58 protein-coding genes, 1 tRNA gene and 1 pseudogene (1 of these 60 running past the window's edge) are annotated in these 57,671 nt (G+C 45.1%); 28 read left to right on the forward strand and 32 right to left on the reverse strand.

Annotation, left to right across the window (positions count from 1 at the left end; genetic code table 11):
- Positions 1-459: 459 nt before the first annotated feature.
- From recJ to xerD, 3 genes are read right to left on the reverse strand one after another with little or no spacing between them, the layout of a single operon-like run.
- Positions 460-2,193 carry a single-stranded-DNA-specific exonuclease RecJ gene (gene recJ / locus ELS82_RS11150; RefSeq protein WP_134835557.1) on the reverse strand — a complete coding sequence of 578 codons (1,734 nt, stop codon included), beginning with the start codon at positions 2,191-2,193 and terminating at the stop codon, positions 460-462.
- A 38-nt stretch (positions 2,194-2,231) separates the two neighbouring features.
- Positions 2,232-2,978 carry a thioredoxin fold domain-containing protein gene (locus ELS82_RS11155; RefSeq protein WP_134835558.1) on the reverse strand — a complete coding sequence of 249 codons (747 nt, stop codon included), beginning with the start codon at positions 2,976-2,978 and terminating at the stop codon, positions 2,232-2,234.
- Positions 2,979-3,017: 39 nt separating this feature from the next.
- On the reverse strand, positions 3,018-3,914 hold the full coding sequence (xerD, locus tag ELS82_RS11160; RefSeq protein WP_053441248.1) for a site-specific tyrosine recombinase XerD: 897 nt from the start codon (positions 3,912-3,914) through the stop codon (positions 3,018-3,020).
- A gap of 163 nt (positions 3,915-4,077) precedes the next feature.
- On the opposite strand from xerD, the gene fldB reads away from it, so the two are divergent.
- A complete protein-coding gene (fldB, locus tag ELS82_RS11165; protein ID WP_134835559.1) occupies positions 4,078-4,599 on the forward strand; it encodes a flavodoxin FldB in 522 nt (173 codons plus the stop codon).
- A 149-nt stretch (positions 4,600-4,748) separates the two neighbouring features.
- Here the strand turns inward: fldB and ampD are convergent, their stop codons facing one another.
- The gene (gene ampD, locus ELS82_RS11170) at positions 4,749-5,294 is read right to left on the reverse strand and encodes a 1,6-anhydro-N-acetylmuramyl-L-alanine amidase AmpD (RefSeq protein ID WP_134835560.1); all 546 of its coding nucleotides are present in this window, start codon (positions 5,292-5,294) and stop codon (positions 4,749-4,751) included.
- A 132-nt stretch (positions 5,295-5,426) separates the two neighbouring features.
- Here ampD and nadC point away from each other — a divergent pair, with 132 nt between their 5' ends.
- The 8 genes from nadC to yacG all read left to right on the forward strand — a co-directional run bounded on the left by nadC (position 5,427) and on the right by yacG (position 12,491).
- A complete protein-coding gene (nadC, locus tag ELS82_RS11175; RefSeq protein ID WP_134835561.1) occupies positions 5,427-6,314 on the forward strand; it encodes a carboxylating nicotinate-nucleotide diphosphorylase in 888 nt (295 codons plus the stop codon).
- A 246-nt stretch (positions 6,315-6,560) separates the two neighbouring features.
- Entirely contained in the window at positions 6,561-6,986 is a 426-nt protein-coding gene (locus ELS82_RS11180; RefSeq protein ID WP_134835562.1) for a type IV pilin protein, read from the forward strand.
- A gap of 10 nt (positions 6,987-6,996) precedes the next feature.
- Positions 6,997-8,688 carry a type IV-A pilus assembly ATPase PilB gene (gene pilB / locus ELS82_RS11185; RefSeq protein ID WP_134835563.1) on the forward strand — a complete coding sequence of 564 codons (1,692 nt, stop codon included), beginning with the start codon at positions 6,997-6,999 and terminating at the stop codon, positions 8,686-8,688.
- A gap of 12 nt (positions 8,689-8,700) precedes the next feature.
- Positions 8,701-9,927 (forward strand): type II secretion system F family protein, encoded by a 1,227-nt coding sequence (locus ELS82_RS11190; RefSeq protein WP_134835564.1) that lies wholly within the window; start codon positions 8,701-8,703, stop codon positions 9,925-9,927.
- A gap of 45 nt (positions 9,928-9,972) precedes the next feature.
- Positions 9,973-10,842 carry a prepilin peptidase gene (locus tag ELS82_RS11195; protein WP_134835565.1) on the forward strand — a complete coding sequence of 290 codons (870 nt, stop codon included), beginning with the start codon at positions 9,973-9,975 and terminating at the stop codon, positions 10,840-10,842.
- A gap of 1 nt (position 10,843) precedes the next feature.
- A complete protein-coding gene (gene coaE / locus ELS82_RS11200; RefSeq protein ID WP_134835566.1) occupies positions 10,844-11,452 on the forward strand; it encodes a dephospho-CoA kinase in 609 nt (202 codons plus the stop codon).
- Positions 11,453-11,486: 34 nt separating this feature from the next.
- Positions 11,487-12,227, forward strand: a complete 741-nt coding sequence (gene zapD, locus ELS82_RS11205) for a cell division protein ZapD (RefSeq protein ID WP_134835567.1) — start codon at positions 11,487-11,489, stop codon at positions 12,225-12,227.
- Between the two features lie 69 nt (positions 12,228-12,296).
- A complete protein-coding gene (gene yacG, locus ELS82_RS11210) occupies positions 12,297-12,491 on the forward strand; it encodes a DNA gyrase inhibitor YacG (RefSeq protein ID WP_053441124.1) in 195 nt (64 codons plus the stop codon).
- Between the two features lie 279 nt (positions 12,492-12,770).
- Here the strand turns inward: yacG and rplS are convergent, their stop codons facing one another.
- The 5 genes from rplS to ffh all read right to left on the reverse strand — a co-directional run bounded on the left by rplS (position 12,771) and on the right by ffh (position 16,362).
- On the reverse strand, positions 12,771-13,124 hold the full coding sequence (gene rplS / locus ELS82_RS11215; protein WP_004410033.1) for a 50S ribosomal protein L19: 354 nt from the start codon (positions 13,122-13,124) through the stop codon (positions 12,771-12,773).
- 48 nt (positions 13,125-13,172) lie between these two features.
- Complete coding sequence (trmD, locus tag ELS82_RS11220; protein ID WP_134835568.1) at positions 13,173-13,922, reverse strand: tRNA (guanosine(37)-N1)-methyltransferase TrmD; 750 nt, start codon at positions 13,920-13,922, stop codon at positions 13,173-13,175.
- 27 nt (positions 13,923-13,949) lie between these two features.
- Positions 13,950-14,498 carry a ribosome maturation factor RimM gene (rimM, locus tag ELS82_RS11225; RefSeq protein WP_053441122.1) on the reverse strand — a complete coding sequence of 183 codons (549 nt, stop codon included), beginning with the start codon at positions 14,496-14,498 and terminating at the stop codon, positions 13,950-13,952.
- A 26-nt stretch (positions 14,499-14,524) separates the two neighbouring features.
- Positions 14,525-14,773: a 30S ribosomal protein S16 gene (gene rpsP / locus ELS82_RS11230; protein ID WP_004410028.1), complete on the reverse strand. Its 249-nt coding sequence runs from the start codon at positions 14,771-14,773 to the stop codon at positions 14,525-14,527.
- A 206-nt stretch (positions 14,774-14,979) separates the two neighbouring features.
- Positions 14,980-16,362 (reverse strand): signal recognition particle protein, encoded by a 1,383-nt coding sequence (gene ffh / locus ELS82_RS11235; protein WP_134835569.1) that lies wholly within the window; start codon positions 16,360-16,362, stop codon positions 14,980-14,982.
- A 207-nt stretch (positions 16,363-16,569) separates the two neighbouring features.
- Here ffh and ELS82_RS11240 point away from each other — a divergent pair, with 207 nt between their 5' ends.
- On the forward strand, positions 16,570-17,364 hold the full coding sequence (locus ELS82_RS11240; RefSeq protein WP_134835570.1) for a cytochrome C assembly family protein: 795 nt from the start codon (positions 16,570-16,572) through the stop codon (positions 17,362-17,364).
- 123 nt (positions 17,365-17,487) lie between these two features.
- Positions 17,488-18,759 carry an HlyC/CorC family transporter gene (locus ELS82_RS11245; RefSeq protein ID WP_134835571.1) on the forward strand — a complete coding sequence of 424 codons (1,272 nt, stop codon included), beginning with the start codon at positions 17,488-17,490 and terminating at the stop codon, positions 18,757-18,759.
- Between the two features lie 62 nt (positions 18,760-18,821).
- Here ELS82_RS11245 and rpoS read toward each other — a convergent pair whose 3' ends face one another.
- The 11 genes from rpoS to folB all read right to left on the reverse strand — a co-directional run bounded on the left by rpoS (position 18,822) and on the right by folB (position 26,505).
- The gene (gene rpoS / locus ELS82_RS11250) at positions 18,822-19,802 is read right to left on the reverse strand and encodes an RNA polymerase sigma factor RpoS (protein ID WP_134835572.1); all 981 of its coding nucleotides are present in this window, start codon (positions 19,800-19,802) and stop codon (positions 18,822-18,824) included.
- Between the two features lie 71 nt (positions 19,803-19,873).
- Complete coding sequence (nlpD, locus tag ELS82_RS11255) at positions 19,874-20,785, reverse strand: murein hydrolase activator NlpD (RefSeq protein WP_134835573.1); 912 nt, start codon at positions 20,783-20,785, stop codon at positions 19,874-19,876.
- Positions 20,786-20,787: 2 nt separating this feature from the next.
- Positions 20,788-21,414, reverse strand: a complete 627-nt coding sequence (locus ELS82_RS11260) for a protein-L-isoaspartate(D-aspartate) O-methyltransferase (RefSeq protein ID WP_134835574.1) — start codon at positions 21,412-21,414, stop codon at positions 20,788-20,790.
- A 2-nt stretch (positions 21,415-21,416) separates the two neighbouring features.
- Positions 21,417-22,175: a 5'/3'-nucleotidase SurE gene (gene surE / locus ELS82_RS11265; RefSeq protein WP_134835575.1), complete on the reverse strand. Its 759-nt coding sequence runs from the start codon at positions 22,173-22,175 to the stop codon at positions 21,417-21,419.
- Positions 22,175-23,218 (reverse strand): tRNA pseudouridine(13) synthase TruD, encoded by a 1,044-nt coding sequence (gene truD, locus ELS82_RS11270; protein WP_134835576.1) that lies wholly within the window; start codon positions 23,216-23,218, stop codon positions 22,175-22,177. Before truD ends, surE begins: the two co-directional genes overlap by 1 nt.
- 51 nt (positions 23,219-23,269) lie before the next feature.
- Entirely contained in the window at positions 23,270-23,746 is a 477-nt protein-coding gene (ispF, locus tag ELS82_RS11275) for a 2-C-methyl-D-erythritol 2,4-cyclodiphosphate synthase (protein ID WP_134835577.1), read from the reverse strand.
- Between the two features lie 3 nt (positions 23,747-23,749).
- Entirely contained in the window at positions 23,750-24,457 is a 708-nt protein-coding gene (gene ispD, locus ELS82_RS11280) for a 2-C-methyl-D-erythritol 4-phosphate cytidylyltransferase (RefSeq protein ID WP_134835578.1), read from the reverse strand.
- Positions 24,458-24,736 carry a cell division protein FtsB gene (gene ftsB / locus ELS82_RS11285; RefSeq protein ID WP_126574975.1) on the reverse strand — a complete coding sequence of 93 codons (279 nt, stop codon included), beginning with the start codon at positions 24,734-24,736 and terminating at the stop codon, positions 24,458-24,460.
- A gap of 113 nt (positions 24,737-24,849) precedes the next feature.
- Positions 24,850-25,653, reverse strand: coding sequence for an undecaprenyl-diphosphate phosphatase (locus ELS82_RS11290; RefSeq protein WP_126574973.1), 804 nt, complete (start codon positions 25,651-25,653; stop codon positions 24,850-24,852).
- A gap of 16 nt (positions 25,654-25,669) precedes the next feature.
- On the reverse strand, positions 25,670-26,155 hold the full coding sequence (folK, locus tag ELS82_RS11295) for a 2-amino-4-hydroxy-6-hydroxymethyldihydropteridine diphosphokinase (RefSeq protein ID WP_134835579.1): 486 nt from the start codon (positions 26,153-26,155) through the stop codon (positions 25,670-25,672).
- Positions 26,152-26,505 carry a bifunctional dihydroneopterin aldolase/7,8-dihydroneopterin epimerase gene (gene folB, locus ELS82_RS11300; RefSeq protein WP_134835580.1) on the reverse strand — a complete coding sequence of 118 codons (354 nt, stop codon included), beginning with the start codon at positions 26,503-26,505 and terminating at the stop codon, positions 26,152-26,154. Before folB ends, folK begins: the two co-directional genes overlap by 4 nt.
- 151 nt (positions 26,506-26,656) lie before the next feature.
- Here folB and plsY point away from each other — a divergent pair, with 151 nt between their 5' ends.
- The gene (gene plsY, locus ELS82_RS11305; RefSeq protein ID WP_134835581.1) at positions 26,657-27,253 is read left to right on the forward strand and encodes a glycerol-3-phosphate 1-O-acyltransferase PlsY; all 597 of its coding nucleotides are present in this window, start codon (positions 26,657-26,659) and stop codon (positions 27,251-27,253) included.
- 277 nt (positions 27,254-27,530) lie between these two features.
- Positions 27,531-28,103, forward strand: coding sequence for a hypothetical protein (locus tag ELS82_RS11310; RefSeq protein WP_134835582.1), 573 nt, complete (start codon positions 27,531-27,533; stop codon positions 28,101-28,103).
- A gap of 45 nt (positions 28,104-28,148) precedes the next feature.
- On the opposite strand, the gene ELS82_RS11315 is transcribed toward ELS82_RS11310, so the two are convergent.
- The gene (locus tag ELS82_RS11315; RefSeq protein ID WP_134835583.1) at positions 28,149-28,961 is read right to left on the reverse strand and encodes an alpha/beta fold hydrolase; all 813 of its coding nucleotides are present in this window, start codon (positions 28,959-28,961) and stop codon (positions 28,149-28,151) included.
- Between the two features lie 107 nt (positions 28,962-29,068).
- Positions 29,069-30,085, reverse strand: coding sequence for a tRNA (adenosine(37)-N6)-threonylcarbamoyltransferase complex transferase subunit TsaD (gene tsaD / locus ELS82_RS11320; protein ID WP_126574962.1), 1,017 nt, complete (start codon positions 30,083-30,085; stop codon positions 29,069-29,071).
- A gap of 231 nt (positions 30,086-30,316) precedes the next feature.
- Between tsaD and rpsU the strand changes: the two genes are divergently transcribed.
- The 5 genes from rpsU to ELS82_RS11350 all read left to right on the forward strand — a co-directional run bounded on the left by rpsU (position 30,317) and on the right by ELS82_RS11350 (position 35,018).
- Entirely contained in the window at positions 30,317-30,532 is a 216-nt protein-coding gene (gene rpsU, locus ELS82_RS11330) for a 30S ribosomal protein S21 (RefSeq protein WP_001145625.1), read from the forward strand.
- A 26-nt stretch (positions 30,533-30,558) separates the two neighbouring features.
- Positions 30,559-31,002, forward strand: a complete 444-nt coding sequence (locus ELS82_RS11335) for a GatB/YqeY domain-containing protein (RefSeq protein WP_134835584.1) — start codon at positions 30,559-30,561, stop codon at positions 31,000-31,002.
- A 92-nt stretch (positions 31,003-31,094) separates the two neighbouring features.
- Entirely contained in the window at positions 31,095-32,849 is a 1,755-nt protein-coding gene (gene dnaG / locus ELS82_RS11340) for a DNA primase (RefSeq protein WP_134835585.1), read from the forward strand.
- 89 nt (positions 32,850-32,938) lie between these two features.
- On the forward strand, positions 32,939-34,795 hold the full coding sequence (gene rpoD / locus ELS82_RS11345; protein WP_134835586.1) for an RNA polymerase sigma factor RpoD: 1,857 nt from the start codon (positions 32,939-32,941) through the stop codon (positions 34,793-34,795).
- A 147-nt stretch (positions 34,796-34,942) separates the two neighbouring features.
- Positions 34,943-35,018: transfer RNA gene (locus ELS82_RS11350), tRNA-Ile, on the forward strand.
- A 60-nt stretch (positions 35,019-35,078) separates the two neighbouring features.
- Here ELS82_RS11350 and djlA read toward each other — a convergent pair.
- Positions 35,079-35,930, reverse strand: coding sequence for a co-chaperone DjlA (gene djlA / locus ELS82_RS11355; RefSeq protein WP_134835587.1), 852 nt, complete (start codon positions 35,928-35,930; stop codon positions 35,079-35,081).
- A 148-nt stretch (positions 35,931-36,078) separates the two neighbouring features.
- Here djlA and lptD point away from each other — a divergent pair, with 148 nt between their 5' ends.
- The 6 genes from lptD to apaH all read left to right on the forward strand — a co-directional run bounded on the left by lptD (position 36,079) and on the right by apaH (position 42,855).
- Entirely contained in the window at positions 36,079-38,439 is a 2,361-nt protein-coding gene (gene lptD, locus ELS82_RS11360; protein ID WP_134835588.1) for an LPS assembly protein LptD, read from the forward strand.
- 53 nt (positions 38,440-38,492) lie between these two features.
- Positions 38,493-39,791 carry a peptidylprolyl isomerase SurA gene (surA, locus tag ELS82_RS11365; protein ID WP_134835589.1) on the forward strand — a complete coding sequence of 433 codons (1,299 nt, stop codon included), beginning with the start codon at positions 38,493-38,495 and terminating at the stop codon, positions 39,789-39,791.
- Positions 39,781-40,773, forward strand: a complete 993-nt coding sequence (pdxA, locus tag ELS82_RS11370) for a 4-hydroxythreonine-4-phosphate dehydrogenase PdxA (RefSeq protein ID WP_134835590.1) — start codon at positions 39,781-39,783, stop codon at positions 40,771-40,773. Before surA ends, pdxA begins: the two co-directional genes overlap by 11 nt.
- A gap of 12 nt (positions 40,774-40,785) precedes the next feature.
- Entirely contained in the window at positions 40,786-41,592 is an 807-nt protein-coding gene (gene rsmA, locus ELS82_RS11375) for a 16S rRNA (adenine(1518)-N(6)/adenine(1519)-N(6))-dimethyltransferase RsmA (protein ID WP_053441087.1), read from the forward strand.
- 69 nt (positions 41,593-41,661) lie between these two features.
- Positions 41,662-42,039 (forward strand): Co2+/Mg2+ efflux facilitator ApaG/CorD, encoded by a 378-nt coding sequence (apaG, locus tag ELS82_RS11380; protein ID WP_134835591.1) that lies wholly within the window; start codon positions 41,662-41,664, stop codon positions 42,037-42,039.
- Positions 42,040-42,048: 9 nt separating this feature from the next.
- Complete coding sequence (gene apaH / locus ELS82_RS11385) at positions 42,049-42,855, forward strand: bis(5'-nucleosyl)-tetraphosphatase (symmetrical) ApaH (protein ID WP_134835592.1); 807 nt, start codon at positions 42,049-42,051, stop codon at positions 42,853-42,855.
- Positions 42,856-43,004: 149 nt separating this feature from the next.
- Here the strand turns inward: apaH and folA are convergent, their stop codons facing one another.
- From folA to rplU, 6 genes are all read right to left on the reverse strand, one after another.
- Complete coding sequence (gene folA, locus ELS82_RS11390) at positions 43,005-43,487, reverse strand: type 3 dihydrofolate reductase (protein ID WP_134835593.1); 483 nt, start codon at positions 43,485-43,487, stop codon at positions 43,005-43,007.
- A gap of 18 nt (positions 43,488-43,505) precedes the next feature.
- A complete protein-coding gene (locus ELS82_RS11395) occupies positions 43,506-43,979 on the reverse strand; it encodes a threonine/serine exporter family protein (protein WP_167489297.1) in 474 nt (157 codons plus the stop codon).
- Complete coding sequence (locus ELS82_RS11400; protein ID WP_134835595.1) at positions 43,976-44,743, reverse strand: threonine/serine exporter family protein; 768 nt, start codon at positions 44,741-44,743, stop codon at positions 43,976-43,978. Before ELS82_RS11400 ends, ELS82_RS11395 begins: the two co-directional genes overlap by 4 nt.
- A 115-nt stretch (positions 44,744-44,858) precedes the next feature.
- Entirely contained in the window at positions 44,859-46,034 is a 1,176-nt protein-coding gene (cgtA, locus tag ELS82_RS11405) for an Obg family GTPase CgtA (protein WP_134835596.1), read from the reverse strand.
- A 300-nt stretch (positions 46,035-46,334) separates the two neighbouring features.
- A complete protein-coding gene (gene rpmA / locus ELS82_RS11410) occupies positions 46,335-46,592 on the reverse strand; it encodes a 50S ribosomal protein L27 (RefSeq protein ID WP_004409945.1) in 258 nt (85 codons plus the stop codon).
- A gap of 20 nt (positions 46,593-46,612) precedes the next feature.
- Positions 46,613-46,924 (reverse strand): 50S ribosomal protein L21, encoded by a 312-nt coding sequence (gene rplU, locus ELS82_RS11415; protein WP_038207969.1) that lies wholly within the window; start codon positions 46,922-46,924, stop codon positions 46,613-46,615.
- Between the two features lie 268 nt (positions 46,925-47,192).
- Here rplU and ispB point away from each other — a divergent pair, with 268 nt between their 5' ends.
- The 4 genes and pseudogenes from ispB to nagB all read left to right on the forward strand — a co-directional run bounded on the left by ispB (position 47,193) and on the right by nagB (position 52,148).
- Positions 47,193-48,164, forward strand: a complete 972-nt coding sequence (ispB, locus tag ELS82_RS11420) for an octaprenyl diphosphate synthase (protein ID WP_134835597.1) — start codon at positions 47,193-47,195, stop codon at positions 48,162-48,164.
- Between the two features lie 356 nt (positions 48,165-48,520).
- A pseudogene (locus ELS82_RS11425) lies at positions 48,521-49,795 on the forward strand (bifunctional lysophospholipid acyltransferase family protein/GNAT family N-acetyltransferase); the annotation flags it as partial.
- 315 nt (positions 49,796-50,110) lie between these two features.
- On the forward strand, positions 50,111-51,133 hold the full coding sequence (locus ELS82_RS11430; RefSeq protein WP_244230781.1) for a TRAP transporter substrate-binding protein: 1,023 nt from the start codon (positions 50,111-50,113) through the stop codon (positions 51,131-51,133).
- Between the two features lie 214 nt (positions 51,134-51,347).
- Positions 51,348-52,148: a glucosamine-6-phosphate deaminase gene (gene nagB, locus ELS82_RS11435; RefSeq protein ID WP_134835599.1), complete on the forward strand. Its 801-nt coding sequence runs from the start codon at positions 51,348-51,350 to the stop codon at positions 52,146-52,148.
- 176 nt (positions 52,149-52,324) lie between these two features.
- Here nagB and ELS82_RS11440 read toward each other — a convergent pair whose 3' ends face one another.
- From ELS82_RS11440 to ELS82_RS11450, 3 genes are all read right to left on the reverse strand, one after another.
- Positions 52,325-55,129: a methyl-accepting chemotaxis protein gene (locus tag ELS82_RS11440; protein ID WP_134835600.1), complete on the reverse strand. Its 2,805-nt coding sequence runs from the start codon at positions 55,127-55,129 to the stop codon at positions 52,325-52,327.
- Between the two features lie 533 nt (positions 55,130-55,662).
- Positions 55,663-57,495, reverse strand: a complete 1,833-nt coding sequence (gene glmS, locus ELS82_RS11445) for a glutamine--fructose-6-phosphate transaminase (isomerizing) (RefSeq protein ID WP_134835601.1) — start codon at positions 57,493-57,495, stop codon at positions 55,663-55,665.
- Between the two features lie 78 nt (positions 57,496-57,573).
- Positions 57,574-57,671 carry the end of a DeoR/GlpR family DNA-binding transcription regulator gene (locus ELS82_RS11450; protein ID WP_134835602.1) on the reverse strand. The gene runs 664 nt beyond the window's last position, so 98 of the gene's 762 nt are visible here — the last part of the coding sequence; its start codon lies off the right edge, out of view — the gene reads right to left on this strand; it ends in the stop codon at positions 57,574-57,576.

Consider the following 57,671-nt stretch of genomic DNA (forward strand, 5'->3'; position numbering starts at 1 on the left):
TGACAATTCAGATATCAAACCATACGAAGCAACGTCATCCTCAAGAGTGAGGCACGAACGAGTTGGGGATCTCTTAAAGCGAGTAGAAAACCTTTAGAGATTCCCTACTCACTCCTTCGTCGCTCTATGGAATGACAGTTCATATTTCAAACCATACGAAACAACGCCATCCTCAAGAGTGAGGCACGAACGAGTTGGGGAGCTCTGAAAGCGAGTAGGAAACCTTTTGAGATTCCCTACTCACTCCTTCGTCGCTCTATGGAATGACAATTCAGATATCAAACCATACGAAGCAACGTCATCCTCAAGAGTGAGGCACGAACGAGTTGGGGAGCTCTGAAAGCGAGTAGGAAACCTTTTGAGATTCCCTACTCACTCCTTCGTCGCTCTATGGAATGACTACTTATGTATCAAGTCATAATAAAGTGACTAATTTTAGGCACGAGGCATTTGTATCGACTAGCTCGCCTCAATATGATCAATCATCAATTGCAGTGACTGATTACCACGGAACTCGTTGATATCCAGCTTATAGGCGAGTCGAACGGTTTTCGCTGACGCATCTGGCCAGCGGCGTAGATCTACATTAAACGCAATACCATCAATCATAATATTGGTCGGGTGACCTTTATGCAGCGGCTCAAGCATCAGCTTTAAATGTTTTTCACCGACCAGCTTCTGATGCAACACTTTAAATTCACCATCAAACACCGGCTCTGGGAAAGCTTGTCCCCAAGGTCCACCAGCCCGCAGCATTTCAGCGGTATGCATCGAGAACTCTTCTGGCGTTAGCTCACCATCGGATAAAATCACACCTTTCAGTGCTGCTTCATCTAAGTCCTGTTTCACTGCCTCATCAAACAGCTTAGAAAAACGCTCAAAGTTACTTTCCATGATCGTCAAGCCCGCCGCCATCGCGTGGCCGCCAAACTTAACAATCAAACCTGGGTTTTGGGTATCAATGCGATCCAGTACATCGCGCATGTGCAAGCCAGGAATAGAGCGACATGAACCCTTGATGCTACCCTCTCCACCATCAGCAAATGCGATCACTGGACGATGAAATTTCTCTTTAATACGCGAAGCTAAAATGCCGATTACGCCTTGGTGCCAATCTCGCTGAAACATAACCAAACCGTGAGGCATGTTCTCACCGAATTGAAGACGCTCACAAATGGCCATCGCTTCTTGCTTCATGCCCTCTTCAATTTCTTTGCGAGTTTGGTTAAGGCCATCTAACTCACTGGCCATGCGGCGTGCAGCATGAATGTTGTTACTCAGCAGCAACTCAACACCAAATGACATGTCATCCAGTCGACCTGCAGCATTGATGCGTGGTCCTAACGCAAAACCAAAATCAGAAGCGACTAGCCTTTTGGCGTCACGCTTCGCCACTTCAATCAACGCCTGAATACCCGGGCGCGCTTTGCCTGCTCGGATACGTTGCAGCCCTTGATGAACCAAAATACGATTATTTTCATCAAGCGGTACCACGTCCGCAACGGTGCCCAATGCAACTAGATCAATCAGCTCCATCAGCTTAGGTTCAGCCATACCTTGCTGGGTAAACCATCCTGTTTTGCGCATATGGACACACAGCGCCATCATCAGATAAAAAGCGACACCAACACCCGCCAGTGCTTTTGATGGAAACGCGCATTCTTGGAGGTTTGGGTTAACCATAGCATCGACGTTGGGTAACTCATGTCCTGGCAAGTGGTGATCGGTGACCAGAACTTGCAGCCCCTTCTCTTTGGCGTAACGAACACCATCAATGGAAGAAACACCATTATCCACCGTCATAATGACTTGCGCACCAAGTTCAATCGCTTGGTCAACAACCTCAGGGCTTAGACCATAGCCATCTTCAAAGCGGTTTGGTACCAAATAATCGACATTACTCGACCCCAACATGCGCAGAGCCAGTACCGACAGCGCCGAACTCGTGGCTCCATCGGCATCAAAGTCGCCAACGACAATGATACGCTTGTTGTCTTGGATAGCATTGAACAGCAGCTCAACAGCTAGCTCAATCCCATGAAGCTTTTGATAAGAATGTAGCGAACGTGCGGTGGTTTCTAACTGCTCAAGACTATGGATACCACGCGAGATGTAAATTCGCTTCAGCAAGGCAGGTATCGTATCAGGAAGTAAGTTTAGGTCGATCTCGGGTCTACGTTGGATTTCTATCATAAAAAATATTAGAGCCTCGTGAAGAGGCTCTTTTCTGATTATTTAATTTGCTCTAGGCGCTTAATAAGTTGTGCTGGCGGTAAATAACCACCAACCATTTCGCCATTCGGCAGGAAGATAGCAGGCGTACCACTAATACCTAGCTCACGACCTAGCGTGTAATGCTGCTTGATTATCTCTTGGTACTTAGCAAAGTCTTTACCTTGCTCTGGGATCTCACGCTTTACCTTGCCGTTGTGCATCGCGGTATGCGGATCTTCTGCGCCCCAAATTGCAGCCATCTGGTCTGCAACGTCACCCGTCGCACCTTGGCGTGGGTAAGCCATGTAACGAACAGTGATGCCTAAATCGTTATAGCCTTTCATTTGGCTATGCAGACGAACACAGTAACCACAAGTAATGTCGGTAAAGACAGTCACCACGTACTTTTCGTTGTCCGCCTTAAACTCAATCATGCTGTCTTTAAACGCTTCAATCTTAGCGGCATTGATTGGGGCTTGGCGTTTCGCCAATACGTCTTCATATTGTCCGTTTTCATCTAACTTATACAGAGTACCTGCTAAGAAGTAGTCTCCGTTTGGAGAAGCAAACAAGATGCCGCCGCTGGTCTGAACTTCTACCAATCCATCAATATCAGCAGGGACAACTTCTTTCACTTCAAGACCGAGTTTTGAAAATCGCTCTTCTAGCTGGCCTTTATCAAATTTCACTTCGTTTGCTGACACGCTCTGCGCCGCCAGTAGTAATGGCAACGTAAGTAGAGTCATTCGGCGTAATACGCTCATTCAATTCACCTTAAATCAATTTAAGCTTAACTTTATCCGTTAGGCTCTCGGATGATGTTCACTATGTAGCTGTTTTAATCTCTCTGTCGCTACATGAGTATAAATTTGTGTGGTAGACAAGTCACTATGACCTAACAACATTTGCACAACCCGTAAATCTGCACCGTAGTTGAGTAAATGGGTCGCAAACGCATGGCGTAACACGTGTGGTGATAACTGCTCAGTATCAATCCCCGCAATTACCGCGTAATGCTTAATACGATGCCAAAAGGTCTGTCTGGTCATTTGTCGTGCTCGTTTACTCGGAAAAACCACGTCAGATGTAGTTTCCCCAAGTAACTCAGACCGCCCTTGTTGCAAAAAAGTTTCAATCCAATCGACAGCATTTTCGCCCATTGGAACCAAGCGCTCTTTACCACCTTTACCCGTTACCCGCACAACCCCTTGGCGCAAGCTGACATTTTCCATCGTCAAGCTAACAAGCTCGGTCACACGTAGACCAGTGGCGTACAGCAGTTCCAGCATCGCTTTGTCGCGCAATTCCATCGCATCATTGGGATCGGGCGCATCAAGCAGCGCATCAACTTGCTCTTCACTAAGATCTTTAGGCAGTCTTTTAGGCAGCTTAGGGCTGACCAATAACGCACTCGGGTCATCGCCACGGACTTTCTCACGGTGAAGGTATTGAAACAGACGACGAATGGCTGAGAGCATTCTTGCTCGAGAGGTTTGCTTATAGCCCTCATCCACCAGCCAGGCTTGGTACTCTTGCAAGCCAGATAGACTGATAAAATCCAACTTATAATTGTTTGTCGACATCCAGCGTAGCAGTTTGACCAAATCGGTACGATAAGAAGCGAGGGTATTTTCGGATAATCCGCGCTCCATCCACATCGCATCAAGAAACTGTTCCACAATGCCTTGATCGGGTGACATTTGTTCTGACACAGCACACCTCTAATTTTCGTTATGCGCTCAAATGTAAGTGCCCAACACAAATAAAGCTATAAAAATCACACCAGAGGCCGATATTCGCTGCAAAGCTCGCCAATTTGTGGTTAGAATTCACCATCAATTTTTCACGATAATAAAGAATACTATGAAAATCGCTCTATTTTACGGCTCAACCACATGCTACACAGAAATGGCGGCAGAGAAGATCCGCGACATCATTGGTGCAGATATTGTTGATATTCATAACGTTAAAGAATCTCCTCTTTCTTTGATGGCAGAGTATGATTTTCTAATCTTAGGTATCTCGACGTGGGACTTTGGTGAAATCCAAGAAGACTGGAACGAATTATGGGATCAAATCGAGGGCGTAGCGCTCGCTGGCAAAACCGTCGCTCTGTTCGGCTTAGGCGATCAAGAAGGTTATGGCGAATGGTATCTCGATGCGATGGGACTCCTACACGACGAGATTAAAAAGACCGGTGCCAATATTGTCGGTTATTGGCCAAATGACGACAGTTATGAGTTTGAAGCATCGAAAGCCCTGACTGAAAATAACACTAAGTTTGTCGGCCTAGCTCTCGATGAAGACTCACAATATGAACTCAGCGATGAGCGTATCGCAACTTGGGTTGAGCAAATTCTTGTTGAGTATCAAGAGTCGCTTTAGAAGCAAAAATATTTATAGTAAGCATCGTCTTTCCCGAGAGGGAGAAACGACCGAGCTGGGAATCTCTTAAAGCTGCAGTAAAACTCAAGAGATTCCTTACTCACTCATTCTTCGTTCTAAGAAATGACAACTCCACGGCCTAAACGGCCCTAGCAACACAACCCACTTCTAAACCTCACCCAGTCAAATACTAAGCCCGGATCAGTTTTACGCAGTGGCGCTATATATTGATGGCCAGTAATTCTCGGTAAAGTAATCAGCGGATATGTAGTTTGTATCTGCTTGGTAAGCTCAGTTAACGCCGCATATTGCTCATCGGTATAGGCGACAAAGTCGCTCCCTTCGAGCTCAATACCAATCGAATAATCATTACACTTCTCTCGGCCAGCAAAACTGGAAGCGCCTGCATGCCATGCGCGGGCAGTAAAAGGCACAAATTGCACTACCTCACCATCACGTCGAATCAAGCAATGTGCCGATACGCCCATTTGGTGAATGACTTTAAAAAATGGGTGCTCGTTAGGATCCAATTTTCCGGTAAAGAACTGCTCGATATAAGGCCCACCAAATTGACCCGGTGGCAGACTAATGTTGTGCACCACTAACAGTGAGATATCCGCCTCATCGGTTCTGTGATCATAAAACGGTGAAGGGACATGTCTTGCGTTACTGTACCAGCCTTGGTTATCAATCATTTTTCAGCTCTTTCTATCCTAATCAATGGTGATTTTATCCCTTTGACCATGAAATGCGAGATTAATGGCTGAATTTCATGCTTAGTCATCGTATCATGCCCACCACTTGTTCAACTGCGTATTAGATTTGCGATGAAAAACACACATAACAGCCAAGAACGCCTCGAATATTTGAAACAGCAACTGCCTCTAGAAATTGCTCGCACTGTTGCCGAAACGATTAGGGAAGATCTAGGTGGAACTCTAGATCCTGCTGCAGATATTACCGCAAGTCTAATTCCGGCCGACGCTCACAATGAAGCGACGCTGATCACCCGCGAACACGGTATCTTCTGTGGTAAAGCTTGGGCGGATGAAGTATTCAAACAGCTTGGCGGCGAAGTGATTATCAAGTGGAACGTCGAAGATGGTGATCGCGTTGAACCGAACCAAGTACTTTGTACCCTTTCAGGCCCAGCACGCGCGCTGCTAACCGGCGAGCGCAATGCGATGAACTTTATCCAAACGCTTTCTGGCTGCGCAACAATTACCGACCAATATGCAAAAGAGCTTGAAGGCACGGATTGTCGACTACTCGATACACGTAAAACCATTCCTGGTCTACGCAGTGCATTAAAGTATGCGGTAGCATGTGGCGGTGGCTTTAACCATCGCATTGGCGTGTTTGATGCGTACCTCATTAAAGAAAACCACATCATCGCCAATGGTGGCATTGCTCAGACGATCAAAACGGCTAAAGAGCTTAACCCTGGTAAGCCAGTAGAAGTGGAAACAGAAAGCCTTGCAGAGCTGCAAGAAGCGATTGAAGCAGGCGCAGATATCATCATGCTGGATAACTTCACTACCGACATGATGCGTGAAGCAGTCAAGATTAATGCTGGTCGCGCTGCATTAGAGAACTCAGGTAACGTGACTCTTGAGACGCTGCGTGAATACGCAGAAACAGGTGTTGACTATATCTCAGTAGGTGCACTGACTAAGCACTTGAAAGCGATGGATCTTTCGATGCGTTTTAAGTAATCAACGTTAGCGAATAGCGCTGATTATTAACTCCCAAAGCAGAGACCATTGAGTCTCTGTTTTTGTATCTCGCTAAAGTTTCCCCCATAAACTTTGCTCTCGCTCCAATGAATATGCAAAGTAAAATCAAATAACGTAGCAAGTTTCCACAATCAGCTCGGAAAGCCCTAAGCCAGCGTTATCTTCACTGATATATAGTGATTATCCTCTCTCCCACTTTTCGCATTTCGTCCATGGAGAGAAATAATGCAACCTAAACAACACCGCAAGCAGACGGGCTTTACCCTGATTGAGCTGATGATTGTTGTCGCCATCATTGGCGTACTGGCAACCATTGCTATCCCGGCCTATACCGACTACGTCAAAAAGTCCGAAGCAGCCTCAGCTTTGGCAACGCTCAAATCTCTTATTACCCCCGCTGAGCTTTTCTACCAAGAAAATGGCACCATCTCTGCAGCCACATTGGCTCAGCTAGGTACAGCCAGTGGCGTCAATAAGTTAGGCACTCTCGCGTCAGAACTGGCGAGTTCAGGTTCTACGCCGACACTTAAGTTTACCTTTGGCTCTGACAGCTCAATGACCAGCTCAGAAGTTCTCACCTACTCTCGCGATAGTGCCAGTGGATGGAGCTGTAGCGCAACTAGCACAGTTCCACCTTTAACCGGATGTTAGAAAGCAAACTATGCTAACCAACCTTCCTTCTATCTTGCGCCAAGCTCAACTCATCGACACGGCGCAAGAAGCCCAACTGGTTGAATACGTAAAAGCTTCAGGCGTATCTGTGCCTGAAGCTGTGCTTGAGTTGCGTCTCATTGAACATCTCGAGCTCACCAAACAACTCTCGCTGATTTTTGGTCTGCCAGAAACAACGCTCAGTCAGTTTAACTACCAATCTCTGTGTCATAAGCTTGGCTTAAGAGAGCTTATCAGCCGCTTTCAAGCATTACCTATCAATCAAACTTCACAGCTTTTAACTCTAGCCGTCGCCGACCCGACCAATTTGATAATTGAAGATGAATTTCGCTTTGCAACTGGGGTGCAAGTCGAGCTTGTCTTGGCTGATATAAAACAACTGCAAGGGGCGATTCGTCAAGTCTATGGTCAGGCGATTGTCGGAGAAATCTTGAGCAACAACAAAGAACTCAATGAACAACAGCTTGCCTCACTGGTCCAAGTCTCTGCAGATGAGCTATCAAACATAGAAGACCTGAGTACCGATGAAGCGCCAATCAGCCGCTTCATTCATCAAGTCTTGCTTGATGCCGTGCGAAAGCGGGCGTCTGATGTTCATTTCGAACCCTATGAGCACCTTTACCGAGTTCGGCTACGTTGCGATGGCATTTTGGTTGAAACTCAGCAACCTGCCCACCACCTTAATCGCCGCCTTGCTGCACGACTAAAAATACTCGCCAAGCTCGATATCGCCGAAAAACGCTTACCTCAAGATGGGCGAATTAAACTCAAGCTGAATTCAGAGACCTCGGTGGATATGCGAGTCTCGACCTTACCTACACAATGGGGAGAAAAAATTGTTCTGCGCATTTTAGACAGCAGCAGTGCAAGCCTCGACATCGATAATCTCGGCTATAACGCTCAGCAGCAAGCGCTGTACTTGTCCGCTTTAAGCAAGCCACAGGGGATGATTTTAATAACTGGGCCGACAGGTAGTGGCAAAACCACCTCACTCTACACTGGGCTGCAAATTCTCAATACCAGCGAGGTGAATATCGCCACCGCCGAAGACCCAATAGAAATCAACCTAGCCGGAATCAACCAAGTACAAGTCCAGCCACAAATCGGCTTTAACTTTTCGCAGGCACTGCGTGCTTTTCTTCGTCAAGACCCAGATGTGGTGATGGTTGGCGAAATTCGCGACTTGGAAACCGCCGAAGTTGCCGTTAAAGCGGCTCAAACAGGTCATTTGGTGCTATCTACCCTGCATACCAATTCCGCCGCTGAGAGCGTGGTTAGAATGCGCAATATGGGCATTGAAGCATTTAATATCGCATCCTCATTGAGCTTAATCATTGCCCAGCGTCTGGCGAGAAAACTCTGCCGCCACTGCAAGCAGCCAACCACTCTGCCTCCCCCATTGGAACAACAGCTGAACCTTACTCCTGAGAGCGTGATTTATCAGGCCAATAAGCGAGGCTGCAGTGAATGCAACCAAGGCTACTCAGGACGGACAGGGATCTATGAAGTGATGGCCTTTAACCACTGCCTTACACAAGCTGTCAGTGAAGGTTTAACGGTAGAACAACTCGAGGCTCTCGCCAAACAGCAAGGTATGCAGACCTTAAAAGAGTCTGGTATTGAAAAACTTCTTGCGGGAATAACCAGCTATCACGAGTTGCAGCGAGTGCTCTACATTTAACAGGGAATAAAAATGGCAAAGCGCTCACAAGCTCAATTAAAAAACTATCGTTGGAAAGGTACTCATCGCTCAGGCAAGCGAGTCTCCGGTCAACTGCTGGCGTTAAATGAAACCGAAGTGAGGGATAAGCTTAAGCAACAAAAGATAAGAATTAGAAGACTCAAGGCGAAGCGGATTTCCACCTTTACTCGTTTAGCTCAGCGAGTAACAAGCAAAGATGTCACGCTGTTAACTCGCCAGCTTGCGACCATGCTCGCTACAGGGGTGCCAATCATCCATGCTCTAAAACTGGTGGCCGATAACCACCGTAAAGCGGAAATGAAATCGATACTGGCGCACATTTCCAAAGCGGTTGAGTCAGGTACGCCAGTATCAAAAGCAATGCACACTTCAAGTCGCCACTTTGACAGTTTATATGTTGACCTTGTCACAACGGGAGAACAAACCGGCAATCTTGCTGAGGCCTTTGAGCGCATTGCCATCTATCGAGAAAAGTCAGAGCGGCTCAAAGCAAAAGTCATTAAGGCTTTAATTTACCCCTGTATGGTTGTCGTCACCGCGCTAACGGTGTCCTACCTAATGCTTACTATGGTCATTCCTCAATTTGAATCGATGTTTAAAGACTTTGGTGCGGACCTGCCATGGTTTACCGAAAAGGTTCTGCAGCTCTCTTATTTCACTCAAACTTACGGCTCGATCATATTCTTGGCTCTAGGGGGCTTGGTCTTCATTATGAGTCAAATCAGTAAGCGCTCTTCTCACGCACGTTTGGCCGCGAGTCGACTGGGACTAAAAATACCAATAATTGGCGCTGTCATGGGCAAGGCTTCGATCGCAAAGTTCAGCCGTACATTAGCAACTAGCTTAAACGCAGGCATCCCAATTCTTAGTTGCTTAACTAGCTCAGCCAAAACAGCGGACAACACTTATTATCAACAGGCTATTGAGCGTATTTATGATGATACCGCGGCCGGAGTACCTATCTATATTGCTATGCGTAACTCAAACTGTTTTCCAGAGATGATCTTGCAGATGGTGATGATTGGCGAAGAATCGGGACGCTTAGATGAAATGCTCAACAAAGTAGCCGCCATCTATGAGTTTGAAGTGGAGAATACCGTCGATAACCTTGGCAAGGTGCTAGAACCTATGATTATTGTTTTTCTTGGCGTAGTCGTGGGCGGATTAGTGATCGCAATGTACCTGCCTATCTTTAACTTAATGAGTGTCTTAGGATAATATACAAATCAACACTCTTTACTGGCGACCAAGCTGCACCTATTTATGGATATTTTTTATTATTACCCTTGGCTATTTCCTGTATTGGCCGCTATCTTCGGTCTGATAATAGGCAGCTTCCTTAATGTCGTCATCCACCGTCTACCAATCATGATGGAGCGTGAGTGGCGCAAAGAGTGCGCGGAAAGCTTCCCTGAGTATAAAATTGAGCCGCCACAAGGCACTTATAACCTAAGCATTCCAGCTTCTACCTGCCCAAAATGCGACACCCGCATTCGCATTATCGATAATATCCCAGTCATTAGCTGGCTACTACTGAGGGGGAAGTGCCATCAGTGCAGCAATAAAATTAGTGCTCGCTATCCGCTTGTCGAGCTACTGAGCGGAGTAATGTCCTTGATGGTGGCGTATCAGTTTGGTTTTAGCTTCTATGCAATATGCCTGATCTTTTTCACCTTTGTGCTCATCTCCGCCACCTTTATCGACCTAGATACCATGTTGCTACCGGATCAGTTAACTCTGCCACTAACCTGGGCTGGTATTGCTTTAGCGCTTATTGGTATCAGTCCTGTATCACTGCAAGATGCCGTTATCGGCGCTATTGCTGGGTACTTGGCTCTCTGGGTTGTCTATTGGGCGTTTAAGCTCACGACAGGCAAAGAAGGCATGGGCTATGGCGATTTTAAATTACTCGCCGCTTTGGGCGCTTGGTTAGGCTGGCAATACCTGCCTATGATCATTTTGCTCTCTTCATTGGTTGGTCTGGTGTTTGGATTGATTCAATTACGACTCAAGCGTCAAGGTATTGATAAAGCCTTCCCGTTTGGCCCTTACCTCGCCATTGCCGGTTGGATCAGTTTAATGTGGGGCGACCTTATCCTTGATTGGTATTTAGGCAACTTTGTAGGTATCTAATATGGCTTTAGTGATTGGATTAACTGGTGGAATTGCCAGTGGTAAAACAACCGTAGCGAACCTTTTCAATCAAGAGTTTGGTATTGAGATTGTTGATGCTGATATTGTCGCTAGACAAGTTGTTGAGCCCGGCACTCCTGGACTCAATGCCATTTCAGAGCAGTTTGGCGATCAAGTGATTCAAAAGGACGGTACGCTAGATCGAGCACAGCTCAGAGAAATCATATTTAGCCAGCCAGAAAGTAAAACGTGGTTAAACCAACTGCTGCACCCAATGATTAGAACGCAAATGCTTGATGAGCTTATTAAGGTTCAATCTGCCTATGCACTGCTGGTCATTCCATTAATGGTCGAAAACAACCTACAATCTTTGGCAGATAAGATTTTGGTTGTCGACGTCGATGAAGAAACTCAGATCCAACGCACCGTAGAACGTGATAAGGTAGACGCATCTCAAGCGAAATCTATCCTAGCCTCTCAAGCAAGCCGAGAGCAACGACTGGCCATTGCTGACTATGTGATTAAAAATGATACAAAAAACCAAAAACTTTTGCCTCAAATCACAGAATTGCACCAAAAGTTCCTAGAAATATGCAGTGAAAATCTGTGAGAATAGGATGACAAGAACCCAGAGCTGCATATTAATGACAACCCACTACTTCGAACACCCACTCAATGAAAAGACCCGTATTTACCTGAGAGTAGAAGCCCTGCTCAATCAGCTAAATATTGCGGCGAAGTTTAGTGACGACATGCAGCACCTGACCTTCTATCGTTCTCTGTTTGATATCGTCGAAATCTTCGAGCAAATTCAACTTAAGAGTGAATTGGCTAAAGATATCGAAAAGCAGCGTCTTGCTTACCGCTCTTGGCTTAATGTCGAAGGTGTCGATCAAGCAATGCTGAAAAATGTGTTAAGCGAAGTTGATGCTGCGCACGCAGGCTTAATGGGTGCAGAACGTTTCGGCCAAAGTTTAAAAGAAGATCGTTTCTTAAGTGCCATCCGCCAACGTTTCAATTTACCAGGCGGCTCATGTTGTTTTGACTTACCTGCGCTGCATCACTGGCTACACCTACCTATCGAGAAAAAGCGTGCCGATGCGAACAAATGGTTAAGCTCGTTAGAGCCTCTATCAATCGCTCTAAAACAGTGGCTCAAACTCACCCGTGAAACCGGTCATTTCCGTGCAATCCAGGCTAAATCTGGCTTTTACCAAAGTGATGCTGAAGACGCGAATATTCTCCGTCTAGAACTGCCCGTTCATTATGGGGTATATCCGATGATTTCCGGCCACAAGAATCGCTTTGCGATTAAGTTTATCGAGTTTGAATCAGGCCAAGCCTCAACTGCCGAGATTGACTTCAAATTAGCAGTTTGCTGCTAATCCACCCCGAATATTCTTATTATTCCTAGTATACTAGCGATATCGTTCGCCTTAAGTTAGAGAATTACCATGTCAAAAATTACCATAGTGCCATGTCCGCAATGTGGCCAAGACGTTCCTTGGGGCGAGCAAAGCCCTTTCCGTCCATTCTGTAGTAAGCAGTGTCAAATGATCGATTTTGGCGAGTGGGCTGATGAAGAAAACACAATTCCAGGCGCACCTGATATGTCTGATTCAGATGGTTGGTCAGAAGACCAGTATTAAGCCGCCAATAGCGAAGAGATGAAGCCTTAAAGAGCTGATGTAAAAACATCGGCTCTTTTTATTTTTGCAGAAGTCATCCTCTGGACAAGGTATTAGTGAATGGAGATATTTGATAGCGAGTTAAGCATCTTTAGAGATTCCCTACTCTCTCCTTCGTCGCTCTATGGAATGACCGCTAGGGTTAAGCAAAGTGGAATACTATCACCTGCCAAAAGCACTAAATAAAAAAGCGGAGGCCTAAAGGCCTCCGCTAATACTATGAGAACGCTAGTTATAGCATTACTTCTTAGCAAGTTTCTCTTTGATACGAGCTGACTTACCAGAACGCTCACGTAGGTAGTACAACTTGGCACGACGTACTGCACCACGGCGTTTAACTTCAATGCTATCAACCATTGGAGAGTGAGTTTGGAACGTACGCTCTACGCCTTCACCGTTAGAAATCTTACGTACAGTGAATGCAGAGTGTAGACCACGGTTACGGATTGCGATTACAACGCCTTCGAAAGCCTGTAGACGCTCACGGTCACCTTCTTTTACCTTAACTTGAACAACAACTGTGTCACCAGGTGCGTAGTTAGGTAGGTCTTTTTTCATTTGCTCTTCTTCAAGAGCTTTGATGATGTTACTCATTTTTTATATTCCTAGAATAAACTGATACTAAATTTAATAGGTTACTGCTTACTTGTTATCAGAGCGGTGCTCTTTGATAAATTCGGCCAGTAATTGTTCCTGTTCGTCAGTCAGAGCTAGGTTTTCCAGGAGTTCTGGTCTTCTAAGCCAAGTACGGCCTAACGACTGTTTAAGTCGCCAGTGACGAATATCCTTATGGTTACCAGACTTGAGTACCGCAGGTACTTCTTTACCGTCTAACACCTCAGGACGCGTATAGTGTGGGCAATCGAGTAAGCCATTCGCAAAAGAGTCTTCTTCTGCTGACGCAAAATCTCCAAGCACTCCCGGAATAAACCGAGACACTGAGTCAATTAACGTCATGGCTGGGATTTCCCCACCTGTCATCACAAAATCCCCAATTGACCATTCTTCGTCAACTTCAGATTGAATGATGCGCTCATCTACCCCTTCATAGCGACCACAAATCAGAAGCAAGTTCTGATTTGTTGCCAACTCTTCGACTCCTTTTTGGTCGAGCTTGCGACCTTGAGGAGAAAGATAGATGACTTTCGTCTTACCTGGTGAGGCTTGCTTAGCTGTATGAATAGCATCGCGCAAAGGCTGTACCATCATCAGCATACCTGGGCCACCACCATAAGGTCTGTCATCAACAGTGCGATGTTTGTCGTGCGTGAAATCACGAGGATTCCAAGTCTTAATCGACAAAAGACCTTTTTTAACCGCTTGACCTGTTACTCCAAAATCGGTAACAGAACGGAACATTTCAGGAAATAGGCTTATTACGCCAACCCACATGTTTATCTCGCTCTGAATATTTGGAGTTTAGAATCCAGGATCCCAGTCAACTTCGATCCGTTGAGCTTCGCGATCAATATTTTTGATCACTTGCTCTTCAAGGAACGGAATTAATCGTTCCTTTTGCCCGAAAGCATCTTTAAGATTTGCTTTAATTACCAAAACATCGTTGGAGCCAGTTTCTAGCATGTCAGAGACAGTACCTAGATCGTAACCTTTATCAGTTACTACTTGCATTCCAATCAAATCACGCCAATAGAACTCGTCTGATGGCAATTCTGGTAATACCGCAGGGTCAATTAGAATCTCAAAGTTTGTCAGTAATTGCGCTTCTTCGCGCACATCCAGACCTTCCAGCTTTACCACCAAACCTTTGTTATGGCGCTTCCAGCTTTCTGCTTTGTATTCAACCCACTGACCACCTTGGTTAATCCACCAAGGAGCGTAATCAAATATGCTTTCAGCATTGTCTGTGTAGGATAAAACTTTAAGCCATCCACGAATGCCGTAAGAAGCACCGAACTTACCCACAACAATCTTGTTATCGCTCATCGTTTCATTACCTTTCATCGACATAAGCTAATTTCTTCTTTTGGTAAGAATTAAGCCGCTTTTTGAGCGTCTTTAACTAGCTTAGCAACGCGGTCAGATAGAGATGCGCCTTGACCAACCCAGTGGTTAACGCGATCTAGGTCTAGACGTAGACCTTCTTCTTGACCTTGAGCTGTTGGGTTAAAGAAACCAACTTTCTCGATGAAACGGCCAGTTGCTGCATTGCGGCTGTCCGCTACTACGATTTGATAAAATGGACGCTTCTTAGCGCCGTGACGTGCCAAACGAATGGTTACCATGTCGTCCTCTTTGCTTCTCAAAAATAAAATTAACCCCAGAGATCATTTACTGCTAAATGATTTGGGGCTCGTGCCAAAATAAAGCTCCGGAATTTTACTCTTATTCCGGAGCAATGCAAGGTCTTTAGCTACTTTTTCACCAACATAAAACTGGTTTTAAGTTTGTGAGCTAGCTAACACCTTGAAATTTTTATCGCTAGACGAAATTAACGACCGAATGGATTAAAGCCACCGCCGCCGCCCATGCCGCCCATCATGCCTTGCATGTTGCGCATCATGCCTTTCATGCCACCTTTCTGCATCTTCTTCATCATCTTCTGCATTTGGGTGAACTGCTTCAGCAATCGGTTTACGTCTTGTACTTGAGTACCAGAACCCGCTGCAATACGCTTCTTACGCGAACCTTTGATCAATTCAGGGCGCTGACGCTCTTTCATCGTCATTGAGTTGATGATCGCTTCCATCTGCTTAAACATCTTATCGTCAACTTTATCTTTCACGTTGTCCGGTAGATTGTTCATGCCTGGCAGCTTATCCATCATGCCCATCATGCCGCCCATGTTTTGCATTTGTCCTAGCTGCTCACGGAAGTCTTCAAGGTCAAAACCTTTCTTCTCTTTGAACTTCTTAGCCAGTTTCTCTGCTTTTTCGGTATCGACATTACGCTGAAGGTCTTCAATCAGTGACAGTACGTCACCCATACCAAGAATACGTGAAGCAACACGATCTGGGTGGAACGGTTCTAGTGCATCAGTTTTTTCACCAACACCTAAGAACTTAATCGGTTTACCTGTGATATGACGAACAGATAGCGCAGCACCACCACGCGCATCACCATCGACTTTGGTTAGAACCACACCCGTTAGTGGTAGGGTATCGCCAAAAGCTTTTGCCGTATTCGCCGCATCTTGACCTGTCATTGCATCAACAACGAATAGCGTCTCAACTGGTTTAATTGCACTATGTAGCTGTTGAATTTCAGCCATCATATGCTCATCAACCGCTAAACGACCTGCGGTATCGACAATAAGCACGTCGTAGAATTTCTTCTTCGCGTGGTCAATCGCTGCGTTAGCAATATCGATAGGCTTCTGATCGGCTGTCGATGGGAAGAAGTCTACACCAACATCAGTGGCCAATGTTTCTAACTGTTTAATCGCCGCCGGGCGGTAAACGTCGGCAGAAACAACCAAAACTTTCTTTTTATCACGCTCTGTTAAAAGTTTGGATAGCTTACCTACAGAGGTCGTTTTACCTGCACCCTGCAGACCGGCTATTAAGATCACAGCTGGCGGTTGAGCAGCTAAGTTAAGAGCTTCGTTAGACTCTCCCATTACTGCTTCTAGCTCAGATTGAACAATCTTAATGAACTCTTGTCCTGGCGTTAGAGATTTCGACACCTCTACACCCACTGCACTCTCTTTAATACGTTTAATAAAGTCACGTACTACAGGCAGTGCTACGTCAGCTTCAAGAAGTGCCATGCGCACTTCGCGCAACGTATCTTTAATATTATCTTCGGTCAGTCGACCTTTACCGCTGATGTTTTTCAGCGTTTTGGATAATCGATCCGTTAAATTCTCAAACATCTTTGTCTCTTTACCTAGACGGTTGCAAGTAGGCTCGCCCATCACTTTTGGCGAAAATTACTATGAGTATACCTTAGCCAACCCAAGCTTGACACTGCCTAGATTACTTTTGATATCTCATGCTGAGGAAATGAAAGTGATAATTCATAGCTCAAGCCGTTGATGCAGGGTATAATTTGTTAAAAATCCACCAGCTGTTAGAGAATAATGGACAACTTAATTGCCGTTGTTGCTGCAATACTCTATTCATTAGCGATTGCAACCATAGTTCCGGGACTTGTTCATCAAACAGGGATCCGCGTTAAAACCGTTTTCGTCAGTGCTATTCTTGCGCTGGCTTTTCATGCGTGGTTGCTTAGCGATCTTATCTTGGGCTATTCAGGTCAAAACCTAAGTATCCTGAACGTGGCTTCTCTGATTAGCTTTATCATTTCTTTGGTGATGAGCGGGGCAATGCTTAAAACTCGCCTGTGGTTCTTATTACCTGTGGTATACAGTTTTTCAGCGCTTAACTTAATCGCAGCTGCTTTCTTACCAAACACCTATATTACTCACCTTGAGCAAGACCCTAAACTGCTGATTCATATCTCTTTAGCGTTATTTTCCTATTCAACCTTAACCATCGGTGCTCTATATGCACTGCAGCTGGCTTGGCTAGATCACAAGCTGAAAGCGAAGAAAGCGCTAGCAATCAATCCAAACTTGCCGCCATTGCTGATGGTCGAGCGTCAGCTATTCAATATTATTTTGATCGGTAACGTGCTACTGACGGGCACACTATTGACTGGCTTTGTATTTGTTCAGGATATGTTTGCTCAAGGTAAAGCGCATAAAGGGATTCTCTCCTTTATTGCTTGGGTGGTTTACTCAGTCCTACTTTGGGGTCATTACCGCAAAGGTTGGCGCGGTCGCAAAGTAACCTGGTTTGCAGTCGCTGGTGCAACCTTGTTGACCTTAGCCTACTTCGGCAGTCGCTTTGTCCGCGAGATCATTCTTAACTAATCGAGAGAGAAAGGTGCATCAAGTGCACCTTTCTTTTACAATACCTCACTCCGTATTTGAAATTGACTTAACGCGCAGTTTAGGTCATAAATTAACCAAACAATCATAAGGAAAAGATAAGCTTTGGACGACATATCAACGGGTATCTTATTTGCGCTACTCGCGTGTCTTATCATTATTTCAGGATATTTTTCAGGCTCAGAGACAGGGATGATGTCTTTGAACCGCTACCGCCTCAAGCACCTAGCCAACAATGGTCATAAAGGGGCAAAACGGGTAGAAAAGCTGCTCGACCGTCCAGACCGCCTTATAGGGCTTATCTTAATTGGCAACAACCTCGTTAATATTCTCGCTTCGGCTATCGCGACCATCTTAGGTATGCGCCTTTATGGCGATCTCGGTGTTGCTATTGCGACTGGTGCCCTAACCATGGTGGTGCTTGTTTTCGCTGAAGTGACACCAAAAACACTTGCCTCGCTTTACCCTGAGCGCGTTTCTTACGCCAGCAGTATTGTTCTTACCATTTTAATGAAGCTACTCTCGCCGCTAGTGATGTTAGTTAACTTCATTACCAATGGTTTCATTCGCTTACTGGGTATCAAAGTCGATCACGGCGGTGATGACCATCTCAGTTCGGAAGAGCTCCGCACCGTAGTAAATGAAGCCGGCAGCCTGATCCCACGCCGTCACCAAGATATGCTGATTTCGATTCTCGACTTAGAGCATGTCACGGTAAACGACATTATGGTGCCGAGAAATGAAATTACCGGAATCGACATCAATGATGATTGGAAGTCGATTGTTAGACAGCTAACTCACTCTCCTCACGGCCGCGTGGTTCTCTACCGCGATCAGATTGATGAAGTGGTTGGTATGCTGCGCCTGCGTGAGTCATATCGTTTAATGCTGGAGAAGAATGAGTTCACCAAAGAGACGCTGCTCCGCGCCGCTGATGAGGTGTACTTTATTCCAGAAAGCACCCCGCTTAATGTCCAACTGCTTAAATTTCAACGCAATAAAGAGCGTATTGGTCTTATTGTCGATGAGTATGGTGACATTATCGGCCTAGTGACCTTAGAGGATATTCTGGAAGAGATCGTCGGTGAATTTACCACATCGATTGCACCAAGCTTGTCTGATGAAATCACGCCACAAGGTGATGGCAGTTTCCTTATCGAGGGCAGTGCCAATATCCGTGATATCAACAAAGGCTTAAAGTGGACGCTGCCAACCGATGGCCCGAGAACACTCAACGGTCTGATCTTAGAACATTTAGAAGACATTCCAGAAAGTCATTTAAGTGTCCAGGTATCAGGACATCCAATGGAAATCGTCGAGCTCGAAGAGAATCGCATTAAGCTGGTCAAAGTATTCCCGGTGATTAAGGCAGAGTAGTCTTAAGGTGTACAATCAAAAAAGCCTCGGTAATCCGAGGCTTTTTTTCATCTTTATCACGCTTAATCTTCTGCCACACTAAATAGGTTTTCCATATTCAAACCTTGTTTGATCAGAATCTCTCTTAAACGGCGTAGCCCTTCGACCTGAATTTGACGAACACGCTCACGAGTTAGATTGATTTCTCGACCTACTTCTTCCAGTGTTGATGGCTCATAACCCAGTAAACCGAAACGACGCGCTAGCACCTCTTTCTGCTTAGGATTCAGCTCATCTAACCAATGGATAAGTGAGCCCTTAATATCATCATCCTGAGTCGAAACTTCAGGGTCAGAATTGTTAATATCAGGAATGATATCAAGCAGAGCTTTTTCTCCATCACCACCAATTGGTGTATCAACTGAACTAATACGTTCATTCAAACGTAGCATTTTGCTCACGTCATCAACGGGTTTATCAAGCTGAGTGGCAATCTCTTCCGCCGTTGGCTCATGGTCAAGTTTTTGCGATAGCTCACGAGCAGTACGCAGATAAATATTGAGCTCTTTAACGACGTGGATAGGTAAACGGATGGTACGTGTTTGGTTCATCAGAGCACGCTCTATGGTTTGACGAATCCACCATGTTGCGTAGGTAGAGAAGCGAAAACCGCGTTCAGGGTCAAACTTCTCTACCGCTCGGATTAAACCGAGGTTTCCTTCTTCAATAAGATCAAGTAGTGCCAAACCACGATTGCTGTAACGACGGGAAATTTTCACTACTAAGCGAAGATTACTTTCAATCATACGTTTACGCGCAGCTTCGTCACCTCGTAAGGCACGACGTGCGTAAAGAACTTCTTCTTCGGCGGTAAGTAGTGGAGAAAAGCCAATTTCTCCTAAATAAAGTTGTGTCGCATCTAGACTTTTCGTCGATGCATCAAACTCTTCTTTAGCCTCTTCAGCTTGTGTAGGTTTGGTCGGTTTTTTCTTTTGAAACGTTTGAACGGTTTCTTGATCGATTTCGAATTCTTCGACTTTCGTTGCTGCATTGCTGATACTCATAGCGCCTCCCCCTGGCGAGCTAGCAAGACATTACTACGTCTAATGTCGCTATATTACCTAACAGTAAATTTTTACGGTAAGTAGCGTTTTGGATTCACTGACTTACCTTGATAGCGAATTTCAAAGTGTAAGCGAACACTGCTGGCTCCAGAGCTGCCCATTGTTGCGATTTTTTGACCAGCTTTGACACTTTGCCCTTCGCGTACTAGCAACCGATCATTATGTGCGTATGCACTTAGGTAATTGTCGTTATGTTTTATAATCACGAGATTACCGTAACCACGTAGTGCATTGCCCGAATAAACCACGGTGCCGCCTGCTGTAGAAACAATGGATTGCCCACGCTGCCCTGCGATATCAATCCCCTTGTTCCCTTGATCCCCAGCAGAAAAGTTCTTGATTACTCTCCCTTTAGTTGGCCATAACCACTTGGAAACTTTATTGTTGTTTGTCGATGTACTACTGGTATTTTTGTTAACATTTTGTTTACCAGTAGATTCAACATACTCCTTTGATTTCGATTGATCAACCTTCTTTGGTGGTTGTTTTGCCACCGTTTGTTGATTGTTTTTTGAACTGGCCGTATTAACCGTCTGAGTAGAGTTTTTGCTCGATGCCGTATTCTGTTTTGGAGTGGAAGGGGTCGCAACAACAGCTACAGCGACGCCAGCCCCAGTGCCACCGTACGCTGGCGCATTATAAGCAGGTTGCCAAAGTTTGAGTTTTTGACCAGGGAAGATGGTGTAAGGCTTGGTTAAACCGTTGTAACTAATGATTTCACTTACATCTTTGTCTGTGACATAGGCTATAAAATACAGCGTATCGCCCTTTTCGACCTGATAGTAACTTCCTCGATAACTCCCTCGAGAGACCGAGCTATAATCTTTCTTCAATCCAGTCACAGGCGCAGGAGAATGCGCAGCACATCCTAATAATGTACTGCAAATACCTAAGACTAATAGAAAGTAAGACTTAAACTTCATCGCTAAGCTAGATCACCAGCAACCAGAGGAACAAAACGAACCATTTCTACCACTTGAGAGAGAAACTCATCGCCACTACGAACGATTTTTAGCAATTGCTGCTCATCCGTTCCAACAGGGATCATCAATATCCCGCCCTCTTTCAGTTGCTCTAAGAGTGCAGAAGGAACAGATTCAGCAGCTGCAGTAACAATGATGGCATCAAAAGGGCCTTTCGCTGCCCAGCCTTGCCAGCCATCACCATGCTTAGTGGATATATTGTAAATATCCAGCTGCTTTAGGCGACGCTTTGCTTCCCATTGCAGAGTCTTAATACGTTCAATCGAATAAACGTGCTCAACAAGCTGAGACAACACCGCTGTTTGATAACCAGAGCCCGTACCCACTTCAAGTACCTTACTGCTGCGTGTAAGCTCCAACATCTCTGTCATCTTCGCCACTATGTATGGCTGAGAAATAGTTTGCCCTTGCCCTATCGGCAACGCATTGTTGTCATAAGCTTGATGAATCATCGCCTGAGAGACAAATTGCTCTCGCGGCAATCTATAAATTGCATCTAGCACTTTCTGATCTTGAATCCCATTCGCAACCAGAAATTCGCGCAATCTATCGGCATGTGGGTTTGTCATGCTTAACTATCCTTTAACCAATTACCCATGCTTTGTATCGACTCATGCGCCGTTAAATCCACCTGTAATGGTGTAATTGAAACAAAGCCTTGTTCGATAGCATAAAAGTCCGTGCCCTCTCCTGCGTCCTGTTCTTTGCCCGGAGGACCTAACCAATAGATATCATGCCCACGAGGATCTTTCTGCTTAATCATCGCTTCAGCGTGATGACGAGCACCCAATCGTGTCACTTGAGTCCCTTTCAGCTCATCTTCACAAAGATCTGGAATATTCACATTAAGCAGGCGATTGGTCGGGATCGCAGAATGAGCATGCTGCTGCACCAATTGACGGGCAATGTTCGCAGCAACATCGAAGTTATGTTTTCCGACTAAAGAGAAAGCAATGGACTGAACACCTAGGAAATGTCCTTCCATTGCCGCCGCAACGGTACCGGAATATAAAACATCGTCACCTAAGTTAGCACCATGGTTAATGCCGGTTAATACCAAATCTGGTAGCGAATCTTTCATCAGTTCATTCAATGCAAAATGAACACAATCAGTCGGTGTACCTTGTACAGAATATATCTGTGGAGCAATCTGATTGACACGAAGAGGCTGCTCAAGCGTTAATGAATTGGATGCGCCAGAACGGTTGCGGTCCGGAGCAACAATCGTCACGTCTGCAATATCTCGCAAGGCATCCGCCAAAGTATGAATCCCTTGCGCATGCACGCCATCATCATTGCTGATTAATATCTTAAGGCGCATATCACTCATTAATATTGGCGCTCCACTTCGATTTCTTCAATTAGCTCACGGATAATTGCCGTCGCGAAACAGCCTGCATCTAACGAGAAGTTCAGCGTAATATTGTCAGACTCAACACTCCAAGAAAGATCTTGCGGCATCAGAGAGATACTGCGGCGATCGTGGCGCATGCGGTTACCTCGAATCAGTGCCATAAGGTCTGGTTCCGCATCTAAATGAGGCTGCTCAAGTGCTAAAGCATCCGCTTGAGTGGGCAACGCATTATCACCCGCCATCGCTGCCGTCAGTTGCGTACGTTTTTCTACTAGAGCGGTATTCACTTCTTCCAATGCATCTTGGCTGACAAGCTCGGTTTGGCCTTCAAGTTCGACTAAGTCACCAACCATCGCCTGACTGAATAAGCCTTTCTCGATACGCTCAGACAAAATGGTATTAAAGATCCAAGAGCGTGCAGCTGAAAGGTACAAGCTACGTTTATTCTGATTGCGAGTACGTACATTCTCTCGTCCCCAACGTCGAGCCTCATCAAGGTTATTGCCTTGATTGCCAAATCGCTGGCTACCAAAGTAGTTCGGTACACCAGATTGGGTCACAGATTCAAGTCGTGTCAACACATCATCCACATCCGTCACTTCTGACAGTGTAATCTCAAACTGGTTGCCAATAAGATCACCTGGACGCAGTTTTTTGTTGTGTCTGTCTGTCGCCAAAATTTCAATACTTGGGTATTGAGCTAAAAACTGGCTAAAGTCTGGCGTATCACCTTTTGGTAAATGCACGCTGAGCCATTGCTCCGTCACCGCATGACGATCTTTCAAACCAGCCCAACTGACATCCTTAGATTTCACACCACACGTTTTTGCTAATTCGTTGGCCACAAAGCTGGTGTTTTCCCCCGATTTACGGATGCGAACCATTAAGTGTTCACCTGTACCAGTAAAGTCGAAACCTAGGTTCTCGCTCACTTTGAAGTGTTCAGCTCTCGCTTTTAGTTTGCCTTTGGCACTTGGCTTACCATTTAGATAAGCCAATGAAGATAAAATGTCAGACATATTCTTTCCAATGCTGTGGCCGTCACCCGAATAAGCTCGGCCTGCAACTGATTATTCTTTTACAAGTAAGACAACAGCTTCTGTTGCAATACCTTCTTTACGACCAGTAAAACCCAGTCGTTCTGTTGTAGTCGCTTTGACGTTTACATTACCTAAATCCGTTTGAAGATCTTCAGCAATGGTTTGGCACATCGCCTCAATATGAGGGGCCATTTTAGGGGCCTGTGCAATGATAGTGATATCGGCATTACCCAACACATAGCCTTGCTCTCGCACTCGGCGGTATACGTCTCGCAATAAGTCGCGGCTGTTCGCCCCCTTCCATTTATCATCGGTATCTGGAAAGTGACGACCAATATCACCCGCAGCGATAGCACCAAGCAGCGCATCACAAAGGGCATGCAAAGCAACATCGCCATCAGAATGAGCAATCAAACCTTGCTCATACGGGACAGAAACACCGCCAATGATTACCGGGCCTTCACCGCCAAACTTGTGGACATCAAAGCCGTGGCCAATTCGAATCATGAGTTATCCTTTATTTCTATTTAGATAAAACTCTGCCAACGCCAGATCTTCTGGTTGAGTTATTTTTATATTATCTGCTCTGCCCTTAACTAAAGCAGGCTTTCGCCCAATCCACTCAATAGCAGATGCTTCATCGGTGATCGCTACACCTTGCTTTAGTGCCCTAGACAGAGCTTGCGTTAGCATCTGAGCTTTAAACATCTGTGGGGTTAGTGCGTGCCACAGTGCTTCCCTATCAACGGTATGATCAATCGCTTGATCTAGATTTGCTCGTTTCATTGTATCTCGTACCGGTGCCGCCAAAATACCGCCAAGCTGATTCTCTAACGAGCGTTGAATCAACGCATCAATATCAGCCAGTTCGACACATGGCCTAGCTGCATCATGCACCAGAACCCATTCAGCCAAATTGTGCTTTTCTACATAGTGTAATGCAGAAAGCACAGAATCTGCGCGTTCTTTACCACCAGAGACACGCACAACGCTTTCATGATTGGCTAAGGACAATTGAGGAAAGTATGGGTCACCGTCAGTGACAGCAATAATCACACACTCGATAGCAGGGTGACTCAGCAACTTGTCTACCGTATGTTCTAAAACCGTACTCTGGTTAATTTCTAAGTACTGCTTAGGCCTATCAGCCTGCATACGACTGCCGACACCTGCGGCAGGGACAATCGCGACGATCGACCCAGAAGATAGTGGCGACATTTAGTTATCATCCCCAATAATACGATAAAAAGTTTCGCCCTCTTTGATCATGCCGAGCTCATGCCGAGCACGTTCTTCGATCGCATCAAGACCTTGTCTAAGGTCATCAATTTCCGCAAACATTTCATTGTTTCGAACTTGGAGGTTGCCGTTAACTTGATGCTGAACTTGGGTTTCTGCACTTACCGCCTGAAAGTCACTAATTCCATTTTTTCCAAACCACAATTCAAATTGTAGCCAGCCTAAAATTAAGGTTAAGGTCAGTGCAAAAATTCGCATAGCATTAATCAATGAGGAGATAAAAAGAAAGACCACATATATATCACAATGTCGCTAATGGCGCGAGATTGGACTCTGTGGTCTTCAATAAGATTTTGCTGATTCTTAACTGTTTAATTGAAACTTAAGAAGGCAATAAGGCCTAGACCAAGCAACAATCGATAAATCACAAATGGGGTCATACCCATACGTGAAATCATCTTTAGAAAGAAATGAATACAAATGTAAGCACTAATGAATGAGGTAACGATACCGGTCATCAAAAAGCCAAAGTGCACTGGCTCGCCGCTTGTCACTAACTTTAAGCCAAGGTAACTACCAGCCAATAAAATGATAGGAATCGACATTAAGAACGAGAAGCGTGCTGCTGCTTCACGAGTAAAACCTAAATACAGCGCAGCGGTAATGGTCGCGCCTGAACGAGATGTCCCTGGAATCATCGCCAACGCTTGGCTAACGCCAATAAACAGTGCTTTCTTCCAATCCGCTTGATATTCGTCATCAGCCAGCTTTGAATTTTTGTCGACGTACCATAACAACAAACCAAACACGATAGTGGTCGTAGCAATCACCCACGCACTGCGTAAATACAGCTCGATAAAGTCTTTCATTAACAAGCCGAAGATACACGCTGGAATCGTGGCAATAATGATCATCCAAGCCAGTTTCGCTTCTTTACTGCGATCGCCCTTAAAGATCGATGCAAAGAACGCAGTCAATAAAGAGACGACTTCTTTGCGGAAGTAGATCATGACCGCAGCCAACGTGCCGACATGCACTGCAACATCAAACGCTAACCCTTGATCTTCCCAGCCGAGGATGGCGGAAGGCAAAATAAGGTGTGCGGAACTCGAAATTGGTAAAAACTCGGTAAGCCCTTGAATTAAAGCAAGGATAAACGCTTCAAAATATCCCATTATTTTCTCTTACTCGTTATTGAAACCACAGGGGAACTGGGGTGAGTGGTGTGGTTAATTGGCTTTGCTGAGCGATTTGCTCGATGGTTCGGCCATCATTAGGCACTGTCAACTGTGGACTGAGTTCCAAGAGCGGCTGCAGAACAAACGCATATTTTACGATGTCGCTACGAGGCACTTCTGGTTGACAGGGAGACACCACCGACCCATAAAGAATGATGTCGAGGTCTACCGTTCGCGGCTCAAACTTTCCAGCATCGACAGCGCGGCCCCATTTGAACTCAATATCACGCAGTTGTCGTGAAAAATCTGTCAAATCTAAAGAGGTTTTCATTTCTACGACAAGGTTGTAAAACGGCTGGCTATCAAAGCCAACCGCTTCGCATTCATAGATGGTCGAGAGACGTAATTCAGGATCGAGGTTTCTCAGCTCACGAATGGCCGCTTCAATATGCTTATGCCGGCCAATGTTTGAACCAATCCCGACATAAGTAGTAATCATGCGTGACCTCGTTCGATAATCACGCCTACCCCTTTCGCTTGAGCAACAGCCCCTGGCTTGGTTAAACGGATCTTAATCCATGGTACATTAAACTTAGCCATGATCAGTTCAGCGATCTCTTCAGCAACACGCTCAACCAGTAGAAAGCGACCACCCTCAATATGTTGCAGCACCGCCTGACTCACTTGAGCATAATCCAACGCATCAACCACATCATCGCTTTTGCCAGCAGGTCGGTTGTCGTGCGCCATTTCAATATCCAACACAAGCTTTTGCTTAATTTCTTGTTCCCAATCGTAAACGCCAATTGTGGTGATTACTTCCAGTTGCTCGATAAATACTTTATCCATGTGTTACTTCCTTAGAGGTCGGATACCCAAGCGAGGTAAAAAGTCGTACTATTTCCATCTCAAACTCTATCGTGATAGTTTGAGCGTATCAGGCGCAGTATCATATCAATTACTTGCTTGACTAACACCTGTTTCAGACGAGTTCTCTACTATGACCCCATTAGCACTGGTTATGATCATTATCGCCTACCTTCTAGGCTCGATCTCGAGTGCTGTTTTGATCTGCCGTATTCTGCGTTTGCCTGATCCACGTGGTGTGGGCTCTAATAATCCAGGTGCAACGAATGTCTTGCGTATTGGTGGAAAAAAAGCCGCAGTCTCCGTTTTATTGTGCGATATGTTGAAAGGGACGATTCCCGTTTGGGGGGGATACTTTCTGGGGATTGAGCCAGTCATTTTAGGCGTGATTGCTATCGCAGCCTGTTTAGGCCATATGTACCCGTTGTTCTTTCATTTTAAAGGCGGTAAAGGAGTGGCGACTGCGCTCGGTGCAATTGCTCCGATCGGCTTAGATTTAACAGGAATGATCATTGCGACCTGGCTGACGATGGCGGTTCTGTTTCGCTACTCTTCACTTGCTGCGATTGTAACGGTGCTCTTGGCCCCTTTCTACACCTGGATGGTCAAGCCGCAATACACTCTCCCTGTTGCGATGTTGTGTTGCTTAATTATTTTTAGGCACCATCAAAACATCAAGCGGTTGTTTGAGGGGACGGAGCCTAAGCTTGGTGCAAAAAAGTCCATATAACCCACAGTAATTAGCCATACAATGAATACGTTGAGCTAGCACTTTAGTACTAGTTAACAAAATAATCCCATTCTTTCGCTTATCTTTTCTGATTAAGTTACCTTATTATTGATAATTTAATCATTAAGCGCTTATCTCCAAAGCTTATTTCATAATCGTCTACCTAAGCCTCTAAATTACCTGTGGCTAACTCCTATTCTCATAGAGTCGCAAACGGCGACATACATGATGCTGCCGTTTCCCCTGTAACTTTGTTTCTTGAACAGGCGGAGGTTCTATGAAACGTACATTATTAGCCTTAACTCTAGGCGCACTAGCCAGCTATACCATCACAACTAACGCAAAGCCACCAAAGCCAGCTCTGGTTGATATCACTCCGGGCGAATGTTCATCAGAATTCTCAGACCCCAGCTTCAATGTGGAAGCTGATTGGACTTGGGCTGAAATAGAAGAGACGTCAGAACACACTAAATTTGGCGGGGATGCCGAAGTTCTGGTCATGTACTCAGCCAGTTACGCTTTTGAAGAGACCATCATTGATCTTGTTGGCGTCGAGCACGCCCTTTCATTCAGTGTCAGCCAGTATAATGAAGAAGCGGACCAAACGAATGAAGTAACTTATACCTGTGTCGATTATGAGTGTAATGCCGAATTGATGGTGGATGACTTTTCGCCAATGATCTTAGCGATGCTGTCAGACAGCTACCCCGATGTTGTATGGGATAGCTTCTCTATAGATGGGGCAGAGTTAGACAACCTTCACATTAAAGGAATGGATCCATCAATGGGTAGCAAAAAGATGAAGCATCAAAATTACCCCTTGGTTAACCTCTGCCCTGCAGATGAGTAATAAAAAAGCGAGCATTACGCTCGCTTTTTAGTCTAGGAATCAATTCTACGCATGCGCAGCCAAAAATTGCTGCAACATATTTGATACAAACTCAGGCTGCTCTAGGTTTGAAATATGTCCAGCCTTGGGAATCTGAACAAGTTGAGAGCCATTAATCGAATCAACCATCAAGTACGACTCCAATACTGGGCGAGGCTTGTCTTCTTGTCCGACGGCAATTAATACCGGCAAAGCAAACTTTTCAATATCTTCGATTTGATCGCGTCGGCCGAAAACCATACGGCCAATACGGGCGATTTCTTCCGCTTGCTCACCTTGAAGATTTGCTAAATGCTTAGAGAAGTTTGTCACAAGCTCAGGGGAATCCTCTTTGGCGTTGTTAGCGAAAAACAGCGGTGTCACCGCTTCAACAATCTCATTAGGGACTGCTTTGGCTTGCGCTATGGCATCAAGCATCGCGAAATATTTGTTGTGAGCAACTTCAGGTTCTAAACCAACAAAGGTATCCATCAACACTAATGATTTTACTCGCTGTGGCGCCAAGGTCACCAATTCACAGCCCCACATACCTCCGACCGATAAGCCAACAATCGAAAACTCGTCGATCTCAAGTTGGTCCATAAGCACCAATATTTGCTTAGCGTAGTCTTGTAGCGAACGAGTGGTTTGAGGTGCAAAATCCGATTCTCCATGCGCCCAAAAATCAGGCACAATACAGCGATAGTACTTACTCAGCGCTTCAATTTGCGGAGCCCACATTTTGTTATCCCACAGATAACTGTGGCCAAAGATCACAACGGGACCACTACCCACATCTAAATAGGCCATCTCGCGGCCATCAACTGAAAACTTTTCCATGGTTCTTTCCATTGATTATTTTTATTGCATAGAAGCGTAATACCACGCTTTCATTTCAACATAAAAGAAAGGCCGCTCTCTCAGCGACCTTGTGTATTCTTTTGGCTTTATTCAATTGGTTCTAATTGGTCAATTGGCCAACGAGGCGTTGCTTGAACAGCAAGGTCAGCAACTTCACCATTTTTTAGACGCTGCATACCTGCGTAAGCAATCATTGCACCGTTATCAGTGCAGAACTCAGTGCGCGGGTAGTACACCTCACCACCAATTTTCTTCGCAAGTTGTTCTAAATCCGCACGTAAACGGCGGTTTGCACTCACGCCACCAGCAATAACAATACGTTTGAAACCGGTTTGTTCTAGTGCACGCTTACATTTAATACTCAGTGTTGCACAGACTGCCTCTTCAAATGCCAGAGCGATATCTGCGCGAGTCTGCTCATCATCGCCATTGGCCGCAATCGTATTTGCCGTAAACGTTTTAAGGCCCGAGAAGCTCATATCAAGCCCTGGACGATCCGTCATTGGACGAGGGAACTTAAATCGACCTGGAGTTCCCTTTTCTGCTAATTTAGACAGAAGTGGGCCGCCTGGGTAGTCTAGCCCCATCAATTTAGCCGTCTTATCGAACGCTTCCCCGGCAGCGTCATCAATAGACTCACCAAGAATCTTATACTCACCGATACCTTTCACTTCAACCATCATGGTGTGACCACCTGAAACCAATACGGCCACAAATGGAAACGGTGGTGGGTTATCTTCTAGCATCGGAGCAAGTAAGTGGCCTTCCATATGATGAACTGGCACCGCAGGCACTCCCCATGCGTAAGCCATGCTACGACCAATGGTTGCACCAACAAGCAACGCACCTACCAAGCCAGGACCAGCCGTATAAGCCACACCATCGATATCTTTTGGCGTTAGGTTTGCTTCTTTTAATGCAGCCTTAATAAGAGGGATGGTTTTCTTTACGTGATCTCGGGATGCAAGCTCAGGGACTACTCCACCGTAATCGGCATGCAGTTTGACCTGGCTGTACAGCTGATGAGAAAGTAACCCTTTCTCGTCATCATAAATAGCAATTCCTGTTTCATCACAAGAGGTTTCGATACCAATAATGCGCATGGTTTACCTTGGAGATGTCTGTCTCGAATTCAAAATTGGCGCAATCTTACCTCGGCTTGGCTGATCAAACAAATTTTGTGCAAACTCTACCCAACAAAATACTTTACAAAGGTAGTGTGATCGGATTAAAATTCCGCACCATTTTTGATCAAGCTGGTTTGAGACCGAACATCAGTGTTTGGCTCACTAACGTTCCAGCATTAACGAATTAACCCCTGAGGTGAAAGGCATATGCCAGTAGTTAAAGTACGTGAAAACGAACCGTTCGACGTTGCTCTACGTCGTTTCAAACGCTCTTGCGAAAAAGCAGGTATCCTTTCTGAAGTGCGTCGTCGTGAGCACTACGAAAAACCAACTACAGTTCGCAAACGCGCTAAAGCAGCAGCTCAAAAGCGTCACGCTAAGAAGCTAGCTCGCGAAAACGCACGTCGCGTTCGCCTGTACTAATAACTAAGTCCTAAAGGATTATAGTTATGGCTCTTATTGATACGCTCAAAGAAGAGCAAAAATTAGCGATGAAAGCCAAGGACAAACCGCGCCTTGGCACTATCCGTTTAGCTTTGTCAGCCATTAAGCAACGTGAAGTCGACGAACAGATTACTCTGGGCGATGACGACATTCTTACTGTGCTAACTAAAATGGTTAAACAACGTCGCGATTCTGTCGCTCAATTTGAAGCTGCAGGTCGTCAAGATCTTGCAGACGCTGAGAAACTTGAAATTACTGTACTTGAGGATTTTATGCCTCAACCACTCACTGAAGAAGAAGTGACTGCACTTGTTGAAAGCGCAATTACGGAATCTGGTGCGGCGGGCATGCAAGACATGGGTAAAGTGATGGGCGTTCTTAAGCCTCAAATCCAAGGGCGTGCAGATATGGGTAAAGTAAGTGGTTTAGTTCGCGCTAAACTGGCTTAATTACCCAGACCAAATTGCAACAAGCCGTGCTATCCTCTGGAATGCGCGGCTTGTTTGTATCTACTCTCTAGTTTTCTTTTTTGTTAGGTTTTATGGCAGGACACATCCCTCGCAGTTTCATTGATGACCTCCTCGCTCGGCTAGATATTGTCGACATTGTTGACGCTCGAGTAAAACTTAAGAAAAAAGGCAAAAACTACGGCGCTTGCTGCCCATTCCATAACGAGAAAACCCCTTCTTTCAGTGTTTCACAAGAAAAACAGTTCTATCACTGTTTTGGTTGTGGTGCGCACGGCAATGCCATCGACTTTATGATGGAATACGAACGACTTGAGTTCGTTGAAGCCATTGAAGAGCTTGCTTCATTTTTAGGTCTTGATGTTCCAAGAGAACAGCGACAAGGTGGCGGCTTTCAATCTAACCAACCTAAAGCAAGCACTGAACAGAAACGCAACCTGTATGACATAATGGGCAGTATTGCTCAGTTCTACCGTGATCAACTCAAGCAACCTAAAAGCAAAGTTGCCATCGAATACCTCAAAGAACGTGGACTCTCTGGTCAAATCGTTCAGAAGTTTGGTATTGGCTATGTTGCTGATGAGTGGGATTTAGTCCGTAAGAACTTTGGTCAAACACCACAAACTCAAGAGATGCTAGTCTCTGGCGGTATGCTGATCGAAAACGACAAAGGCAACCGCTACGACCGCTTCCGTGGTCGGGTGATGTTCCCTATTCGTGACCGTCGTGGTCGAGTTATCGGCTTTGGTGGTCGTGTGATTGGCGATGGCACACCAAAATACTTAAACTCTCCTGAAACACCGATCTTCCACAAAGGCAAAGAGCTTTACGGCCTTTATGAAGTCATGCAAGCCTATCGCGAACCACCGAAAGTATTGGTGGTAGAAGGCTATATGGATGTGGTTGCGCTAGCACAGTACGATGTTGATTACTCCGTCGCATCACTGGGCACTTCCACCACAGGCGATCACATTCAGCTTCTATTCCGTCAAACCAATACGGTGGTATGTTGCTACGATGGTGACCGCGCCGGTAAAGAGGCTGCGTGGCGCGCACTAGAAAATGCGCTGCAATACCTAAAAACAGGCAACACGCTTAAGTTCTTGTTCTTACCGGATGGTGAAGACCCAGACAGCTATGTACGCAAGCACGGCAAAGAAGCCCTAGAGCAACAAATTGAGCAAGCAACCCCGCTTTCTAGCTATTTATTCGATAACCTGATTGAGCTTCATCAACTCAATTTGGGGAGCAATGAAGGTAAATCAGCCCTTCGTGCTCACGCTAGCGCATTGATCGATAAAATTCCTGATCCGTATTTCCAAGAGTTACTGGAAAAACTGCTTGATGAACGCACTGGCTTTGACAACCAAAAACGCCAGCCACGCAAGAAGCTAAATGAAACTCGACCTCAGCCGCATAAAGAGATCAAACGAACGCCAATGCGCGACTTGATCGCTTTGCTTATCCAAAATCCGAGCTATGCTGAAATGGTACCGGATCTCTCAAGTGTGAGAGAGTTAACAGTCCCGGGACTTAGTTTATTTATAGAGGTGCTTGAATATTGCAATTCACACCCCAATATAACTACGGGCCAGTTACTTGAACAGTGGCGAAATAACAGCCAAGAGGCACTATTGTCACGTCTTGCAGGGTGGGAAATCCCCCTCGATGAAGATAATGAACAAGATATATTTTATGACGCATTGGATAATATTCTTGCTCAATGTGTTGAAAAGCAAATTGAAAATCTACTGGCGAAATCTAGAAGCGTCGGCTTATCAGTCGAAGAAAGGTTGGAGTTGCAAGAGCTAATTCTTCAGCGTCCATAACATAGCCAGTTATGATAAAATTTGTTAGCATGTATGGTTTGCAACTCGCATACTAATTCCTTCACCAGATACTAAGTTGGATACCGTCTATGGATCAAAATCCGCAGTCACAGCTAAAACAACTTGTCATTAAAGGCAAGGAACAAGGCTATCTGACGTACGCAGAAGTAAACGACCACCTACCGGCAGAAATTGTCGATTCAGAGCAGGTCGAAGATATTATTCAAATGATCAACGACATGGGCATCCGAGTAGTTGAAACTGCTCCTGATGCCGATGATCTTGCACTGAATGATGACGATACAATCACCGATGAAGATGCGGCAGAAGCTGCAGCCGCTGCGCTATCTAGCGTAGAAAACGAAATCGGCCGAACCACTGACCCAGTACGTATGTACATGCGTGAAATGGGTACTGTTGAGCTATTGACTCGTGAAGGCGAGATCGATATTGCTAAGCGTATTGAAGATGGTATTAACCAAGTTCAAAATGCAGTGGCAGAGTATCCAGGCACCATCCCATACATTCTTGAACAGTTTGATAGAATTCAAGCAGAAGAACTACGTCTTACTGACCTTATCACGGGCTTTGTTGATCCTGATGCTGACGAAACGGCAGCACCTACAGCGACTCATATCGGCTCTGAACTTGCAGAGTCTGATCTTGAAGATGAAGACGCTGAAAAAGAAGAGTCTGACGACTCTGACGATGATGAGGAAGAAGAGGAAGATACAGGTATTGATCCTGAGCTTGCTCTAGAGAAGTTCACTGCACTTCGCAATACGTTCCAAAATTACCAGTTGGCATGTAACGAGTACGGCAATGAAAGCCCGAAAGCAACGCTTGCTCACGAAATGGTGATTGACGTATTCAAAGAGTTTCGTCTTACTCCAAAGCAATTTGACTACCTAGTTGAAGAGCTGCGCACGTCCATGGAACGTGTACGTACTCAAGAACGTCTTATCATGAAGGCGACGGTTGAATACGGTAAGATGCCTAAGAAGTCATTCATTACTCTGTTTACAGGTAACGAATCGACTGACGCTTGGTTAGATGAAATTCTTGCATCTGATAAGCCATACGCTGAAAAAGTGCGCCGCAGCGAAGATGACATTCGTCGTTCGATCTCTAAATTGAAGATCATCGAAGAAGAAACATCACTAACGGTACAAAACATCAAAGACATCAGCCGTCGTATGTCTATCGGTGAAGCGAAAGCTCGCCGTGCGAAGAAAGAGATGGTTGAAGCAAACTTACGTCTGGTAATTTCTATTGCGAAGAAATACACCAACCGTGGCCTACAGTTCTTGGATCTAATCCAGGAAGGTAACATCGGTCTGATGAAAGCAGTAGATAAATTCGAATACCGTCGTGGTTACAAGTTCTCGACTTACGCAACGTGGTGGATCCGTCAGGCAATCACTCGTTCAATCGCAGACCAAGCACGTACGATTCGTATTCCGGTACACATGATCGAAACGATCAACAAGCTGAACCGTATCTCTCGTCAAATGTTACAAGAGATGGGTCGTGAGCCACTACCGGAAGAACTGGCAGAGCGTATGCAAATGCCAGAAGATAAGATCCGTAAAGTACTGAAAATTGCTAAAGAGCCAATCTCTATGGAGACACCAATCGGTGACGACGAAGATTCGCATCTAGGTGATTTCATTGAAGATACAACGCTTGAGCTACCACTAGACTCTGCAACTGCAGGCAGCCTAAAAGTAGCGACAAAAGACGTTCTTGCGGGCCTAACGCCACGTGAAGCAAAAGTACTGCGTATGCGCTTTGGTATCGACATGAACACAGACCATACTCTTGAAGAAGTAGGTAAGCAGTTCGACGTTACTCGTGAACGTATCCGTCAGATCGAAGCAAAAGCACTGCGTAAACTTCGTCACCCAAGCCGCTCAGAAACTCTGCGCAGCTTCCTAGACGAATAATCGACTTGATGTTTGATTGACTAAAAGGTGAGCACTTGCTCACCTTTTTTGTATCTAGAGATTTAAGTGGATAAAAACTAAGCGCATTTAGCCCTGATAGCGTCTAGACAGTCCGATCCTCATCCCCTATAATCGTTGACCTATTAAGGCCCCTTAGCTCAGTGGTTAGAGCAGTCGACTCATAATCGATTGGTCCGCAGTTCAAGTCTGCGAGGGGCCACCAAATACAGAAAAGGCGCATAGAGAAATCTATGCGCCTTTTTCGTTTCAGGCTAAAACCAATCTAAAAACCTTTAGCCTTCTTGATCAAGTCGTAAGCATTTTGAATTTCTTGGGCTTTTTCTTTCGCCACATTCATCATTTCAGGCGGCAAGCCCTTGGCCATTAGCTTATCTGGGTGATGCTCGTTCATCAGTTTACGATAAGCACGCTTAACCGTTTTAGCATCGGCATTACTATCAACGCCAATCAGTTTGTATGCATCACTCAACTGGTCTGCGCTAGACGCTTGCTGCCAACTGCCTCCTGAATGGTGAGAGCCTCCCCCCGCTTGGCCACCAAAACCACCTTGCTGAAAACGAAATGCCGCTTCTTGCATTCTTAGTCGTTGTTCAAGCTGCTCAGAAGAGAAATTCAAGCCACGAGCAATTTTGTGCAGTACATTACGCTCACTTGGGTGGATATCACCATCAGCAAACGCTGCCGAGATCTGTAGCTCTAAGAAAAACTGCATAAGGTCAAAACGACCACCTGCCGAGATACGAACTCGCTCTAGCACGGTATCCAAAGGAAAGTCACTCTCTTTGCCTTCACGGAAGGCATTTTGCGCTGCTTTGCGTTGCTCTCCGTGTAGGCTCATACGATCCATCATAGTGCTAGCTAGCTGAATCTCTTCCTTGGTGACCTGCCCCTTAGCTTTAGCTACATGGCCCATGACCGCAAATGCAGCTTTAAAGAACTCCTCTTGGCGCTGAGCTTGGCTTGGTCCACTGCCAAAACCAGTATTAAACCCGGCTTGACGTAAGCGGCGAGCTTTATCGAATTGGTGACCTATAAATAAGCCGAATACAGCGCCAAATGCTCCCCCAAATAGGAAACCAAAGAAGGTGCCAAGAATTTTGCCAAAAATATGCATTATGTGCTCTCAATCTCTGAATTTTTTCGCCGTGAAGCGGTCTGATAGTGCCGTAAGCTTCAAATTACTTTATTATAAGGACCGTTTTATTTTACATTCGGTCACCTATTCACCGGATATATCAAGTTCAACAGGATAGTCAAACTCGATGTTACGTTTTCCACGCTCCTTGTTAGCCGCTTCAATCAGTGCTGCTTTTGTAGTGCCTCAGACTCAAGCAGAAACTATATCAGACGATAGTGTGCAGGAACTGCCCGCTGTAGATCAATGTTTGATCAACGAACCTGAGCCTGAAAACCCAAATCAACTACCTGTAAACGTCGAAGCAGATAGCTTAGAAGCTATTAACGGTGAAAAAGCGACCTACCGTGGCAATGTTGTTGTTGTGCAGGGTAAAAAGCGTATGCTTGCTGACAATGTTACTTTGCACCAGCAAGAGAATGTGGTTGTAGCAGAAGGTAATGTGACCTTCAGTGATGGTGAAGTTAAGACGATTTCAGACAAAGCCACCAACAACCTAAATACTGATTTTGTTACGCTTGAGAATACCAATTATCAGTTCTTGTGTGAACCTGGTCGTGGGGAAGCCGTTTATGTCTCTAAGACCGGTAAGTCAGTCTACGAGATTGAAGATGGTTCTATCACCTCTTGTCCTGAAGGAGATAACTCATGGCGTATGGTAGCTTCGAGTATTGATATCGACCAAGATGAAGAAGAAGCGACCTTCTACAACCCCCGCTTTGAGGTTGTTAGTGTCCCTGTATTCTATCTTCCGTATCTTACTGTGCCGATTGGCGATACGCGTAAAACAGGTTTCCTTTACCCAACGGCCTCTTACGGATCAAGTGACGGCTTTGAGCTTGAAGTACCAATTTACTGGAACCTCGCGCCTAACTACGACCTAGAGACCACGTTTAAATATATGCAAGAGCGCGGTACTCAGCTTAACAGCGAACTGCGCTATCTATCAGATTTAGGCTTTAGCTCTTTCAAATCAGAATATCTTCCTGATGATAAAAAATACACTGAGTATGGCGATCGTTGGGGCTTCCAATGGCAGCACTCTGGAATTTTCCAGAAGAATTGGAAGTTTGAGGTCGACTATTCTAAAGTCAGTGATATTTCCTACTTCTCACATATCGACTCATCAATCGGTAATCGAGAAGATGGTCAACTCATCCAAGAAGCACAAGCTACCTATCGCTCAGAGTCATGGGACGCATCGCTTCTAACACGTGACTTCCAAGTTCTAACGACCAGTAACAACTTGCCTTATCGCTTACTACCTCAATTAGAGTATAACTATTACGCTCCTGAGCTTATGCGTTACCTCGACTTTGATATGACAAGCCATATTTCGAGATTCGATACCGATGCGGAAGGTAAACCGTCAGCGACTCGTGTGCATATCGAGCCAGGTCTAACCATCCCTATAGGTACAACCTGGGGCAGTTGGACAACAGAAGCAAGATTACTAGGAACTTACTATCAACAAGATCTTGATGGCGTAGATACTACCAGTGGCGACAAAGATTCAAACCCATATTACGGCCTTGAAGAGAATGTCTCACGCGTTATTCCGGAATTCCGAACTCATGCGGGTGTTGTGCTAGAGCGTGATACCACTATCTTTAATGGCTACACTCAAACACTGGAACCACAGGTTCAGTATGTTTACGTACCAAAAGAAGATCAAAGCAGTATAGGCAACTACGATACGACACTGCTACAAACTGACTACTACGGTCTATTCCGTAGTCGCAAGTACAGCGGCGTAGATAAAATAGCTAAGGCGAACCAATTTAGCTACGGTGCCTCTTCTCGCTTCTTTGATGACGGTTACAAAGAAAGGCTGAATATCTCTTTTGGTCAGATTTTCTATATCGATAAAGACACTAAGAACGATACCTTTAACTCGGAAGACACAAGAAAGTCTAATTACTCAGCGTGGGCTGTCGAAATGGACTTTAACTATGATGACTACCTGTTTTATCACGGTGGTATCCAATACGATATTGATACCAGTGAAGTTCAGCTAGGTAACAGCACTCTTGAATACCGTTTTAATGGTGGCTACGTTCAAGGTAACTACCGCTATGTGACTAAGGATTACTTAGAAGATACGGTAGATTTTGATGTTAGCGGCATCACATTGGATGGTATTTCACAGGCGGGCTTACTGGCTGGTTATCAAATTAATCGCAACTGGAACACCAGTGCACAATATTTCTACGACTTAACCACTGAAGAGTCACTAGAATGGCTAGCACGTCTTAATTACACATCCGACTGCTGGTACATTGGGTTTACCTATACCAAACAGCTACAAAGCTGGGATCCAAGCTTCTCAAGCTACCCTAATTCAAACCCTGTCTATGAAAACAACTTTAGCCTCAACTTCGGCATCATTGGTTTCGGTACAAGAATTGGAGCAGATTCAGGGATGACAGGCTTAGATAGCGCAGGTAACTCACTAGGTTACGGTCGCCCATTCTTCTTAAACAACTAATTAGCAAGCCTGATGTCTAAGACATCAGGCGATTTGAATTTATAGGACTTTCAATGAAGTTTTGGAAACAAACATTACTGACACTGATGATCGCAAGCCCGATCAGCTTGGTGCAGGCGGAGCCTGTCGCACTAGATAAAGTCGCTGTGATAGTAAACACCGGCGTTGTGTTACAAAGTGATATCGATACCTCAATTAAAACGCTTAAAGCCAATGCAAAGAAAAAAGGTCAATCTTTGCCATCAGAAGAGATCCTAACTGAGCAAGTAACAGAAAAACTGATTGTCGACACGATTCAGCAGCAAGAAGCTGAACGCTTAGGTGTGCGTATTGATGACAATCGTCTTAACGAAGCGATTGGCGAGATTGCGAAAAGCAACCAGCAAACCGTTGAACAACTGCGTGCCTCTATTGCCAGTGAAGGCCTAAGCTATGCGGAATTTCGTGAGCAGATCCGTAAAGAAATTGCCGCTAGTGAAGCTCGCAATGCGCTAGTTCGTCGCCGCATCAACATCTTGCCAGCAGAAGTTGATAACTTAAGCGAGTTATTAGCCCAGGAAACTAACGCCACTGTTCAATACAAAATTGGTCACATCCAGCTGCGTGTGAATGATGGCGATGATAAATCGGAAATTGAAGCGCAAGCGAAAGAGTTAGTAAAAGAGCTGAATAATGGCGCCGACTTTAGCACTATGGCGTACACCTACTCTAAAGGCCCTAAAGCACTGCAAGGTGGTGACTGGGGCTGGATGCGCAAAGAAGAAATGCCAACCATCTTCGCCGATCAGATTAAGCTACAAAACAAAGGTAGCATCATTGGTCCATTCCGCAGCGGCGTTGGCTTCCACATTCTAAAAATTGAAGATGTGAAAGGTCTAGAAACCGTTGCAGTGACTGAGGTCAATGCTCGCCATATTCTTATCAAGCCGACGGTTATCCTAAGTGATGACGGCGTGAAAAACACCTTAAACAACATCATCCGTCAAATCAAAGCCGGTGAAGCGACCTTTGGTGAACTGGCTCAGCAATACAGCCAAGATCCTGGTTCTGCCGCGCAAGATGGTGAATTGGGTTATCAAACCTCGGATCTGTATGTTCCAGAGTTCAAACACCAAGTCGATACACTTCCTGTTGGCCAAATCAGTGAACCATTTAAAACCGTTCATGGCTGGCATATTGTTGAAATTCTCGATCGCCGTGAAGTAGACCGTACCGACTCTGCACTAAAGAATAAAGCTTACCGAATTTTGTTTAACCGTAAGTTCAATGAAGAAGCAAGTGCATGGCTACAAGAAATTCGCGCCAGTGCCTACGTAGAAGTCATTGAGGATACAGAGCAAGATGAACTGTAAACGTATTATTGTCACCGCTGGTGAGCCGGCGGGTATTGGGCCAGACTTAGTACTGGCTCAGTCCAAAGAAAGCTGGAATCACCAAATTGTGGTTTGCGCTGACAAAACAATGTTAGCAGAGCGCGCGCAACAACTTGGTATTGATGTCGAACTGATTGACTATCAACCCGATGCCCCGATTGTGGCGCAAAGAGCGGGGACTTTAGTGGTTGACCATATTCCACTAGCAAGCGGCGCTGTCGCCGGCCAACTTGACGAAGCCAATGGTCATTACGTATTAAATACACTAGAAAGAGCCGCTTTAGGCTGTATGAATGGTGAATTTGATGCTATTGTCACCGGCCCTGTGCACAAGGGGGTAATTAACCGCGCAGGTGTAGCCTTCAGCGGTCATACCGAGTTCTTTGCTGAGAAGTCGAATACCCCGTTAGTCGTTATGATGTTAGCAACCGAAGGGCTACGTGTCGCTCTAGTTACAACACACATTCCATTAGCGTATGTGTCTCAAGCAGTAACAGAAGAAAGACTCGAAAAAATCATTGCGATTTTGCATAAAGATCTGGTAGAGAAGTTCGCTATCTCTTCACCTAATATCTATGTATGTGGACTTAATCCACATGCCGGAGAAGATGGTGTGCTCGGCAAGGAAGAGATCGAGACAATCACTCCAACATTAGACAAGCTGCGTCAACGTGATGGGTTCAACCTAATTGGTCCGTTACCCGCTGATACTATCTTCAATGAAAAGTACCTTGAAGATGCTGACGCAGTGCTTGGAATGTACCACGATCAGGTACTTCCTGTACTAAAATACAAAGGCTTTGGTCGCTCGGTTAATATTACCTTGGGGCTGCCATTTATCAGGACCTCCGTTGATCACGGCACTGCGCTTGACCTTGCAGGAACAGGCAAAGCAGATACAGGAAGCTTCCGAACGGCTTTAGCTCATGCCATTGAGCTAGTCGATAAGAAATCGAAATAACTTGAGAATACTATGAGAAACGATGTCCACTTAGGGCACAAGGCGAGAAAACGCTTTGGTCAAAACTTCCTTAACGATCCATACATCATTGATGGAATTGTCTCCTCGATCAACCCTAAACCAGGTCAAAACCTAGTTGAAATTGGTCCTGGCCTTGGTGCAATCACAGAGCCTGTAGGAAAGGAAGTCGACAAGTTTACCGTTATTGAACTTGACCGCGATCTCGCTGAACGTCTACGCAATCACCCAGAACTTGGTGATAAGCTGACGATTCATGAAGGTGATGCGATGCGCTTTGACTTTACTCAGCTAGTAAAGCCAAACAATAAGCTACGTATTTTTGGTAACCTGCCATACAACATCTCAACACCATTGATGTTCCACCTTTTTGAGTTCCATAAAGACATTCAAGACATGCACTTTATGCTACAAAAAGAAGTGGTCAACCGCCTAGCGGCAGGCCCTGGCACAAAAGCTTATGGTCGCCTTACGGTAATGGCGCAATACTTCTGTAAAGTCGTGCCTGTACTTGAAGTACCACCAACTGCATTCGTACCGCCACCAAAAGTCGATTCAGCGGTCGTTCGTCTAGTACCTTATGAAGAGATCCCTCACCCAGTAAGCGATCTTAAATACCTCGACCGAGTATGTCGTGAAGGCTTCAACCAGCGTCGTAAAACAGTAAGAAATTGCTACAAAGGCTTACTAAGCGCTGAGGTCCTGGAAGAGCTAGGCATTAACCCAAGTATGCGCCCAGAGAACCTAACCTTGGTTCAATTCGTTGATATGGCGAACTGGTTAGCTGCCAACAGCAAATAGTTTAAGCTAAAATAAAAAGGTGATAGACCATTGGTTTATCACCTTTTTTGACTTTATTAAGGAGTTTATATGGAAGCTACCCCTTGTATCAAAGTCCAAGTTCATACCAAATACATTCCGGATCAGTCTCAACCTGATGCTAAACGCTATGTATTTGCCTACATTATTACCATTAAGAATCTAAGCCAGCAGAACGTCCAGTTGATGAGCCGCCGTTGGTTGATTACTGACTCCAACGGCAGACAAATGACCGTTGAGGGCGAAGGTGTCGTCGGTCAGCAGCCCTTTATTTCCCCTAATGACGAATATACCTATAACAGTGGTACTGTGATTGAAACGCCTGTCGGAGTGATGCAAGGTCAATACATCATGCATGATGAAGGCGGCAAAGAGTTCATAGCCGAAATCGATCCTTTCAGGCTCGCGATTCCCAATATACTTAACTAGGACAACTCATTGGCTAATTACATTGTTGGTGACTTACAAGGTTGCTTTGACGAACTGCTTCTTTTACTTCAGCAAGCTGAATTTGATGCTAGTGAAGATACCTTGTGGATTGCCGGAGATTTAGTTGCCCGCGGACCAAAGTCACTCGAAGTATTACGCTTTATTCGTTCTCTTGGTGACAGTGCAAAAGTCATTTTAGGCAATCATGACCTTCACTTATTAGCTGTATCATTAGGCTTATTTAAGGTCAAAGAGAAAGATCAAACCGCGCCAATCTTTAATGCTGAAGATAAAGATGAGCTGTTAGATTGGCTTCGTCAGCAACCTTTGATGGCAGAACATGACGAGTTTATTATGTGTCACGCGGGCATTTCTCCGCAATGGACGCTAGAAGATGCTCGCAAAGCAAACAAACAGATCACAGAAATTCTACGCAGTGAAGATTGGCAATGGCTGATCGAAAATATGTACGCCAACCAACCTGATCTTTGGAGTGAAAGCCTCAATGGTATTGAGCGCTATCGTTATATTATCAACGCTTTCACCAGAATGCGTTTTTGCTTTCCTGATGGGCGTTTAGATATGGAGTGCAAGCTTCCACCTAAACAGGTCAACGATGGCTCACTGATCCCTTGGTTCCAACTTAATAGCCGCATTAGCCTCGATAAACCTGTGTTATTTGGCCACTGGGCAGCGTTAGAAGGCTATGAAGGTGAAGAGGTTATCGGTTTAGACACCGGCTGTGTTTGGGGTGGGCATTTAACTATGCTGAGATGGGAAGATAAGCAGTTTTTTACTCAGGAAGCCTTGCGTTAAAACCAAGGCTACAGAGAATGCGCTATCCTCACGATGAGCAACAAGGGAGAGAGCTAGAAAGTCGTCAATAGATTCCCTACTCTCTCCTTCGTCGCTTTATGGAATGACGATAATTTAATGCCTAATAATTGGAGTGACGGAGCTATAAGCTAGCTTCTTTCCAATACGACAAAACGCATATCATAAGCATTCTTTTCATCTGCAGAATAATCCTCAGAGTAAGTCTCTTTAAACTCACCACCCCAAGCTGGGAACTGAGTATCGCCTTGAATCTCTGCTTCAATATGAGTGACGTACAATTTATTAGCTTTAGGTAGGCAAGCTTCATAGATAGTACCACCACCAATGATCATCACCTCATCGACAGAACCAACAGCCGCTAGCGCCTCATCAATCGAGGTCACTGTGGTTACCCCTTCAATCACCAGTAAAGCATCACGACTGATCACAATGTTCTGACGCCCCGGTAATGGGCGACCAATTGAGTCATAAGTTTTACGCCCCATCACAACGGGCTTGCCCATAGTGCAGCGCTTAAACCAAGCAAAGTCAGCAGGAAGATGCCATGGCATTTGATTGTCTATTCCAATAATTCGATCTTGTGCCATTGCGGCGATCATACTAATGATCATTTCCTTACTCCTCAGGACTTATACGATGGGTTTGCGGCGATAGAATAGCAAGCCTGGCATAGCTAAGCCAACCGCTAAACCTGCAATAATAAACATCGCCTTAAGGAAGTTCTCCATTAACATCGCGACCAACTCTGGAGAGTAACCTTGATTATTGAGTTCCACCAAAGCGATCATCGCTTTAAAGGCAAACACACCTGGAACCATAGGAATCAAGGCTGCGACGGTAAACACTTTTGGGTGAGCCAAAAAACGTGCAGACCAATGAATGCCTACCATACTGACGATGATTGCAGCAAAGAAGGTCGCCCATTCAATGGGAATACCAAAGTGCATCATTAAATAACGCGAGCCATGACCTATCGCACCACCTAGAGCGCAATAAACTAATGCCTTTTGCGGCACATTAAAGACTAGAGCAAAGCCCACGGCAGGAATCGCGGCAAAAAACATATCGTTTAGCAGACCGAACAATAGATCCAAGTTGATCATACTACCCACCCCGACACACCAACGAGACTCATAGCTGCAACAATTCCTAGACTGGTTGCGAGAGTCAGCAGACTTGCCATGACAAATCGAGCGATGCCCATATTGATGTAGCCCTTAAGCATATCCGCAACGGAATTGATCAACGGGAAACCAGGAACCAACATCAGCACCGAAGAAGCCATCACTAATGATGGTGAGTTACCTAACTGGTAAATCACCGCTTGAGCTGATACCACTGTGGTAACAAACGCAGTAGCCGTGAAGTTCATTAATGGATTGAAATGGCGATGGCCAATTTCTTGCCTCACTACCATACCTGTTGAGGAAGCAATGAAAGTCATCGCAAATACCACCCAATCGCCACCAGCTAAATGGCTAAAAGCGGCACAAGATAGACCAATCATGAAAACCACTAACCAGCGGTTATAACGTTCAGGGCTGATACCATTGAGTTTTTCCTGGGCGAGTGAATAATCGATGATGCCACGTTCGAGCATGATGCAGATACGTTGAACTTGGGTAATCGCCCACATATTAATGCCGCGATCGGGACAGCGGCGAGCAGTGGTGATGCAGTGCTCTTGATAAACGGTAGTGACGACTAATGAACTGGCGGACAACGACACTTCAACTTCGTCCATACCAGCTGCTAAGCCAAAGCGACGCATTAGGTCACCAACGAGAGTGCTTTCTGCTCCATGAGCCAAAAGCATTTGCCCTGCTTGGGCGATTAAACGAGACACAGCTCGTTGCTTGGATGCCATGATTCTATCCTACTCCTTTAGAATGCACCTATTTTGCAGAGAAATGCTCAGGCATGATTTGATATAGACACAAAAAAGCCGCAATAAACATTGCGGCTTAAACTTTTCTTAACTGTTATTCGCGGACATAGACAACGTGACCGTCATCTTCTTCATCGTCCCAGTCATCCCAGTCGTCATCATCATCTTCAGTGATAACATCTTTACCTGCGATCGCGTCTTTGTGGTAGTCATCCCACATGAAGTCGACTTTCTCTTCCTCAGAGATTTCTTCTTCTTCACGTGGTAGATTTTCCATAAAGTCAGCTAACTTGTAGCATAGCTCTTTAGTACCATCGCGGTTTACAGCAGAAATCTTGTAGTAATCCTCATCCCAGCCTAGAGCGTCAAGAATGTTTTGGATCACTTCATTCGCTTCTTCCTCTGGCATAAGATCAACTTTGTTGAAAATTAACCAACGAGGTTTACCAGCCAGCTTCTCGCTGTATTGCTCAAGCTCGTCAATGATCGTTAGCGCATTTTCAACTGGATCAGTTTGATCAATTGGCATGATGTCGATCATGTGTAGTAGAACACGACAACGCTCAAGGTGCTTCAAGAAACGAATACCAAGGCCTGCGCCATCTGCTGCGCCTTCAATCAGGCCAGGGATATCAGCAACTACAAAGCTCTTTTCTGGAACCACACTCACTACGCCCAAGCTTGGGATCAATGTAGTAAACGGGTAGTCCGCCACTTTTGGCTTCGCTGCAGATACCGCGCGAATAAAGGTTGATTTACCTGCATTCGGCAGACCAAGCATACCAACATCAGCAAGTAGCAGTAGCTCTAAACGAACTTCACGGATTTCACCTTTAGTACCTAGTGTCTTTTGACGCGGTGCGCGGTTAACCGAAGATTTAAAGCGGGTGTTACCCAGACCATGCCAGCCACCTTTTGCGACCATGACTTTTTTGCCATGTTCAGCAACTTCAGCAACAATCTCATTAGTATGGATATCAACAGCGCGAGTACCTACAGGCACGCGAAGCACTTTGTCTTTACCACGCTTACCAGTACAGTTACCACCACGGCCATTTTCACCACGTTCCGCTTCATAGAAGCGCTGGAAGCGGTAATCAATTAGCGTGTTAAGGTTTTCATCAGCTTGGATGTAAACATCACCGCCATCACCACCGTCGCCACCATCAGGGCCACCTTTCGCAACGAATTTCTCACGCCAGAAACTCACTACACCGTTACCGCCATCACCGGCTTGAACTTTTACTACCGCTTCATCAACGAATTTCATCTCTTACTCCGCCCTTGTGCTATGTGCCATAGCTGCGTTGCAAATATCATCTCAGCTCTCCCTATCTCATTAGGAAAAGTGAATGATATAAATTCTAGCAGATTCCAGTTTCAGACTGATCACCTGAGATCTTCACTGCTCTGCTACTGGAACAAATATGAAGGGACTCTTTACAGAGTGCCTTAGTATTGATTCCACCGTACTGGCAAATTCAAACTCACCATAAATAAAAAACCCCGCCGAATCGGCAGGGCTTTTGAATTCAGCTTGAAAGCTAATGAACAATTAAACTAGGTTTAATTACTCAGCTTCGATGCTAACGAATTTACGGTTTTTAGGACCTTTCACTTCGAATTTCACTTTACCTTCAGTAAGAGCGAAAAGAGTGTGGTCTTTACCGATACCAACGTTAGTACCAGCGTGGAACTTAGTACCACGTTGACGAACAATGATGTTACCTGCAAGAACAGACTCACCACCGAAACGCTTAACACCTAGACGTTTGCTTTCTGAATCGCGGCCGTTACGAGTAGAACCACCAGCTTTTTTGTGTGCCATTGTTAAACTCTCCTAATCGATTAAGCGTTGATACCAGTGATTTTCACTTCCGTGAACCACTGACGGTGACCAGCCTGTTTGCGAGAATGCTTACGACGACGGAATTTAACGATTTTAACTTTATCGCCACGACCGTGTTGTACAACTTCTGCAACTACTTTGCCGCCCTCTACAAGAGGAGCACCAACTTTAATGTCTTCACCGTTAGCAACAAGAAGAACTTTATCAAATTCAACAGTTGCACCAGTTTCAACGTCTAATTTCTCTAAACGAAGAGTTTGACCTTCGCTTACACGGTGTTGTTTACCACCAGATTGGAAAACAGCGTACATATCTTACTCCGCTTTTTCCGCACAGCCGTATGCTATTTGAGCATCAAGGGTGTGCGCTAAACTAATCATCAATAGGGCGCAGATTCTACAGAAAGGTCGCACCTATGACAAGCCATATTTTGAAAAAATTGGCGAAAAGCTAATCGCCAATGAAAAGTGCCGAGATCATGCCCGTTAAGCATGTATTAATCAACGTTTTTTAGTGTATTATTCAGCAAATAAACTCGATAAGAATACCTTACAAGTTCTAACTTCAGCCGGATTTACAATGGATTTTAAAGCTATCCAAGCACTCACCGCCAAAGACATGGCAAAAGTGAACGAAACAATTCACGCACAACTCAACTCTGATGTCTCTTTAATCAATCAACTGGGTTTCTACATCGTTAGCGGTGGTGGTAAACGCATTCGCCCTCTTTTGGCTGTTTTATCTGCAAGAGCCCTAGGCTACCAAGGTGAAGCACATACAACTTCTGCAGCGTTTATCGAATTCATCCATACTGCGACACTGCTTCATGATGATGTTGTTGATGAGTCCGACATGCGCCGTGGTAAAGCGACAGCCAATGCAGCCTTTGGTAATGCTGCAAGCGTGTTGGTTGGCGACTTTATTTATACACGCTCATTTCAGATGATGACCGAGCTAGGATCTTTAAAGATCCTTAAGCTGATGAGTGATGCGGTGAACGTCATCGCCGAGGGTGAAGTTCAACAGTTAATGAACTGCAACAACCCTGACACGACAGAAGAAAGCTACATGCAGGTCATCTATTCTAAAACGGCCCGCCTGTTCGAAGCAGCAACACAAATTGGCGCAATTCTTAATGACGCCCCAGAAGAAGTCGAACTTGCACTGCAGAACTACGGCAAATACTTGGGTACTGCGTTCCAGCTTATTGATGATGTGATGGATTACACATCGGATGGCGATGAGATGGGCAAAAACGTTGGTGATGATCTTGCGGAAGGTAAGCCTACCCTACCACTGCTTTATGCAATGAAAAACGGCACGGCAGAGCAAACCGCAATGATTCGTGAAGCGATAGAGAAAGCGAATGGAATGGAGCGCCTGAACGATATTCTGGAAGCGATGGAGCAAACTGGCTCGCTAGAATACACTCGCCAAAAAGCTTATCAAGAAGCAGATAAAGCCATTGCGGAGCTAAGCGTATTGGCAGAGTCGGAGTACAAGCAAGCACTCGTTACCATTGCGCATATGGCTGTACATCGCACCAGCTAGCTCTACCTCTATATAGAGAAAAAGCCTGAGTACTCACTCAGGCTTTTTAATATCTGACATATACAACAACGGGAACCTAAGGTTCCCGTTTTACCTCTTAAGGTGAGGTATTCCAGATCAGCAAAAACGAAGGTAATTTGGCTGCTATCCTCACTAAGGTCTAACGCCTGTATGTCACAGTGATAGCGATACCCGCATATAAAACTTAGCAACTAAACTTTAGGTTAGATACGAAATTAGTATGTTTTGTGAGCGATATATTTTTTAGATTAATTAAATAATCATTATTACACCGTATAAGCCAAAAAACGCCAAATTCTTACCGCTGTCACTAAAGTGCCCTCTTGTTTCATCTATTAGTCGACAAAAAGAGCAATAAAGTGACCGACAAAGCTTGGAGTCATTCCGTTAGTCGCTTAATTAGAAAATCACGTGCGACCTCAGTGCCTATATTCATTGAAGGACAAAACTCCAAGCGATTCTATCTAGCAGGTAAAGTCCACCCTCTACTTAAAACCTTATTACTCGGCCGAGAACTACTCAATAAGAGCAATGAAAAGATCCAGCTCTCTATTGGTACAGCGATCAAATATAAAGAAGTGAATGGATTGTCTGACGAGCAAATGACTAGCTACCTGCGTCTCAATACCTATCTTCAGCAAGAAGGTACTATTCACTCGTCACCAGCGGATATTAAAACTCCGCCAGTTCCGATCAACGATCCTGTTGCACTCCAAGATCAACTTAATGATCTTGCAGCACTTGAACGTGAACATCTACTACTCAGAAGCGGTGAGTTCGATGTTTATTGCACGGAATCTGAACGTATTCCTTCGATCATGCATGAAATTGGGCGGCTGCGTGAAATCAACTTCCGAAAAGCTGGAGAAGGTACGGGGAGAAATCTCGACATAGATAAGTACGATCGAGACTATCTGCAGCTATTTATATGGGATCGCGAAAACCAAGCTCTGGTTGGTGCTTATCGCCTTGGATTGGTAGATAAACTGATCGACAAACACGGTATTTCAGGCCTTTACTCACGCACTTTATTTCATTTCGAGCAACCTTTTATCAATAGCATGGGACCGGCTATCGAGATGGGACGCTCGGTGATCGATGAAAAGTACCAAAAATCGATGGCGCCATTACTGCTGCTTTGGAAAGGAATCGCTGCCTATGTAGAGCGAAACCCAAAATACACTCATCTATTTGGCCCGGTCAGTATCAGCAATGACTATAGCGAACGAACCAGGCAGCTACTAGCGGAAACCATGACCCTTCATCATTATCACCCTGAGATAGCCGAATTTGTCACCCCTTCCAACCCTCTGCCGCTACAAGATAAGAATTGGAATACATCCATGCTTACCGCACTGAGTGACATGCAATTACTCTCACGCCTGATTGCAAGAATAGATGAAGGGAAAAATGTCCCTGTGCTACTGCGTCAGTACCTAGGGCTGAACGGCAAGCTGATCTCTTTCAATGTTGATCCTTGCTTTAATAACGCACTAGACGGATTGATCATGGTCGATCTTCGCCAAGTACCACTGAGAACACTGGCGCGCTATATGGGCTCAATTCAAGCTGAGCACTATTTAAAACAACATGGTCAGCTACGCAATTGATTGAACCAAGATGTGCTGCGTGACCTAGGCAGCACTTCTCTTATCAAGTTACTTTCCCTTCTCAATAACTTTTTACTGCGTCAATGCATCAACCATCTAATAAAATCCAGTTATTTAAACTAGCAAAACATTTGTTTCTAGAGCCTCTATCTATTACCCCCTCTATATAGAAGCAAAATTCAGATTGACGAAAAATCAAACAGGATAAAAGCTAGCGGCATATAACAATCACAATGATAAGGAAGTCATTACGTCATGCTGCAAATAAAATCCCCCTTACGTACTCTGTTTACAGGTGCACTTTCACTATCACTAATGGTTAGCTCATTTTCCGCTTTTACTGCAGAAAAGGTTTATCGTCTTAAGCTTGCTGAGACTTGGGGACCAAATACTCCAATTTTGGGTGATGCTACCAAGAACATGGCCCAGTTAGCCGAAGAGATGTCCAATGGACGGCTGAAAATTCGTATTGATTCAGCCAACAAGCACAAAGCGCCACTGGGCATTTTTGATATGGTTAAATCTGGTCAGTATGACTTAGGCCACTCAAGCTCATATTATTGGAAGGGAAAAGTCCCTAACACGCTTTATTTCTCTTCGATGCCATTTGGTATGATTTCGACTGAGCAATACGCTTGGTTCTATCGCGGTGGTGGCATGGAGTTAATGGAAAAGGTTTACGCACCGCACAACCTACTTTCGTTCCCTGGTGGTAACTCTGATATTCAAATGGGCGGTTGGTTTAAGAAAGAAATCAATTCAATTGAAGATCTACAAGGGCTAAAAATACGCATTCCTGGGTTTGCTGGAGAAGTGATGGCGCGCGTTGGGGCTAAACCAACAAATATCGCACCGGGCGAACTGTATACCTCTCTGGAACGCGGTACGATTGATGCTTTGGAATGGGTTGGCCCAGCATTTGATTTACGTATGGGTTTCCAGAAAATTGCCCCGTTTTACTACACGGCATGGCATGAACCGGGTTCTGAAACGCAATTCCTAGTTAATAAGAAGACATGGGATAAACTGCCCGCTGATCTTCAGACCATTCTAGAGACCGCTTTCCGCGTAGCCGCCTTCGATATGTATACCCAAGCTGTCGACGCCAATGCCAATAGCTGGGCAACCATGAGTGCTGAGTACCCAGATATTAGGGTGAGAGACTTCCCACCAGCCGTACTTGAGGCGATGCAAATGGCTACTAATGAATTGCTGGCAGAGCAAGCTAATAAAGATGCTTTAGCCAAAGAAATTATTGAGTCACAAAAGCAGTACTTAACCAAAGTTCGTGCTTGGACGGATATTTCTTCGAAAGCTTATCTAGATAGCAATAACTAACCTCTCTGCACGCAGAGCAACGCTTTGCGTGCGCTTTTCTCAGAATAGAAAAAAAGCCAAAGATTCTTCCTCTTCGCACAGATAAGTGCACATTATTTGATCTAAAATAAGAGAAAAACCTCGCCTCTCCCGCAAAAACGCTAGCTTAAAATTCGCTCTTATTTTACAATGCAAATTAAGCATTACATCTGACAATTTTCTATAGGAAAGACAAATGAGACTGATTCCTCTAAATAACGCTGCACAAGTTGGTAAATGGGCAGCGCGTCACATTGCAAACAAGATCAACGCGTTCAACCCAACAGCAGATCGTCCATTTGTTCTTGGTCTACCAACGGGTGGGACTCCTCTAGCAACTTACAATGCGCTAATTGAACTACACAAAGCGGGCGAAGTAAGCTTCAAGAACGTTGTGACATTCAATATGGATGAGTACATCGGTATCCCAGCGGATCACCCTGAGTCATACCGCTCTTTCATGTACAACAACTTCTTCAACCACATTGATATTCAAGAAGAAAACATCAACCTGCTAGACGGCAATGCGGCAGACAACGATGCAGAATGTCAGCGTTACGAAGACAAGATCAAATCTTACGGCAAGATCAACCTATTCATGGGTGGTGTGGGTAACGATGGTCACATCGCATTCAACGAGCCAGCATCTTCTCTATCTTCACGCACTCGTATCAAGACGCTAACTGAAGATACTCGTATTGCGAACTCTCGTTTCTTTGATGGTGACATCAACCAAGTACCTAAGTACGCACTGACTATCGGTGTTGGTACACTACTAGATTCTGAAGAGATCATGATCCTAGTTACAGGTCACAACAAAGCACTAGCACTAGAAGCAGCAGTTGAAGGCAGCGTAAACCACCTATGGACTGTATCTGCACTTCAGCTACACCCGAAATCAGTAATTGTTTGTGATGAGCCATCAACTCAAGAGCTAAAAGTGAAGACAGTTAAATACTTCACTGAGCTAGAAGCTGAGAACATCAAAGGTTTCTAATTATCGCTTAATAGTGATAACCCAATTAAAAAGGCAGCTTATGTAAGCTGCCTTTTTTGTATCTATTACTTTCTGTAGCAACTAACTCCTCGCCGCGAGCAACTTGAAAGCAATGGCTTTAACCTAAGAAAAAGACAGCCTAGACTGCCTTTATTCCTATAATTTTAAAGCCGTATTTACACCTTAAATTGCAGCGTATATGCGTTCAGCTCTTCCGCCGATTGAGCCACTTCATGGCTTGCTCCAGCGAGCTGCTCGGCACTTGCCGATGTCTGTAGCGACATTTCACTGATGGTAGTAATGCTGCTACTCACTGTATCGGTCACTTTGGCTTGCTCTTCAGCGGCGGTCGATACTTGATCCATCATTGAATGAATGTGGTTGATCGACTCTAGTATTCCGACAAAGTTGGCTTTGGTTTGCTCAGACAACTCTTCTGTCATTTTGACCTGTTCTTCACAGCGCGTCATATTACTGCTTGCCGAATCAGCGGCTTGCTGAACTGAAGAGATCATTTGCTGTATTTCCGATGCAGATGTTTGCGTTCGCTGTGCCAGCGTTCGTACCTCATCGGCGACCACGGCGAAGCCACGTCCAGCTTCACCCGCTCGTGCCGCCTCAATCGCCGCATTCAGAGCCAGCAAGTTAGTTTGCTCAGCGATTTCTTGGATAACCACCAGAACATGACCAATTTCGTTGCTCTTGAGCTGCAAGGTTTTCATGTCTTGGTTCGCAGCAAACACTTCTTGAACCAAACTATTAAGCGCCATGCTGCCCTTATCTAATGTTTGCTGACCAGAGGTACTGGTATCACGCGCCGCGATCGATGCCTGGGCTACATCGTGGGTGCTGCGGGCGACTTGTTGAATCGATACGGTCATCTGTTCAATCGCAGAAGCAACCGACTCGGTCTCTCGATGCTGAGTTGTCACCGCATGCGTAGTTTGCTCACTGGCGACCGAGGTTTCCTCTGCTGTCGATGCAAGGCTTTGACTCGCTTCAACAATATGAGCAATCAGCTGTTTGAGGTTGTCTGACATTTCACGCAGCGCACCATACAGGCTATCGGTAGGAGCTTGACGATCAAATTGATAAGTTAGATCACCTTTTGCCACTTGCTGAGCCAGCAACATCATTTCTCTCGGCTCTCCACCAAGAGGCTTCTTGATCACCTTGGCAAGATAAATGGCGAGAGCTACGGTGAGCAGCAGCGTCCCAATCATGAGGTAAACAATACTGCTGCGAATCTTACTCACTGACGCAAAGGCTTCGCTTTGATCAATTTCAGCCACCAATGCCCAGCGGAAATCACCGATATCCAGCGGAGCATAAGACGACAACACTTGGTTACCGTTATAATCGCTGATGATCTTAGCACCTGAGTTACCCGCTAGGGCTTCCAATGTCGCTTCAGTTTTTACTCCATTACTTTCCACGCTACCAGCGAATGAAGCTGTCACAGAATGGGCTTCAGGATTCAAGTAAGAGTCAGAGCGCATACGATAATCAGAGCCCACTAAGTAAGACTCTCCACTTTCGCCCATACCTTCACGCAATTGCATCACCGCATTAATCGCATCCAATGATAATTGCAGTGCGACCACCATAATGACTTCACCCTGCTGATTTAATATTGGTTTAGCAATAAACGCAGCTGGCGCATCATTAGATGGGGCATAAGGCGCAAAATCAACAATCCCATATTGCTTGCTACTCAACACTTCACGCACTAACTGACCAAGATTGCTTGAAGCATAACGACCGTTAACTAGGTTAGTTTGATAATCGGCTTCTTTGGTCACGGTATAAAAAGCTTCACCACTTGGGTCGATCAAAAATAGATCGTAGTAACCATAACTTTCGATGTATTTTTGATAGAAATCGACACCTTGGTCATCTTTAGGTACGAAGGCCTCTGTGACATCTTTTTCAGAAATGATCCCCCACTGATGCTGATCATCTAACGTGATCGACTGCCATACCGACAACACTAGGTTGCCATTGTAATCAGTGATGATACTAGAGCCACCTTGCTTAAAAACTTGCTCAGAGGCTTGAGTCTCTACTCGAGTATTATTTTGGAACGACGCGACGACAGAATGGCCAACAGGGTCTAGACGAGAGTCAGAACGCATCAAGTTATCACTGCCAATCAGATAGGTTTCGCCAGTCTCACCCATACCTTGGACTTGGCCAGTAATCGAGTTGACTTTATCGATTGGAAACTGAAGCGCCGCGTAGCCAATCACCTTATCCTTCTGATCACTAATTGGGGTAACAAAAAATCCGGCAGGAACATTATTGGAGTAGTGATAAAGGGTAAAGTCACCAAAGTAAACGTGACCAAGCTTGGTAGACTGCTGCGCACGACTGAAGGCTTTCTCTAAACCCGAACCGATAATATTACTCGAGCGAACATTTTTACCGATATCCTGTTCACGGGTGGTAGTATAAACAATGTCACCATTAGTATTAATCAAAAATGCATCATACCAACCAAAGCTTTGCTGAAAGCGATCGACCTCTTCGCCATACTGCTCTGCAACCCCACTCCACTGGCGACCATTAATCTTGCCACCTTGGATCTGAAATGCGCGCTCAAACTCCTGCATCACCATTCTTGTGGTATAGGAGTCAGCAAACAAGCGCAAACTGAGTTTAAGCTGCTCAATATATTCGTTGATCTGATTCGCCTGCGACTGATTAATCGCCTCTAGTTTGCGAAACCCCTCCAATTGAAGCGTATTGGCGACATCGACCAATACATCCATATCTCCTTGCCGCTCAGCAAAAAACGCATTGATTTGGGCAGACTTAATGCTTCTTACAGTATCAAGCTGATTGTATGAACGCTCTGTTAGAGCGGTTTGACTTAACCACACAGAGTTTATGCCGAGGATCACCGCAGGCACCACACCGATAAAAACTAACGCCCCAATTATCAATTGAGAGAGTTTGAGTCGACCTAACCACTGGCCCATATATATCCCTATTGTATTTATTCGAAAAATTGACGCTTCTAACGACAACATTCGGTTTTTTGACGCGAAAAGGGGCGAAATAACCAGAAGTCAAACGTTAACGAGAGCATCAGCGCTATAAAAAAGCAGTGGTCAAGAGAACAATGATTAATGAATGAAAACAACCGTAAGTAAGACTTTGTAACATCTATCAATAACATGACTTGTATAGGCTAATTTACATAGAATTTGAGCGGATAAGAGGTTGTTCAGAAAGGAATAAGCGGATACGTCAATCAATCGATAAGACTGAATTAATAGCGCCAAGCCAATTAGTATCTAATCTATCAGTTAATCGATTTACCCATTGCCACTCGCCATTCGCTACAGCAAGGTGCTTGGTTGGTATGTAAACCTGATTGTGCAGTGGTCAGTGAGAAGGGTTTGAAACTGTTGAAGGGATAACTCCGGAGCAAACCCTTCATTTATATAGAGATATAAGCAAATAAAAAAGCGGTGCATCGACACCGCTTTGATTAACAACTCACTTCTAATTACTCAACGGTGACCGCTTTGGCAAGGTTACGTGGCTGATCGACGTCCGTCCCTTTGATTAAGGCAACATAGTAAGATAGCAGCTGCATTGGAATCGTGTAGTAGATAGGCGCTGTAATATCGCTGACATGCGGCATAGTAATGATCTTCATCGTTTCATCCGCTTCAAAGCCTGCTTCTTCATCAGCAAAGACGTACAGTAAACCACCGCGTGCACGTACTTCTTCGATGTTCGACTTAAGCTTCTCTAACAGTTCATTGCTTGGCGCAACAACCACAACTGGCATATCCGCATCAATAAGCGCAAGAGGACCATGTTTCAATTCACCCGCCGCGTAGGCTTCAGCGTGAATGTAAGAGATCTCTTTTAGTTTTAGAGACGCTTCCATCGCGATTGGATAGAACTCACCGCGGCCTAAGAATAGAGTGTGGTGCTTATCAGCAAAATCTTCTGCTAGCGCTTCAATATCCTTTTCAAATGAAAGTGCGGCATTGATTTGTGCTGGCAGTGCATGTAGCGCTTGTACAATCTCTTTTTCTTTCTCTTTAGAGACGCGGTCTTGCTGCTTACCTAGCGCGGTAACCAACATCAGCAATGCAGATAGTTGAGTAGTAAAGGCTTTGGTTGATGCCACACCAATCTCGACACCTGCACGAGTCATAAAGGCAAAGTCCGACTCACGAACCAGCGAAGAGCCCGCCACGTTACAAATTGTCATTGCCGCCATGTAGCCTTTCTCTTTGGCTAAGCGCAGAGCTGCCAAAGTATCCGCCGTTTCACCAGACTGAGATAGCGTAATCAACAGACTATTTGGACGAGTAACAAATTTGCGGTAACGGAATTCAGACGCGATTTCGACATCACAGCTAACACCAGCGATATCTTCAAACCAGTAGCGTGCTGTCATACCGGCATTATAAGAAGTACCACAAGCTACAATCTGAACATGTTCAACTTTGCTTAAGATATCTGCCGCGTTAACACCGATCGCTTCAGTCACCACAGCGTCATCGCTAATACGACCTTCCATCGTGTTGATCAATGCTGTCGGCTGTTCGTAGATCTCTTTTTGCATGAAGTGACGGTATTTACCTTTATCACCCGCGTCATGTTCTGCGTTCGACTCAGTAATATCACGCTCAACACGCTCACCTGTCATATCAAATACGGTCACTTCACGGCGAGTAATTTCTGCCACGTCTCCTTCTTCTAGATACATAAAGCGGCGTGTTACGTTAAGCAGAGCCAGTTGGTCTGAAGCAAGGAAGTTTTCGCCAACACCGAAACCAATCACAATAGGGCTACCAGAGCGAGCAACGACGATGCGCGAAGGATCTTTACGATCAACAGCGACAGTGCCGTAAGCGCCTTCTAATTGCTTAGCGGTTTTTTGTACCGCTTCAACCAGCGACGTAGAAGTGCGGAGTTCCCACTCGACTAGATGGGCAATCACTTCCGTATCCGTTTGAGAGTTAAATACGTAACCACGAGATTTTAGTAGTTCACGTAATTCTTGATGGTTTTCAATGATGCCATTGTGCACCACCGCAATATCACCAGACATGTGTGGGTGAGCATTCGCTTCTGAAGGTTCACCATGCGTTGCCCAACGTGTATGTGCAATACCAGTCCCACCGACGACACTCGCTTGTTCTACTGCATCAGCCAACTCTTGCACTTTACCCAAACGACGTACACGGGTTAAGTTTGATTCACCATCAACAACCGCTACTCCCGCAGAGTCATAGCCGCGGTACTCTAAGCGACGTAGACCTTCGACCAAAATTTCTGCTACATCACGCTGTGCTACCGCACCAACAATTCCACACATGTTTTACTCCATTTTTTCAATTCCGATTGGCAGCAAGCAAAGGCCATATTCGGTAAGTTTTTAAATTCGTTTATTTGTTTATGCGCAAATCACTTTAATGCCATGAGATTCGATTTTTTGTTTGTGCTCAGGCGCTAAGTCTTTATTTGTAATCAGGATATCGATGGCATCCCACG

The organism is Vibrio ouci (assembly GCF_004551525.1).
Taxonomy (GTDB): Bacteria; Pseudomonadota; Gammaproteobacteria; order Enterobacterales; family Vibrionaceae; genus Vibrio; species Vibrio ouci.

Coding starts and splice junctions, on each gene's coding strand:
- lptD (WP_134835588.1), top strand. CDS start 36,079: ATGTTACGTTTTCCACGCTCCTTGTTAGCCGCTTCAATCAGTGCTGCT.
- rpoD (WP_134835586.1), top strand. CDS start 32,939: ATGGATCAAAATCCGCAGTCACAGCTAAAACAACTTGTCATTAAAGGC.
- surE (WP_134835575.1), bottom strand. CDS start 22,175: ATGAGTGATATGCGCCTTAAGATATTAATCAGCAATGATGATGGCGTG.
- folB (WP_134835580.1), bottom strand. CDS start 26,505: ATGGATAAAGTATTTATCGAGCAACTGGAAGTAATCACCACAATTGGC.
- surA (WP_134835589.1), top strand. CDS start 38,493: ATGAAGTTTTGGAAACAAACATTACTGACACTGATGATCGCAAGCCCG.
- yacG (WP_053441124.1), top strand. CDS start 12,297: ATGTCAAAAATTACCATAGTGCCATGTCCGCAATGTGGCCAAGACGTT.
- rpsU (WP_001145625.1), top strand. CDS start 30,317: ATGCCAGTAGTTAAAGTACGTGAAAACGAACCGTTCGACGTTGCTCTA.
- ffh (WP_134835569.1), bottom strand. CDS start 16,362: ATGTTTGAGAATTTAACGGATCGATTATCCAAAACGCTGAAAAACATC.
- folK (WP_134835579.1), bottom strand. CDS start 26,155: ATGATTACTACTTATGTCGGGATTGGTTCAAACATTGGCCGGCATAAG.
- recJ (WP_134835557.1), bottom strand. CDS start 2,193: ATGATAGAAATCCAACGTAGACCCGAGATCGACCTAAACTTACTTCCT.
- plsY (WP_134835581.1), top strand. CDS start 26,657: ATGACCCCATTAGCACTGGTTATGATCATTATCGCCTACCTTCTAGGC.
- ispF (WP_134835577.1), bottom strand. CDS start 23,746: ATGATTCGAATTGGCCACGGCTTTGATGTCCACAAGTTTGGCGGTGAA.
- dnaG (WP_134835585.1), top strand. CDS start 31,095: ATGGCAGGACACATCCCTCGCAGTTTCATTGATGACCTCCTCGCTCGG.
- ftsB (WP_126574975.1), bottom strand. CDS start 24,736: ATGCGAATTTTTGCACTGACCTTAACCTTAATTTTAGGCTGGCTACAA.
- rimM (WP_053441122.1), bottom strand. CDS start 14,498: ATGTCGATGAAAGGTAATGAAACGATGAGCGATAACAAGATTGTTGTG.
- coaE (WP_134835566.1), top strand. CDS start 10,844: ATGGCTTTAGTGATTGGATTAACTGGTGGAATTGCCAGTGGTAAAACA.
- djlA (WP_134835587.1), bottom strand. CDS start 35,930: ATGCATATTTTTGGCAAAATTCTTGGCACCTTCTTTGGTTTCCTATTT.
- ELS82_RS11190 (WP_134835564.1), top strand. CDS start 8,701: ATGGCAAAGCGCTCACAAGCTCAATTAAAAAACTATCGTTGGAAAGGT.
- ELS82_RS11240 (WP_134835570.1), top strand. CDS start 16,570: ATGGACAACTTAATTGCCGTTGTTGCTGCAATACTCTATTCATTAGCG.
- folA (WP_134835593.1), bottom strand. CDS start 43,487: ATGATCATTAGTATGATCGCCGCAATGGCACAAGATCGAATTATTGGA.
- rpoS (WP_134835572.1), bottom strand. CDS start 19,802: ATGAGTATCAGCAATGCAGCAACGAAAGTCGAAGAATTCGAAATCGAT.
- rplU (WP_038207969.1), bottom strand. CDS start 46,924: ATGTACGCTGTTTTCCAATCTGGTGGTAAACAACACCGTGTAAGCGAA.
- ELS82_RS11310 (WP_134835582.1), top strand. CDS start 27,531: ATGAAACGTACATTATTAGCCTTAACTCTAGGCGCACTAGCCAGCTAT.
- rplS (WP_004410033.1), bottom strand. CDS start 13,124: ATGAGTAACATCATCAAAGCTCTTGAAGAAGAGCAAATGAAAAAAGAC.
- pilB (WP_134835563.1), top strand. CDS start 6,997: ATGCTAACCAACCTTCCTTCTATCTTGCGCCAAGCTCAACTCATCGAC.
- cgtA (WP_134835596.1), bottom strand. CDS start 46,034: ATGAAATTCGTTGATGAAGCGGTAGTAAAAGTTCAAGCCGGTGATGGC.
- ampD (WP_134835560.1), bottom strand. CDS start 5,294: ATGATTGATAACCAAGGCTGGTACAGTAACGCAAGACATGTCCCTTCA.
- ELS82_RS11290 (WP_126574973.1), bottom strand. CDS start 25,653: ATGGGATATTTTGAAGCGTTTATCCTTGCTTTAATTCAAGGGCTTACC.
- zapD (WP_134835567.1), top strand. CDS start 11,487: ATGACAACCCACTACTTCGAACACCCACTCAATGAAAAGACCCGTATT.
- trmD (WP_134835568.1), bottom strand. CDS start 13,922: ATGTGGGTTGGCGTAATAAGCCTATTTCCTGAAATGTTCCGTTCTGTT.
- truD (WP_134835576.1), bottom strand. CDS start 23,218: ATGTCTGACATTTTATCTTCATTGGCTTATCTAAATGGTAAGCCAAGT.
- nlpD (WP_134835573.1), bottom strand. CDS start 20,785: ATGAAGTTTAAGTCTTACTTTCTATTAGTCTTAGGTATTTGCAGTACA.
- ELS82_RS11155 (WP_134835558.1), bottom strand. CDS start 2,978: ATGAGCGTATTACGCCGAATGACTCTACTTACGTTGCCATTACTACTG.
- ELS82_RS11430 (WP_244230781.1), top strand. CDS start 50,111: ATGGTTAGCTCATTTTCCGCTTTTACTGCAGAAAAGGTTTATCGTCTT.
- rsmA (WP_053441087.1), top strand. CDS start 40,786: ATGAGAAACGATGTCCACTTAGGGCACAAGGCGAGAAAACGCTTTGGT.
- ELS82_RS11395 (WP_167489297.1), bottom strand. CDS start 43,979: ATGATCAACTTGGATCTATTGTTCGGTCTGCTAAACGATATGTTTTTT.
- apaG (WP_134835591.1), top strand. CDS start 41,662: ATGGAAGCTACCCCTTGTATCAAAGTCCAAGTTCATACCAAATACATT.
- ispD (WP_134835578.1), bottom strand. CDS start 24,457: ATGTCGCCACTATCTTCTGGGTCGATCGTCGCGATTGTCCCTGCCGCA.
- ELS82_RS11260 (WP_134835574.1), bottom strand. CDS start 21,414: ATGACAAACCCACATGCCGATAGATTGCGCGAATTTCTGGTTGCGAAT.
- pdxA (WP_134835590.1), top strand. CDS start 39,781: ATGAACTGTAAACGTATTATTGTCACCGCTGGTGAGCCGGCGGGTATT.
- ispB (WP_134835597.1), top strand. CDS start 47,193: ATGGATTTTAAAGCTATCCAAGCACTCACCGCCAAAGACATGGCAAAA.
- xerD (WP_053441248.1), bottom strand. CDS start 3,914: ATGTCACCCGATCAAGGCATTGTGGAACAGTTTCTTGATGCGATGTGG.
- glmS (WP_134835601.1), bottom strand. CDS start 57,495: ATGTGTGGAATTGTTGGTGCGGTAGCACAGCGTGATGTAGCAGAAATT.
- rpmA (WP_004409945.1), bottom strand. CDS start 46,592: ATGGCACACAAAAAAGCTGGTGGTTCTACTCGTAACGGCCGCGATTCA.
- tsaD (WP_126574962.1), bottom strand. CDS start 30,085: ATGCGCATTATTGGTATCGAAACCTCTTGTGATGAAACAGGAATTGCT.
- ELS82_RS11180 (WP_134835562.1), top strand. CDS start 6,561: ATGCAACCTAAACAACACCGCAAGCAGACGGGCTTTACCCTGATTGAG.
- rpsP (WP_004410028.1), bottom strand. CDS start 14,773: ATGGTAACCATTCGTTTGGCACGTCACGGCGCTAAGAAGCGTCCATTT.
- ELS82_RS11315 (WP_134835583.1), bottom strand. CDS start 28,961: ATGGAAAAGTTTTCAGTTGATGGCCGCGAGATGGCCTATTTAGATGTG.
- ELS82_RS11440 (WP_134835600.1), bottom strand. CDS start 55,129: ATGGGCCAGTGGTTAGGTCGACTCAAACTCTCTCAATTGATAATTGGG.
- ELS82_RS11400 (WP_134835595.1), bottom strand. CDS start 44,743: ATGGCATCCAAGCAACGAGCTGTGTCTCGTTTAATCGCCCAAGCAGGG.
- nadC (WP_134835561.1), top strand. CDS start 5,427: ATGAAAAACACACATAACAGCCAAGAACGCCTCGAATATTTGAAACAG.
- nagB (WP_134835599.1), top strand. CDS start 51,348: ATGAGACTGATTCCTCTAAATAACGCTGCACAAGTTGGTAAATGGGCA.
- fldB (WP_134835559.1), top strand. CDS start 4,078: ATGAAAATCGCTCTATTTTACGGCTCAACCACATGCTACACAGAAATG.
- ELS82_RS11195 (WP_134835565.1), top strand. CDS start 9,973: ATGGATATTTTTTATTATTACCCTTGGCTATTTCCTGTATTGGCCGCT.
- ELS82_RS11335 (WP_134835584.1), top strand. CDS start 30,559: ATGGCTCTTATTGATACGCTCAAAGAAGAGCAAAAATTAGCGATGAAA.